At 35.3% G+C, this 57,671-nt stretch carries 51 protein-coding genes (2 of these 51 cut by a window edge); 34 read left to right on the top strand and 17 right to left on the bottom strand.

Going from position 1 to position 57,671, the window contains the following annotated elements; all coding sequences use genetic code 11:
* The 3 genes in view from QZ136_RS01685 to QZ136_RS01695 are tightly spaced (at most 58 nt apart) and all read right to left on the bottom strand, a layout consistent with a single transcriptional unit that may run on beyond the window.
* Nucleotides 1–1,072: the 5' portion of a bifunctional UDP-3-O-[3-hydroxymyristoyl] N-acetylglucosamine deacetylase/3-hydroxyacyl-ACP dehydratase gene (locus QZ136_RS01685; RefSeq protein ID WP_291399626.1), read on the bottom strand. Its footprint begins 341 nt before the window's first position; the window shows 1,072 of its 1,413 coding nt (coding positions 1–1,072); its start codon is at nucleotides 1,070–1,072; the stop codon falls past the left edge of the window.
* A 28-nt stretch (nucleotides 1,073–1,100) separates the two neighbouring features.
* Complete coding sequence (gene lpxD / locus QZ136_RS01690) at nucleotides 1,101–2,138, bottom strand: UDP-3-O-(3-hydroxymyristoyl)glucosamine N-acyltransferase (protein WP_291399628.1); 1,038 nt, start codon at nucleotides 2,136–2,138, stop codon at nucleotides 1,101–1,103.
* Nucleotides 2,139–2,196: 58 nt separating this feature from the next.
* Nucleotides 2,197–3,432, bottom strand: coding sequence for an HD domain-containing protein (locus QZ136_RS01695; protein ID WP_291399630.1), 1,236 nt, complete (start codon nucleotides 3,430–3,432; stop codon nucleotides 2,197–2,199).
* A gap of 94 nt (nucleotides 3,433–3,526) precedes the next feature.
* On the opposite strand from QZ136_RS01695, the gene QZ136_RS01700 reads away from it, so the two are divergent.
* The 4 genes from QZ136_RS01700 to QZ136_RS01715 all read left to right on the top strand — a co-directional run bounded on the left by QZ136_RS01700 (nucleotide 3,527) and on the right by QZ136_RS01715 (nucleotide 7,480).
* On the top strand, nucleotides 3,527–5,080 hold the full coding sequence (locus tag QZ136_RS01700) for a bifunctional response regulator/alkaline phosphatase family protein (protein WP_291399631.1): 1,554 nt from the start codon (nucleotides 3,527–3,529) through the stop codon (nucleotides 5,078–5,080).
* Between the two features lie 21 nt (nucleotides 5,081–5,101).
* Entirely contained in the window at nucleotides 5,102–5,527 is a 426-nt protein-coding gene (gene tsaE, locus QZ136_RS01705; protein ID WP_291399633.1) for a tRNA (adenosine(37)-N6)-threonylcarbamoyltransferase complex ATPase subunit type 1 TsaE, read from the top strand.
* Nucleotides 5,528–5,591: 64 nt separating this feature from the next.
* Complete coding sequence (locus tag QZ136_RS01710; protein WP_291399635.1) at nucleotides 5,592–6,803, top strand: alanine dehydrogenase; 1,212 nt, start codon at nucleotides 5,592–5,594, stop codon at nucleotides 6,801–6,803.
* Nucleotides 6,804–6,895: 92 nt separating this feature from the next.
* Nucleotides 6,896–7,480: a M15 family metallopeptidase gene (locus QZ136_RS01715; protein ID WP_291399637.1), complete on the top strand. Its 585-nt coding sequence runs from the start codon at nucleotides 6,896–6,898 to the stop codon at nucleotides 7,478–7,480.
* A 4-nt stretch (nucleotides 7,481–7,484) separates the two neighbouring features.
* On the opposite strand, the gene QZ136_RS01720 is transcribed toward QZ136_RS01715, so the two are convergent.
* The 4 genes from QZ136_RS01720 to QZ136_RS01735 all read right to left on the bottom strand — a co-directional run bounded on the left by QZ136_RS01720 (nucleotide 7,485) and on the right by QZ136_RS01735 (nucleotide 10,892).
* A complete protein-coding gene (locus QZ136_RS01720) occupies nucleotides 7,485–8,507 on the bottom strand; it encodes an aminotransferase class I/II-fold pyridoxal phosphate-dependent enzyme (protein WP_291399639.1) in 1,023 nt (340 codons plus the stop codon).
* 14 nt (nucleotides 8,508–8,521) lie between these two features.
* Nucleotides 8,522–9,058 (bottom strand): histidine phosphatase family protein, encoded by a 537-nt coding sequence (locus QZ136_RS01725; protein WP_291399641.1) that lies wholly within the window; start codon nucleotides 9,056–9,058, stop codon nucleotides 8,522–8,524.
* A 112-nt stretch (nucleotides 9,059–9,170) separates the two neighbouring features.
* The gene (locus QZ136_RS01730) at nucleotides 9,171–9,572 is read right to left on the bottom strand and encodes a hypothetical protein (RefSeq protein WP_291399643.1); all 402 of its coding nucleotides are present in this window, start codon (nucleotides 9,570–9,572) and stop codon (nucleotides 9,171–9,173) included.
* A gap of 3 nt (nucleotides 9,573–9,575) precedes the next feature.
* Complete coding sequence (locus QZ136_RS01735; protein ID WP_291399645.1) at nucleotides 9,576–10,892, bottom strand: D-alanyl-D-alanine carboxypeptidase; 1,317 nt, start codon at nucleotides 10,890–10,892, stop codon at nucleotides 9,576–9,578.
* 268 nt (nucleotides 10,893–11,160) lie between these two features.
* Between QZ136_RS01735 and QZ136_RS01740 the strand changes: the two genes are divergently transcribed.
* From QZ136_RS01740 to QZ136_RS01785, 10 genes are all read left to right on the top strand, one after another.
* A complete protein-coding gene (locus tag QZ136_RS01740; RefSeq protein ID WP_291399647.1) occupies nucleotides 11,161–13,671 on the top strand; it encodes a zinc-dependent metalloprotease in 2,511 nt (836 codons plus the stop codon).
* 121 nt (nucleotides 13,672–13,792) lie between these two features.
* The gene (locus QZ136_RS01745; protein ID WP_291399649.1) at nucleotides 13,793–14,653 is read left to right on the top strand and encodes a phosphodiester glycosidase family protein; all 861 of its coding nucleotides are present in this window, start codon (nucleotides 13,793–13,795) and stop codon (nucleotides 14,651–14,653) included.
* Nucleotides 14,654–14,745: 92 nt separating this feature from the next.
* Complete coding sequence (locus tag QZ136_RS01750) at nucleotides 14,746–18,063, top strand: DUF4175 family protein (protein ID WP_291399651.1); 3,318 nt, start codon at nucleotides 14,746–14,748, stop codon at nucleotides 18,061–18,063.
* A complete protein-coding gene (locus tag QZ136_RS01755; protein WP_291399653.1) occupies nucleotides 18,060–18,491 on the top strand; it encodes an ATP-binding protein in 432 nt (143 codons plus the stop codon). The genes QZ136_RS01750 and QZ136_RS01755 overlap by 4 nt, the downstream gene beginning before the upstream one ends.
* On the top strand, nucleotides 18,491–18,922 hold the full coding sequence (gene ybeY, locus QZ136_RS01760) for an rRNA maturation RNase YbeY (protein WP_291399655.1): 432 nt from the start codon (nucleotides 18,491–18,493) through the stop codon (nucleotides 18,920–18,922). Before QZ136_RS01755 ends, ybeY begins: the two co-directional genes overlap by 1 nt.
* Nucleotides 18,923–19,059: 137 nt before the next feature.
* On the top strand, nucleotides 19,060–19,716 hold the full coding sequence (locus QZ136_RS01765) for an NAD-dependent epimerase/dehydratase family protein (protein WP_291399657.1): 657 nt from the start codon (nucleotides 19,060–19,062) through the stop codon (nucleotides 19,714–19,716).
* Nucleotides 19,713–21,566: an ABC-F family ATP-binding cassette domain-containing protein gene (locus QZ136_RS01770; RefSeq protein WP_291399659.1), complete on the top strand. Its 1,854-nt coding sequence runs from the start codon at nucleotides 19,713–19,715 to the stop codon at nucleotides 21,564–21,566. The genes QZ136_RS01765 and QZ136_RS01770 overlap by 4 nt, the downstream gene beginning before the upstream one ends.
* A 4-nt stretch (nucleotides 21,567–21,570) precedes the next feature.
* Complete coding sequence (locus QZ136_RS01775) at nucleotides 21,571–21,831, top strand: hypothetical protein (protein ID WP_291399660.1); 261 nt, start codon at nucleotides 21,571–21,573, stop codon at nucleotides 21,829–21,831.
* Nucleotides 21,832–21,929: 98 nt separating this feature from the next.
* Entirely contained in the window at nucleotides 21,930–23,792 is a 1,863-nt protein-coding gene (gene mnmG, locus QZ136_RS01780; protein ID WP_291399663.1) for a tRNA uridine-5-carboxymethylaminomethyl(34) synthesis enzyme MnmG, read from the top strand.
* A gap of 168 nt (nucleotides 23,793–23,960) precedes the next feature.
* The gene (locus QZ136_RS01785) at nucleotides 23,961–25,559 is read left to right on the top strand and encodes an Ig-like domain-containing domain (RefSeq protein ID WP_291399665.1); all 1,599 of its coding nucleotides are present in this window, start codon (nucleotides 23,961–23,963) and stop codon (nucleotides 25,557–25,559) included.
* Here the strand turns inward: QZ136_RS01785 and QZ136_RS01790 are convergent.
* Both QZ136_RS01790 and nadB read right to left on the bottom strand, forming a co-directional pair.
* The gene (locus tag QZ136_RS01790) at nucleotides 25,540–26,061 is read right to left on the bottom strand and encodes a gamma carbonic anhydrase family protein (RefSeq protein ID WP_291399667.1); all 522 of its coding nucleotides are present in this window, start codon (nucleotides 26,059–26,061) and stop codon (nucleotides 25,540–25,542) included. The two genes, QZ136_RS01785 and QZ136_RS01790, sit on opposite strands and share 20 nt — an antisense overlap.
* A 9-nt stretch (nucleotides 26,062–26,070) precedes the next feature.
* Entirely contained in the window at nucleotides 26,071–27,660 is a 1,590-nt protein-coding gene (nadB, locus tag QZ136_RS01795; RefSeq protein ID WP_291399669.1) for an L-aspartate oxidase, read from the bottom strand.
* A 407-nt stretch (nucleotides 27,661–28,067) separates the two neighbouring features.
* Here nadB and nadA point away from each other — a divergent pair, with 407 nt between their 5' ends.
* From nadA to QZ136_RS01830, 7 genes are all read left to right on the top strand, one after another.
* Nucleotides 28,068–29,060: a quinolinate synthase NadA gene (gene nadA, locus QZ136_RS01800; protein WP_291399671.1), complete on the top strand. Its 993-nt coding sequence runs from the start codon at nucleotides 28,068–28,070 to the stop codon at nucleotides 29,058–29,060.
* 3 nt (nucleotides 29,061–29,063) lie between these two features.
* Nucleotides 29,064–30,299 (top strand): dicarboxylate/amino acid:cation symporter, encoded by a 1,236-nt coding sequence (locus QZ136_RS01805; RefSeq protein WP_291399673.1) that lies wholly within the window; start codon nucleotides 29,064–29,066, stop codon nucleotides 30,297–30,299.
* Between the two features lie 6 nt (nucleotides 30,300–30,305).
* Entirely contained in the window at nucleotides 30,306–31,025 is a 720-nt protein-coding gene (locus QZ136_RS01810) for a L,D-transpeptidase family protein (RefSeq protein ID WP_291399675.1), read from the top strand.
* A 54-nt stretch (nucleotides 31,026–31,079) separates the two neighbouring features.
* The gene (gene thiL, locus QZ136_RS01815; protein WP_291399677.1) at nucleotides 31,080–32,129 is read left to right on the top strand and encodes a thiamine-phosphate kinase; all 1,050 of its coding nucleotides are present in this window, start codon (nucleotides 31,080–31,082) and stop codon (nucleotides 32,127–32,129) included.
* Nucleotides 32,130–32,186: 57 nt separating this feature from the next.
* Complete coding sequence (locus tag QZ136_RS01820; RefSeq protein WP_291399680.1) at nucleotides 32,187–33,644, top strand: alpha-L-fucosidase; 1,458 nt, start codon at nucleotides 32,187–32,189, stop codon at nucleotides 33,642–33,644.
* Between the two features lie 571 nt (nucleotides 33,645–34,215).
* On the top strand, nucleotides 34,216–34,497 hold the full coding sequence (locus tag QZ136_RS01825) for a type II toxin-antitoxin system RelE/ParE family toxin (RefSeq protein ID WP_291399682.1): 282 nt from the start codon (nucleotides 34,216–34,218) through the stop codon (nucleotides 34,495–34,497).
* A 9-nt stretch (nucleotides 34,498–34,506) separates the two neighbouring features.
* Nucleotides 34,507–34,806, top strand: a complete 300-nt coding sequence (locus QZ136_RS01830) for a HigA family addiction module antitoxin (RefSeq protein WP_291399687.1) — start codon at nucleotides 34,507–34,509, stop codon at nucleotides 34,804–34,806.
* Nucleotides 34,807–35,265: 459 nt separating this feature from the next.
* Here the strand turns inward: QZ136_RS01830 and rmuC are convergent, their stop codons facing one another.
* Nucleotides 35,266–36,582: a DNA recombination protein RmuC gene (gene rmuC / locus QZ136_RS01835; RefSeq protein ID WP_291399691.1), complete on the bottom strand. Its 1,317-nt coding sequence runs from the start codon at nucleotides 36,580–36,582 to the stop codon at nucleotides 35,266–35,268.
* A 393-nt stretch (nucleotides 36,583–36,975) separates the two neighbouring features.
* Between rmuC and QZ136_RS01840 the strand changes: the two genes are divergently transcribed.
* Nucleotides 36,976–37,665 carry a zinc metallopeptidase gene (locus QZ136_RS01840; RefSeq protein ID WP_291399693.1) on the top strand — a complete coding sequence of 230 codons (690 nt, stop codon included), beginning with the start codon at nucleotides 36,976–36,978 and terminating at the stop codon, nucleotides 37,663–37,665.
* A gap of 67 nt (nucleotides 37,666–37,732) precedes the next feature.
* On the opposite strand, the gene apaG is transcribed toward QZ136_RS01840, so the two are convergent.
* On the bottom strand, nucleotides 37,733–38,119 hold the full coding sequence (gene apaG / locus QZ136_RS01845) for a Co2+/Mg2+ efflux protein ApaG (protein ID WP_291399766.1): 387 nt from the start codon (nucleotides 38,117–38,119) through the stop codon (nucleotides 37,733–37,735).
* Between the two features lie 26 nt (nucleotides 38,120–38,145).
* The gene (dusB, locus tag QZ136_RS01850; protein ID WP_291399695.1) at nucleotides 38,146–39,138 is read right to left on the bottom strand and encodes a tRNA dihydrouridine synthase DusB; all 993 of its coding nucleotides are present in this window, start codon (nucleotides 39,136–39,138) and stop codon (nucleotides 38,146–38,148) included.
* A 77-nt stretch (nucleotides 39,139–39,215) separates the two neighbouring features.
* Between dusB and QZ136_RS01855 the strand changes: the two genes are divergently transcribed.
* The 4 genes from QZ136_RS01855 to QZ136_RS01870 are packed head-to-tail and all read left to right on the top strand — an operon-like array spanning nucleotide 39,216 to nucleotide 42,249.
* A complete protein-coding gene (locus QZ136_RS01855) occupies nucleotides 39,216–40,157 on the top strand; it encodes a CPBP family intramembrane glutamic endopeptidase (RefSeq protein WP_291399697.1) in 942 nt (313 codons plus the stop codon).
* Nucleotides 40,138–40,341, top strand: a complete 204-nt coding sequence (locus tag QZ136_RS01860) for a DUF2007 domain-containing protein (RefSeq protein ID WP_291399699.1) — start codon at nucleotides 40,138–40,140, stop codon at nucleotides 40,339–40,341. Before QZ136_RS01855 ends, QZ136_RS01860 begins: the two co-directional genes overlap by 20 nt.
* The gene (locus tag QZ136_RS01865) at nucleotides 40,342–41,145 is read left to right on the top strand and encodes a phosphatidate cytidylyltransferase (RefSeq protein ID WP_291399701.1); all 804 of its coding nucleotides are present in this window, start codon (nucleotides 40,342–40,344) and stop codon (nucleotides 41,143–41,145) included.
* 48 nt (nucleotides 41,146–41,193) lie between these two features.
* Entirely contained in the window at nucleotides 41,194–42,249 is a 1,056-nt protein-coding gene (locus QZ136_RS01870) for an energy transducer TonB (protein ID WP_291399703.1), read from the top strand.
* Here QZ136_RS01870 and mfd read toward each other — a convergent pair.
* Nucleotides 42,246–45,602, bottom strand: coding sequence for a transcription-repair coupling factor (gene mfd / locus QZ136_RS01875; protein WP_291399705.1), 3,357 nt, complete (start codon nucleotides 45,600–45,602; stop codon nucleotides 42,246–42,248). The genes QZ136_RS01870 and mfd overlap by 4 nt on opposite strands.
* Nucleotides 45,603–45,658: 56 nt before the next feature.
* Here mfd and QZ136_RS01880 point away from each other — a divergent pair, with 56 nt between their 5' ends.
* The 4 genes from QZ136_RS01880 to QZ136_RS01895 all read left to right on the top strand — a co-directional run bounded on the left by QZ136_RS01880 (nucleotide 45,659) and on the right by QZ136_RS01895 (nucleotide 49,348).
* Nucleotides 45,659–45,940 carry a DUF2905 domain-containing protein gene (locus QZ136_RS01880; protein ID WP_291399707.1) on the top strand — a complete coding sequence of 94 codons (282 nt, stop codon included), beginning with the start codon at nucleotides 45,659–45,661 and terminating at the stop codon, nucleotides 45,938–45,940.
* Between the two features lie 13 nt (nucleotides 45,941–45,953).
* On the top strand, nucleotides 45,954–47,051 hold the full coding sequence (locus tag QZ136_RS01885; protein WP_291399709.1) for a Nif3-like dinuclear metal center hexameric protein: 1,098 nt from the start codon (nucleotides 45,954–45,956) through the stop codon (nucleotides 47,049–47,051).
* Nucleotides 47,051–47,797, top strand: coding sequence for a C4-type zinc ribbon domain-containing protein (locus QZ136_RS01890; RefSeq protein WP_291399711.1), 747 nt, complete (start codon nucleotides 47,051–47,053; stop codon nucleotides 47,795–47,797). Before QZ136_RS01885 ends, QZ136_RS01890 begins: the two co-directional genes overlap by 1 nt.
* A gap of 72 nt (nucleotides 47,798–47,869) precedes the next feature.
* Complete coding sequence (locus QZ136_RS01895; RefSeq protein WP_291399713.1) at nucleotides 47,870–49,348, top strand: tetratricopeptide repeat protein; 1,479 nt, start codon at nucleotides 47,870–47,872, stop codon at nucleotides 49,346–49,348.
* Here QZ136_RS01895 and QZ136_RS01900 read toward each other — a convergent pair.
* On the bottom strand, nucleotides 49,345–50,421 hold the full coding sequence (locus QZ136_RS01900) for a ketoacyl-ACP synthase III (protein ID WP_291399715.1): 1,077 nt from the start codon (nucleotides 50,419–50,421) through the stop codon (nucleotides 49,345–49,347). The genes QZ136_RS01895 and QZ136_RS01900 overlap by 4 nt on opposite strands.
* 555 nt (nucleotides 50,422–50,976) lie before the next feature.
* On the opposite strand from QZ136_RS01900, the gene QZ136_RS01905 reads away from it, so the two are divergent.
* Complete coding sequence (locus QZ136_RS01905) at nucleotides 50,977–51,312, top strand: hypothetical protein (protein WP_291399717.1); 336 nt, start codon at nucleotides 50,977–50,979, stop codon at nucleotides 51,310–51,312.
* A 75-nt stretch (nucleotides 51,313–51,387) separates the two neighbouring features.
* Here the strand turns inward: QZ136_RS01905 and QZ136_RS01910 are convergent, their stop codons facing one another.
* From QZ136_RS01910 to rsfS, 3 genes are all read right to left on the bottom strand, one after another.
* Entirely contained in the window at nucleotides 51,388–52,023 is a 636-nt protein-coding gene (locus tag QZ136_RS01910) for an LUD domain-containing protein (protein WP_291399719.1), read from the bottom strand.
* 69 nt (nucleotides 52,024–52,092) lie between these two features.
* Nucleotides 52,093–54,189: an ATP-dependent zinc metalloprotease FtsH gene (gene ftsH / locus QZ136_RS01915; protein WP_291399721.1), complete on the bottom strand. Its 2,097-nt coding sequence runs from the start codon at nucleotides 54,187–54,189 to the stop codon at nucleotides 52,093–52,095.
* 50 nt (nucleotides 54,190–54,239) lie between these two features.
* On the bottom strand, nucleotides 54,240–54,614 hold the full coding sequence (gene rsfS / locus QZ136_RS01920) for a ribosome silencing factor (RefSeq protein ID WP_291399724.1): 375 nt from the start codon (nucleotides 54,612–54,614) through the stop codon (nucleotides 54,240–54,242).
* Between the two features lie 42 nt (nucleotides 54,615–54,656).
* Here rsfS and QZ136_RS01925 point away from each other — a divergent pair, with 42 nt between their 5' ends.
* The 3 genes in view from QZ136_RS01925 to pfkA are tightly spaced (at most 3 nt apart) and all read left to right on the top strand, a layout consistent with a single transcriptional unit that may run on beyond the window.
* On the top strand, nucleotides 54,657–55,427 hold the full coding sequence (locus QZ136_RS01925; RefSeq protein ID WP_291399726.1) for a biotin--[acetyl-CoA-carboxylase] ligase: 771 nt from the start codon (nucleotides 54,657–54,659) through the stop codon (nucleotides 55,425–55,427).
* Between the two features lie 3 nt (nucleotides 55,428–55,430).
* Nucleotides 55,431–57,461, top strand: coding sequence for a thioredoxin family protein (locus QZ136_RS01930; RefSeq protein WP_291399728.1), 2,031 nt, complete (start codon nucleotides 55,431–55,433; stop codon nucleotides 57,459–57,461).
* 1 nt (nucleotide 57,462) lies between these two features.
* On the top strand, nucleotides 57,463–57,671 hold the 5' end (the start) of the coding sequence (gene pfkA / locus QZ136_RS01935) for a 6-phosphofructokinase (RefSeq protein WP_291399730.1). Its footprint extends 775 nt past the window's final position; 209 of the gene's 984 nt are visible here — the first part of the coding sequence; it begins with the start codon at nucleotides 57,463–57,465; its stop codon lies off the right edge, out of view.

Raw genomic sequence — 57,671 nt, forward strand, 5'->3', positions numbered from 1 at the left:
TGACATTTTTGACCCCAACAACATGCGATTTTGAAAGTTCAAGGATTTTATCAATGAACAAAAATGGTTGTCTGTGAGGCAAAATATTCATGATCTGAACTACATCATATAGAGGTGTAGCGTTTGGATCATAAACCTGAATGTTTTTTTTGGATTTTTCTTTCTTAATCTGCGCCTTAATTTTCTTTGCAAAGGCTACATTGGCGGCATGACCTGGTCTGGCAGCCATAATATGACCCTTCAAAGGCACACCCACAAGGGCTAAATCGCCAATCATATCAAGCAGCTTATGACGGGCTGGCTCATTTTGATGACGAAGTTCAATATTATTTAATATTCCTTCTCTAGCAACATCAATATCATCGCGGTTAAATAGTTTAGCCAGATTCTTCAACTCATCTTTACTAACCTGTTTATCAACAACTACTATCGCATTGTTTAAGTCACCACCCTTAATCAAATCATGCTTTAATAACATCTCCAATTCATGAAGAAAACAAAAGGTACGGCATGAAGCAATTTCCTTTTTAAATTCTGAAAGTGTGGTTATAGCAGCATGCTGACTTCCCAAAACTGGCGAATTATAGTCGATCATGCAGGTAAATCGATAATCATCCAAAGGCATTGCTACCATCTCAACCTTACGATCAGGCTCAGAATAGTGTATATTGGAAGGGATACTATAGTATTCACGATATGCTTCCTGATCCACAAATCCAGCTGTTTCAAGAGCTTCAACAAACATAATTGAACTACCATCCATGATTGGGATTTCTGGTCCGTCAAGCTCAATCATTATATTATCTACTTCTGTACCTACTAGACTAGCCAATACATGCTCCACTGTATGAACACTTGCACCGTTTTGAGTGATTGTTGTTCCTCTTGAAGTGTCTGTAACATTATCTACATCCGCATCAACAATGGGTGAACCGGGAAGATCGATACGCTTAAATTTATATCCATGATTCTCTGGAGCTGGTTTAAAGGTCATCGTAGCCGATTTTCCGGTATGTAAACCAACGCCATTTACAGATATTTCAGATTTAATTGTTCTTTGTTTTACATTCATAGTATTGATTTGTTCAGGTTGAAACTGATCATAACAAACGATTTTTTATAATGTTTTCGAGTTCTTCGATTCTTTTTTCCAAATCAGGTAATCGTCTGGTTACCACTTGTACTTTTAAAGATTCACGCAAAGGGCTCAAAGGAAAACCATTCCAACTTTGATTTTCTTCCTTTATGGTATTGTTCACCGCCGATTTTGCACCAATATTACTACCATTAGCTATACTAATATGGCCCACAATTCCAACCTGCCCACCAATAATACAGTTTTCCCCAATCTTTGTACTACCGGATATTCCTGTTTGTGCAGCAATTACGGTATTTGCTCCAATTTCAACATTATGAGCAATTTGTATTAAGTTATCTAGTTTAACACCTTTTCGGATAATTGTAGATCCCATTGTAGCTCTATCAATGGTAGTATTTGATCCAATTTCAACATTGTCTTCAATTACAACATTTCCAATTTGGCTTACTTTTTTGTAAGCACCCTCTGGTCCTTTTACAAAGCCGAATCCATCGCCACCAATAATGGCACCAGAATGAATAATGACATTATCGCCAATAGTGCAATTAAAATATACCTTCACTCCGGCATATAGGGTAACATTTTTACCTATTACTACATTATCTGCTAAATAGGTACTCGGATAGATTTTACTTCCATCACCAATGGTAACATTAGGACCGATATAGGCTAAAGCTCCAACAAAAACATCCTTGCCAATCTTTGCAGTTGGATGAATGAAACTCGGAGTCTCAATACCACTTTTCTTTGATTTTATTAGCTCATCATACTTTTCTAAAAGCACCGAAAATGCACTGTAGGCATTATTAACCTTAATTAAGGTAGCTTTTATGGGCTGAGTAGGTGAAAAATCATTATTTACAATAATCACAGAAGCACCCGAAGTGTAAACATACTGTTCATATTTTGAGTTTGCTAAGAAGGATAAAGAACCTTCACCCGCCTCTTCAATCTTTGAAAGTTGATTCACTGTCACCTCAGGATTCCCTTCTACGGTTCCCTCAAGTAATATTCCAATCTGATGTGCAGTTAATCGCATGCTGCAAATTTATGTGTTATTAGTTAACGAACAAATTTTGAGTTTAATTGCTTGTCTATTATTTGACATTTTTCAACTCCTTTACATAACATAGTATGTATTTTTGAACTGTTTTGGCCAAAGCCTCTAAGTTCGAATAATCTGAAGCACCGGCTATATCTTGAATAGAACCATCTTTCATCAATATTTTAACACTTCCATCTCCCACACTATATGCCTTGTTTTTTATGGTATCAGTAAATACGAAATATGAGGTATCATCGTCAGAAATTTCATACTCATCAGTTACTTTGTCGGCCAAATTATTAATTCTCTCAATCGATGGAGGCTCATTACTTATCTCAACCTGATATAAATTTCTATCAATTAGGTGCGTACAAAGCGTTGATAGAATTAGATCTTCATCATTTACCCAAACCTTAATTGAGGTAAATATGTCATTATCGTCAAGTTTTGTAAAGCGCTCAATGTTTAGGGGATTATTTTTAAAATCCTCCATGCTAATCGAATTCTTCAAGAAATATGAAAAACAAGGACTTGCAAAAAGGTTTCTGCCCTCATGGCTTAACTCTTTTGCTCTTTCCAGTATTTTAACAAGCATTTGCTCAGCAGCAATAACCGTTTTATGCAAATAAACTTGCCAGTACATTAAGCGGCGAGCAATTAAGAATTTCTCAATCGAGTAAATACCTTTTTCTTCTACAACTAACTGATCATCAACTACATCAAGCATTTTAATAATTCGGTCGAAGCTTATTACTCCTTCTGATACTCCCGTGAAAAAACTATCCCTGTTTAAATAATCCATTCGATCAAGGTCTAATTGACCCGAAACCAATTGGTATAAAAACTTTTTATGATAGCGATTATTGAAAATTTCAAGTGCTAATCCCAGCTTTCCATCAAACTCGTGGTTTAAATTATCCATCAATAAGGTGGAAATATGTTCGTGTGAAACGCCATCTACAATGGTATGTTCCAAGGCATGTGAAAATGGTCCGTGACCTATATCATGAAGTAAAATGGCAATAGTTACTGCTTGTTCTTCTTCAAAAGATATAGCTTGCCCCTTACTTTTTATAGTCTCTAAGGCAAGTCCCATTAAATGCATTGCACCCAATGCATGATGAAAACGTGTGTGAAGTGCCCCAGGATAAACTAAATGGGTCATTCCCAGCTGTTTTATATAACGAAGTCGCTGAAAATATGGATGCTGAATGAGGTCAAACACCAATTCAGATGGAATGGTGATAAAACCGTAAACAGGGTCGTTTATAATTTTTTTCTTATTCAAGTTTCAAACCTTATTTACAAAAATTGTTATTTTTAATGACAATTGAACGTTAAATTAATCTCAATGGTCTAATATTTGCTAATTTTACTGTGAAATGCAGGAAACAACAATATTATGGGCCGACGATGAGATCGACCTTTTAAAACCACATATACTATTTCTGAACGAAAAGGGTTACAAAATAAAGACTGTAACTAATGGAAATGATGCGCTCGACTGTTTCAAAAAGGAGAATTTTGATTTAGTTTTTTTAGATGAGAATATGCCGGGCTTAACCGGACTTGAAACTCTAGCCAAAATAAAAACAATAGATCCAGATATTCCAATTGTGCTCATCACAAAAAATGAAGAGGAATATATGATGGAGGATGCCATCGGATTTAAAATTGATGATTACCTAATTAAACCGGTTAATCCCAAGCAAATTCTTCTGACTATAAAAAAGCTAATTGATAATAAGCGCCTAGTGAGTGAAAAAACATCCATGGCTTATCGTCAAGATTTTAGAACATTGGGAATGACCATTAATGAAAATCTTAATTTTTCGGAATGGATAGATTTTTACAAAAAATTGGTTTACTGGGAATTATCTCTAGAAAAATTAGAAGACGAAGGAATGCACGAAATATTAACCGTGCAAAAATCAGAGGCTAATGTTCAATTTTCGAAGTTTATTGAAAAAAACTATTTAAAGTGGATGAAGGATCCTTCATCTGGCCCCATTACCTCCAACCAATTATTTACCAAAAAGGTTTTTCCGGCCATGGAGCCAAAAAAACCAACATTTTTCATTTTAATTGATAATTTAAGATACGATCAATGGAAAATGATTAATTCCATTTTGGTAGATTATTATCGTGTGGAAGAGGAAGATACCTATTACAGTATTTTACCAACTGCCACTCAATATGCTAGAAACGCCATTTTTTCTGGATTAACACCCTTAGAAATGGAACGCCGCTTTCCAGAAATGTGGCAAAATGATGAAGACGAGGGTGGAAAAAACCTATTTGAAGAAAAGTTTCTTGCCGATCAAATTCAAAGGGTAATGCGCAAAGACTGTAAGTATTCTTATAATAAGATTTTAACCTTTGAACAGGGTAAAAGCATTAGTGAAAACATCAACAATCTAATGGCAAATGATCTTAATGTGATCGTTTACAATTTTGTGGATATGTTATCTCATGCACGTACAGATATGGCGATGATTAGGGAGTTAGCCAATGATGAAGCAGCATATCGCTCATTAACGCTCTCTTGGTTTGAGCATTCACCACTTCTCGAACTATTAAAAAAACTATCTCAAAAAAACATAAAACTTATCATCACTACCGACCATGGTACCATTCGGGTTAAACATCCAAGTAAAGTGGTTGGAGATAGAAATACCAATTCAAATTTGCGTTATAAACAGGGTAAAAATCTGAGTTATAATCCGAAAGAGGTTTTCCATATTAAAAACCCACATGAGGCGATGCTTCCCAAATTGCACATGAGCTCAAGCTTTATTTTTGCAAAAGAAGATGGCTATTTTGTTTATCCGAACAATTACAATCATTTTGTAAATTACTTTAATGAGACTTTCCAGCATGGTGGCATCTCGATGGAGGAGATGATTGTTCCTTTTGTAACTTATAGTCCTAAATAATTCTTCCTGTATTTTTGAGCTATGGAAATTCTAGTTGAAAACGAAAATAAACTTAAGGATGCGGCAGAGTCGCTACTCAAATTCGCTGAAAATGAAAAAATATTCTTGTTTCAAGGGGAAATGGGTGCCGGAAAAACAACATTGATTAAATCTTTATGCTTACAATTGGGAATGCTTGAAAACGTAAGCAGTCCAACCTACTCACTAGTTAATGAATATGTTTTCCACGAGGGGAGAATTTTTCATTTCGACTTCTTTCGTATTAAAAATGAATCAGAAGCTTTTGATCTCGGATTTGAAGAATACCTTACATCGGGCGATTATTGTTTTATTGAATGGCCGGAAATGATTCCCAATTTATGGCCAGATAGCTTTTTAGAAATAAAAATAATTGAAACCGAAAGTGGAATTCGAAAAATATTTGCTCAAAAATATTCAGAATCTTGATTTTGAACCTAGGCGAATTTTCAAAAAATTCGTATCTTCCTAAACCTTATTAAAAAACAGAACAATGAGTGAATTGTCAGACATTGCAAGACAAGCTATGATGCGTCCGCAAGAGGCGATGTTGGAAGTGAAAAACAAAAAAAACAGCCTCCATATTGGTATTCCAAAGGAAACATCATTTCAAGAAAATAGAATTGCACTTACTCCATTGTCTGTAGGGTTGCTGGTTCAAAATGGACATGAAGTTGTGATTGAATCGGGTGCTGGTTTAGCGGCAAATTTTCCTGATAATCACTTTAGCGAACAAGGCGCGAAAATTACCTACGATAAAAAAGAGGTGTTTAAATCTGACATCATCATTAAAATAGCTCCTCCAACTGATGACGAGATTGCTATGATGAAAATGGGTCAGGTCTTGTTCTCAGCCATTCAAATGTCGACCACCAAGGTGGATTATCTGCAGTCATTAATGAAGAAAAATATTACGGCTCTATCATTTGAATACCTCAGAGATGAGGGCAATGTATTAAGCGTAGTAAGAGCAATGAGCGAAATTGTTGGGGCAACTTCCGTATTAATTGCTGCCGAATACCTAAGCAATGTTTTTGAAGGGAAGGGCCTAATGTTGGGTGGCATCACGGGTGTTCCTCCAACAGAAATAGTTGTTTTAGGTGCTGGCACAGTTGGCGAATATGCCACAAGAACAGCACTTGCACTAGGTGCCGAAGTAAAAGTTTTTGATAGTTCTCTTTATAAGCTACGTAGATTACAAAACAATATTGGCAGCCGCGTTTTTACTTCAGTTATTCAGCCTGCCGTTCTTGAAAAAGCGCTTTGGTGCGGTGATGTAGCCATCGGTGCAATTCGTGCAGAGCATGGTAGAAGCCCTTGTATCGTGTCAGAAGAAACGGTAAGTAAAATGAAACCCAACTCGGTAATTATTGATGTTAGCATCGATCAGGGTGGATGTTTTGAAACCTCCAGAATCACCAATCATAAAGTTCCAACATTTAGGAAACATGATGTAATTCACTATTGTGTTCCCAATATTGCTTCGCGCGTTTCAAGAACAGCTAGTTACGCCTTAACTAATATTTTTACACCCATCATTCTTGATATTGGTGAAATGGGAGGCATGATGAATCTGATTTGGGATAGACCCGGAATCAGAAATGCCATTTATCTTTATCAAGGAAAATTAACGAATAAAGATCTTTCCGAACGTTTTAATATTCCCATGAAAGACCTTGATCTTTTAATTGTATCTCAAAGATAATGCGCAAGTTCATTTTATTTTCCCTTCTAATTTTAACAATTGGAGCGAGAGCACAACAAAATAAAGCGTCCCAGCTGCTAATTATAAATGATATGCATGCATATCAATCATCAGTAAAATCTGATAAAAACAAAGAGCTTGTAGAAATAAAGAAATGGATACCCAATATCAAATTGGATATCCGCTATGCTACAAAAAACAATTTCGCAAAAATTGCGGTTTATAAACAAGCTAAGGCATTTGCGCGACTTCCAGTAGTTGAAGCGCTTAGAAATGTGCAAAATGAGCTAAATAAATCGGGAATTGGCTTAAAAATATTCGATGGGTACCGCCCATATAGTGTAACCGTTAAGTTTTATGAACTAGCAAGCGATAAAAGTTTTGTTGCCAACCCCAAAGATGGTTCAAGACATAACCGAGGTTGTGCCATTGATCTCACTTTAATAAATTTAAAAACAGGAAAAGAGCTTGAAATGCCTACTCCTTATGATAGCTTCGCCCCAGAAGCTGCTGCAAACTTTGACAAACTATCTGAACAGGTATTAAAAAACAGAGCATTGCTCATAAACACCATGGAAAAAAATGGATTTAAGGTTTTAAACAATGAATGGTGGCATTTTGATTTTAATGGTTGGAAAAATTTCGAACTAATGGATATTCCTTTTGAGGATCTCTAAATAATTAAGATACTCTTCCATTTAGCTCATTAACCAAATTGACTAATGTTTCAATTTCTTCTTTTTTATGAGCGCTATTTAGCACTATTCTATTGAGCTTTTTTCCCTGAGGGTCTGGATAAGGAAAAGAAGAGAATTTAATCCCCCTATTTAATAAACCTTCAGCCAATGCCTCATCATTTATAAGAATAACAGGGAAATCTTTAATAAAAAATAAGCCCTTTTCAGAATGTAGTAATTCTATAAAATAATTGATGTTTGTTCTTAGCTTACTAAGTTCTTGGTGATGGTTTTCTTCTGAATGAACAAATGCATAAAGAATTCCTGGTGAGGGTGGCGAGCTTCCAGCATAAATTGCTGAGCCTCGAAGCGATTTAATGATAGACGAATTAGCAAGAATTAAACCCGCATCCAGTCCAAATGCCTTTGCCATCGAAGAGATAACTATCTTCTGAATATTGGGAAGATCCGGTATTTTAGAATAAGTGCCTTCACCCTGCTCACCAATTATCCCAAGTGCGTGTGAATCGTCGACTAAAATCACAACTGAACAAGATTCTTCAATTCGCGAAATCCATGAAAAATCGTAAATTTGCGGTTCTAGGTTATTTAAAGCGTTAGTTATGATTAGTGTGGGACTTTTCGACTGGTTTATCTTTTTGACGGTTTGTTCTACCCAATCAGCATAATTTATCTTAGGAATTGAAGGAATTCCAATATGTAAAGCCGGATGTGAGTCGGGTGCATAAATAAATTGGTGACTAGCATAGTAATGTTGGATCACCAATTGAGCAGCTAAATATCCACTTGAAACAATTATAGAATCGTCTGATAAAAACCTTTTGGCAGCCACCGCCTCTGCTTTAGAAAATATATCAAGGGTGATGTTATTATTCCGCGAAGCTCCATGGTTTATACCATAAATCTCCATACCCTTAAAAACCAGTTTTCTGAAACTTTCATTAAATGGCATCCCAAGGTAAGCGGTACCACCAAAAAACAAATCAATCTGATTAGCAGGAGCCATTTTTATTTGCCTCCTTATTTAATTTGTGAACTACGATGAGGTGATCCATATTGCTTGGTTCTCAATGCAACCTTTGCCATATGGTCAATTTTTACTTCGAAGAAAAAATCATAATCGTCATCCGTTAAAGCGGCTAAAGGACGAGTAGCACCAAATGATTCAATAAGTTCAAGCACCGTATTTGAATGGCCTATGATCAAAACCTTTTTGTTTTTATACTTTGTTTTTACAAGTTCAGATATGGCCTTATAATTATGAGCATCATACTCTATAATACTAAGTCCATTGCGTTCTGCAACAGCAGCACCTGTTTGCTTAGTACGTTTAAATTTTGATGAAAATACAGCATCAATTTGTTGATTCTTTAATTTTTCATTTAAATCTTTAGCCCTTTCTCTACCCATATCATTTAATTCGGGATCTTGGTTTTTAGGGTCACTTATATCCTTCTCGGCATGTCTCACAATGTAAATAGTTGTGGTACTTGGTAGCGCATTACTACAAGCATAACTTATAATTGTAAGGATTAAAATAAGAATGGTCTTTTTCATTTTGTACTAAAATAAATGAGCTATACTCAATACTGTGGCAAGCCCAGAATCAAATATAGCTCAATGGTTTAAATAGACCAATTATCTAAACTATTTAAAATCCATATAATTTTTAAAGTTGTATGGTATCGGGACCAGAAATTTTATTGATATGACAAGCGCATAAACCTCCGCTTAATACAAAATCTGCTTGTATTTTAACATTTGTTTTCGAATTGGTAGCTGTAACCTGCACATTATCTCCTTTCTCTGAGAGTTTTGTTTTATCAGAATCGCTGGCTACTATATAAAGACCCTGGTTAGCCATATCATTTAAAGGGGTCATTGTTTCGCCTGTTCGCTTATTTATAACGGTAAAATCTTTTACTATTTGCGGATTACCATTAGCATCAACAAACCTAAGACTTACAGTACGAAATTCTTTTGTGCACACAATATCTTCACACTCAACAGAGTCTGAACAAGAAAGCATTAAGAAGCCTAGAACCAAAAACAAACCGATGGTTTTTTTCATTTTTTAATAATTTTGATTGATTGTATTAATTATTTTTTCCATTTCTGCTCTAATAACGGCTGTCGGCTCAGTAAAATTGTTATTCATAAACGAAAAAATATATTTTTTTCCTTTGCGACTAATAAGGTAACCACTCTGGTTATGGTTATTTGACAGACTTCCTGTTTTGGCAAAAACATAAGGCTTATCCGATTTATAGATATTTTTAAGGGTACCCGTTTTGCCACCTTGGGGCAATAAATCAAATAATCTTTCTTCATCCGAAACCTCATCATATATCTTTTCACAAAGCTTAACCATTGTGCGTGGGGTAAAGAGATTTTGACGAGACAGTCCAGATCCATCTACCCAAAGTGCTTTATCTGGCAAATCTGAAAGATAGTTTTTTGTAACATGGTCTATAACAAGAGATGTATTCATTTCCATCCCCTTTGTAGCTGCAATGTTTAACAAAATATGTTCGGCAATAAAATTATCACTAGGCAAAAGCATCGCACGGAAAAGAGTATCTGATGGTACACTATACCATGTTTTAGCATCCAATGGTTTTTTTTGTGAAGTGATTCCCGAAAAATTAGGAAAGCTTTGTTTCAATAATTCACTCACCACTTGGTCCGATACTTTAAATGGTACAGTTTGATTAAAATTAGATGGAATAGCGGAATTGGGTATATGAAACTCGTTGTTGAATAAATTACGACGAATTCTGAAACGAGTAGAGGAACTTGTCTTTTCTGTTTGAAGAGTAATTTGTCCGCCATTAACAATCTCCGGATAAGTACTTAATGCATTATTCTTTTTACTGAAGAAGACAACGTTTCCATAAATAGGAAGTTCAGATATTTCGGGCTGATAATAATCGTTATAATCATCATAAGACCAACCCATTCCATAAAAATCACCATTATATAAACCATTTGACCAATAAAGTTTTTTCTTTGAAGAACTTAGGTTTTTCAAAACCCTTTGCTCCCTTAGTTCCCTGTTTAGAAAAGAAGGATCTGCTGTACCCCAAAAAATTAATGAGTCGCCACGTTCTACATAATGCAATCCCGCTATAGAATCTTTAAGAAGTTTTAATCCAGCATAAAATGTAAAAAGTTTAGTGTTTGATGCTGGAGTAAAATATTTATCACTGTTAAGTTCAACTAGCATCTTACGCTTTTCTAGATCATAAAGGGCAAAGCCAGTAAACTGTTGCTTAAGCACTTCTGAATTCTTAAACATTTTAAGAATTTTACGTGGGGGAATGTTTTTAGCGGCTAAATACTCAATACTTAAAAGAGTAATTAGCGCCCAGATTAACATTTTAATTTTCATTAGCTTATTTTTAAATATTTAACAATGAATGTTCACTTTTATAAAAATAGTAAAGAATTATAAGCTTATGAGCGAAATTCTTATAAATCACAGAATTACCAATTACGATGCTTATTGGTCTAATAACAAAGTTTTTCTACTTAATTAGCAAAACAAAAGCTTCATATATTGTAATTTTATTATGATAGATAAATAAAAAATGCTCAAAAGTCAGTTCTAATTTTAAATTTGTAGAATACTAAAACCTAAACCATTATATAAATTAACTATGACAAAAAACTACCGCAACCTACGAGTTGCTGCAGTAGCAGCGCTGGTAATTGCAATTGGCTTAAATGATGCAAACGGCCAAGATCGCAGAAATGGTGGAGCTCCGGCTCAGGACCCCGCCAAAACAACTACTCCGGCGCCTCCGGCAAAACCGAGTACGAGTGGTATAAAACCATACAAAGAGGTAATAACCGACAAGGCTAAGACCGACAATGGACTATTTAAAGTTCACCGCTTGGATGGAAAATATTTCTATGAAATACCTGATTCATTGTTTAACCGTGAAATGTTGGTGGTTACTCGCTATGCAAAAACCCCAACCGTAGATGGAACTTATGGTGGTGAGGAATTAAATGAGCAGATTTGGAAATGGCAAAAACGTGATAAACAAGTTTTTATCAGAATCCCATCTTACAGAAACATTGCTGATGAAAAATCAGATATGTTTGAATCGGTAAAAAACTCTAATCTTGAAGCAGTTTTATCAGCATTTGATATCAAGGCAATCAATAAAGATTCGAGTTCAGTTGTAATCGATGTTACAGAACTTTTCTCAAAAGATGTACAGTCATTAGGTCTTCCTCAAGGTGTTCGTACTCAGTACAAAATCAGCACAATGGATGAGGCACGTAGCTATATTGACACCATCAAATCTTTCCCAATTAATATCGAAGTACGTTCTTTAAAAACTTATCGTGCTTCTGATGCTCCTGGTGATAAATCAATTGGTTCTATGACGGTTGAGATTCATAATTCTATGCTTCTTTTACCTAAAGTGCCATATAAAGCTCGTTTCTCGGATGATAGAGTTGGATTCTTTGGTCAAAGTCAGACCGATTACGGACTTGATGCTCAAAAAGCACAGGTTACTAGATATGTACACCGTTGGAGATTAGAGCCAAAAGATCCTGAAGCATACAAGCGCGGCGAATTGGTTGAGCCTAAAAAACAAATCGTTTACTATATCGATCCAGCAACTCCAGTAAAATGGAGACCATACCTAATTGCCGGAGTAAAAGATTGGAATGCAGCATTTGAAGCGGCTGGTTTCAAAAATGCAATTACAGCTCTTGAACCACCAACAGACGATCCTGATTGGTCGCCTGAAGATGCTCGTTACTCGGTAATTCGTTATTTTGCATCTAATATTGCAAATGCTTATGGTCCACATATTTCTGATCCACGCTCTGGCGAAATTATGGAATCAGACATTGGTTGGTACCACAACGTAATGAACCTTGTTCGTAATTGGTTCTTTGTTCAAACTGCAGCTATCAACCCTGATGCTCGTACTCCTAAGTTTAAGGATGAAGTAATGGGTCAATTAATCCGTTTCGTTTCTTCTCATGAGGTTGGACATACATTGGGTTTACCTCACAATTTCGGTTCAAGTGTTGCTTACCCTGTTGATTCTTTACGTTCTGCAGCATTCACTAAGAGAATGGGCGGTACTGCACCATCAATCATGGATTATGCTCGTTTTAACTATATCGCTCAACCGGGTGATGAGGGTGTTGTTCTATATCCTGGAGTGGGTGAGTACGATAAATGGGCTATCAAATGGGGATATACTTGGTTTGATAATCAAACTCCAGAAGAGGAAGCTAAAACACTAAATAAGTGGACTATCGAAAGAGCTGGAAATCCTAATTATTTCTACGGTCAACAAACTGGAAATCCTATTGATCCACGTTCTCAATCGGAAGATCTTGGAGATGATGCCGTAAAAGCTTCTCAATATGGTATTGCTAATTTAAAGCGTATCCTGCCTAATATTGAAAAGTGGACTTATGAAGAGGGCAAACCATATGATAACCTTAGAGAGCTTTATGGTGAAGTTTTAGGTCAGTGGAACCGCTATATGGGACATGTACGCTCTAATATTGGTGGTATCTATGAGAATGATAAAACTTATGAGCAAAAAGGGCCTGTGTACACGCACGTTGAAAAATTGAAGCAAAAAACCGCTGTTAAGTTTATTAATGATCAAGCCTTCGCAACACCTAATTGGATGCTTGACCAGAATGTTTTAAATAAATTTGATAATGCTGGGATAGTTGATCGTTTAAGAAGAACTCAAGTTGGTGTTCTTAACGGAATACTTGATTTTTCTCGCCTTAGCAGAGTTATAGATAACTCTGTGAAAAATGGTACCAATGCTTATTCAATGCCAGAATTGTTCTCTGATCTTAGAAACGGTATCTGGACTGAGCTAAATACGGGTGCAAATGTGGATACTTATCGTCGTAATTTACAAAGAGCGTACATTGAAAGAATGTCTTATCTCTTAAATGAAAACGAGGCTCAAATACCAGCACAATTTGCCGCTATGGCTGGTCCACAAATTGATGTTTCTCAATCAGATATTCGCCCAATGGCACGTCAAGAATTGAAAACTTTGGCAGCTCAAGTTAGATCTTCTCTAGCTAAATATTCTAACCCAGTAATTAAATCACACTTAGATGATGTGCTTGTTCGTATCGACGAAGCATTGAATCCAAAGAAATAATTAAAATCAATTTTAAAAGCCCCGTTTCTGAAAAGATTCGGGGCTTTTTTGTTTTTACTGTTTTAAAAAAGCTAGAATAAATCCCGTTCATTATCAATATATTAGTATCATATTTTAATCTATGAAAGCATTTTTCTTAAGCTCAGTGTTTTCGATTTTTATTTCAATTAGTTTATTTGCGCAAAGTGATTCGCTTGCTGTTATAAATGCTCAATGGACTAAAGAAAAAATCACTAAGGGCATTATATTAAAAACCTTCTGGTTTCAAAACACCTTATTCAATTCCAATCAAAACGTAAGTGTTTTGGAAGTAAACAGAAAGGGGAAATATGTGTTTGACCTTGGTTTTGATGCTAAAAAGCTAATTACAACAGGGGATTTTGGAAAACAAGCAAATGCTATAGCTGCCCTAAATGGTACTTTTTTTGATATTGCCAATGGGGGTTCGGTTGATTATATTAAATCAAATGGTGAGATAATTAACGAAAACCGACTTTCAAAAAATGGGAAAAGAGCCAATCACCAAAAATCAGCTCTATTGTTTCAAGAAGGTAAATTAAGTATAGCAAAGTGGGACGGGAAAGCTGATTGGGAAAAAACACTCGTGGCTGATGATATCATGGTTAGCGGACCCCTATTAATTTTGAACCAAAGCGAAGAAAAATTAGACACCGCAAATGTCTTCAACAAAACCAGACATCCAAGAACCGCTGTAGCCATCACAAAAAACAATAAAGTTTTATTAATTACAGTGGATGGACGCAATGCCAATTCGGGTGGTATGAGTTTATTTGAATTAAGTAAGTTGATGCGCTGGCTTCATGCCGATGATGCTATAAACCTTGATGGTGGTGGTTCTACCGCTCTTTGGATAAATAATTGGGGTGAAAATGGGATCGTAAACTATCCCACAGACAATAGAAAATGGGATCATGAGGGACAAAGAAAAGTCGCAAATGTGCTCCTCCTAAAGAAAAAATGAGTCTAAATTTGTAAGAAAACTTAAATAAGCCATTCTTATATTTAAGGATTGTAGAAAAATAAACCTCTAATTCTTTTAAGACTAGATTATCAATGAATGCTTCCGAAGAAAATTATATCTATCTATTAGCTAAAATTGATGGTTTTATTCGGAAATATTACCTCAATAAGATCTTAAAAGGACTTTTATTTCTTTTTGCTTCGGCTTTAATCGCTTTTATCTTTATAATAACCGCAGAGCATTTCGCACGCTTTGACTCAATTATAAGAGCTTTTTTATACTACTCATTTATTCTAATCAATCTTTGGGTATTGGCAGGATATATTTTGATCCCAATATTGTCTTATTTCAGACTGGGTAATACTATATCGCATGAACAAGCATCAAACATTATCGGACAACATTTTGCACCCATAAAAGATAAGCTTCTCAATACCCTCCAACTAAAAAAACTTTACGATTCAAACCCCGAGCAGCGCCAATTAATTGATGCCAGCGTTAATCAAAAAATTGCAGAACTAAAGCCAATTCCCTTCACATCTGCAATTACCTTAAATGATAATATCAAATACTTTAAGTTTGTGCTCGGCCCTTTAGCTGTTCTGATATTCCTGTTTTTTGCAGCACCAAGCATTTTAAGCGATAGCACCACCCGTTTAATCAACTATGACCAGCAATTTATTGAAAAGGCGCCCTTTGAATTTAAAATTTTAAACGAAAGCCTTTCCGCAGAACAAGGAAGTGATTTTACTGTGCTAGTTAAAATGGTGGGCAATCAAATACCAGCCGAATTATACCTTGAAAGCGGCCAGAATAGCTTTAAGCTAAAGCGAGAAAACACTATTCGTTTCAATTATACCTTTAAGAATGTTCAAAAAAACCAAAAATTCAGACTAAGTGCAGGTAATTTTAAATCGGATGAGTATTCTCTTGAAGTAAAAACGAAACCAAGTATTTTAAACTTTGACGTTTTTATCGAATACCCTAAGTACCTCCAAAAGAAAAGTGAGAATTTAAAAAACTCAGGCGATTTATTGGTTCCTGAGGGTTCAAAAATAAATTGGAAGTTTAATGCTGAAAATAGTGATCTAATTGATATTCAAATAAATACAAAAAAATATCGGATTAGCCAGACTAATTCTAATCTATTTAAATTCAGTTACCAAGCATTAAAGAGCTCTACTTATCGTGTAAGTCCAGGCAAAAGCGGAATTAATTCAAGCCAATCGGTAAACTATCAAATTCAAGTAATTCCGGATCTTTTACCTCAAATTGAGCTTAGTGAAAGTCAAGATTCTATCAATAAACAGGTTTTATACTTTACCGGCCAGATTAGCGATGATCACGGTATTTCGAAGCTTACATTCAATTACCGAGTTCTAGATCCAAATAAAAAAGCTAAAGAGATCACAAAAACTATCGAATTTGATAAGAACTCCAATCAGAGCAGTTTTATCCATGCATGGGATATATCAGCAATTTTAGGTGATGAAATTGAATATTATTTCGAAGTGTTTGATAATGATGGGGTTAATGGACCTAAATCAAGTAAAACTATTAGTAAAAAATTAAAAGTTCCTTCTCAAAAAGACATCGATCGGATTCTTGAAGCAAAATCAGAAAAAATCAAAGACAAAATGGAGGAGGCCATTAAAAAGGCTAAAGAACTCGAAAAAGAAAGCAAAAAGCTAAACCAAGAACTTCTCAACAAAAGCAAGCTGGGCTATGAAGAGAAAAAACAATTTGAAAAGCTGTTGGAAAAGCAAAATGACTTAGAAAATCTGGTAAAAGAAATACAAAACGAAAACAAAGAGAATAGTTTAAGCCAAAAATCAATAGAAAATGAAGAAATTCTTGAGAAAAAAAGGCAAATAGAAGAATTGTTCAATAATGTACTAGACGAGAAGACAAAAGAAATTTTAAAAAACATCGAAAAACTGCTTCAAAAAAACATGAAGGAGCAAAGTCGTGAGGATTTATCCAAAATTCAAATGGATAATAAATCGCTACAAAAAGAGCTTGATAGAATTTTAGAACTATACAAGCAGCTTGAATTTGATCAATTACTAAGTGGAGCCATTGAAAAACTAGGTCTATTGGCGCAGGAACAAGATAAACTAGCCGAAAAGAGCACACAAAAAAATGCCGACCTCAATAATCTCAAAAATGAGCAAAATGACTTAAATGAAAAATTCAATGAATTAAAAAAAGATTTTAATGAATTAAGTCAGAAAAATGAAGATTTAGAAGAAAAAAACAATTTCGATGAGCCACAAAAAGATTTAGATCAAATAAATCAAGAGCTTAAAGAAAGTCTGGATAAACTAAACAAAAAAGAGCAAAAAGCTGCAGCAGAAGAGCAGAAACAAGCGGGAGCTAAAATGCAAGAGCTTTCCAATAAGCTTAAAAAAATGCAAGAAGAGGAAGAGGAACAGGAGGATAAGATAAACAGCAGTGAGTTAAGGCAATTATTAGAAAACTTATTAAGCGTCTCTTTTGAACAAGAAAAAATAATGAAAGAGTTGCGTGGTATAAGCACTATTAACCCAGATTATGTATTAAAAATCCAAAAACAAAAAAACATACAAGTCAATTTTAAACTAATTGAAGACAGCCTTTATTCTCTTAGTAAGCGAGTTCCTCAAATTCAATCAACAGCCAATAAAGAGGTCCAAATAATAAATCTAAACGTAAAAAATGCACTTGAAAACCTAGCTGATCGTAAAACAGCCGAAGCAAATCGCGACCAGCAATATGCCATGACCTCCATTAATAATTTAGCCTTAATGCTTACTGAAGTATTAGATCAATTAGAAAAAGCTCAACAAAATGGGAAATCGGGAGGAAAGGGTAAAAAGAAACAAAGTTTGTCGCAACTCAGCAAAATGCAGGAGCAATTAAATAAAAACATGCAAAAGGCTCGTGATGAAATGCAAAAGCAAGGTCAGCAAAAACAAGGCAATCAGAAAGGAAATATGAGTGAAAATTTTGCTAAAATGGCCCGAGAACAGCAAATGATTAGGCAATCTATGCAAGAAATAAACAGATTAGAAAATAAAGATGGACAGGGCGGTCTCGGGAATTTGGAAAAAATAATAAAAGAGATGGAACAAACTGAGACGGATCTCGTAAACAAGAGAATTAAAGAGGAAACACTAGAAAGACAAAAAGAAATTCTGAGCAAACTATTGGATGCCGAAAAAGCTGAAAATGAACGCGATGAAGAAGAAAAAAGAGAAAGTACTGAGGGAAAAAATCAGGCACCTATAAATTCGAAATTGATGCTTGATTACCTTAAAAACAAAGAAAAAGAGACTGATTTACTTAAAACAATCTCACCATCATTTAATTCATTTTATAAAATAAAGGTGTTAGATTATTTTAAATTTTTAAATTCGGGCAATAAATGATCAACCAAAAAGAATATTCTGATAATACTTCATTGTACACACTGCAATTGGCTTCAAAGATTGACAGTATTACGCTATTGGAAAATTTTATCGATGAGCTGAATGTAAAATATAATTTCAGCGATGAAGTGTATGCCAATGTTCTTACTTGCTTAAGTGAAGCGCTTATCAATGCTATTTTACACGGAAACGCCCAAAACCCAGAAAAAAAGGTTTACATAAACCTTGAGGTAATAGAAAATAAACGCTTGGTTTTCACCGTTACCGATGAGGGAAACGGCTTTGACTTTAACAATATACCAGATCCTACAGCTCCAGAAAACCTTGAAAATCTCAGTGGAAGAGGTATTTTCATCATAAAAAAACTGGCTGATCAATGCATTTTTAATTCCAAAGGAAACGAACTGGAACTTCATTTTAAAATTTAATGTCTAACCTAGCTATTCGCTTTTTTACTGAAGATATTTCGTTTTCCCTTAAAAATAAAGCTCTTGTCAGAAAGTGGATTAAGCAAACAATTATCGATGAATCTCATAAATTACGTGAGCTAAACTTTATCTTTTGCAGTGATCAATACCTGCTTTCCATCAATCAGCAATTCCTAAATCACGATACCTATACCGACATCATAACTTTTGATAATAGCGATAAAGAGGGACTCATTATAGGTGATATTTTCATTAGTGTAGATCGCGTTCAAGAGAATGCTGCAAGCTTTAAAACAAAGCTGGAAGATGAACTACAGCGCGTTATGATTCATGGAACCTTACACCTGCTTGGATACCCAGATAAAGGGAAAGAAGCAAAAGCAATCATGACCCAAAAAGAAGATTTTTACCTTTCAAAAAGAGGCTTTTAGTCCGCCAAAATCACTCATCACTCCACTCACCCTACACCCTCCTATTTTCATTAAATTGTTATTTATTTAGATGTTTAAACATGTAATATTAATTCCAATGCTAATATGCGTACCTTTGCAGCTTAATTATTCATTGAATGGCGTATAAAGTAATAATTGTTGGGGCGAGCGGACTTATAGGCAGCAGTTTATTGTCGGCTTTAATTCGCTCAGAACAGATTGCAGAAATTACATTATTGCTGCGAAATTCGCTTTCTATTTCAAACTCTAAAGTCAAAGAAATAGTAATTAATTTCGATGAGTTAGATAATTACGCATCAAAAATTAATGGAGATATAATTTATTGCTGCCTTGGAACGACCAAAAGTAAGTCTCCAGACCCTAATAATTACAGAAAAGTTGATTTAGAGTATCCATTAAATCTAGCCAAAATTGGGCTTCAAAATGGAATGAGCCAATTTCATGTGGTTAGCTCGCTTGGTGCAAGTTCCCAATCTAAAAATGCCTATCTAAAACTCAAAGGAGAATTAGAAAATGAATTAAAAAAACTAAATATTCCATCATTGCATATCTATCAACCATCATTTTTAGAGGGTAAACGACAAGAAAATCGTCCCTTAGAAAAGATAATGATGCCTGTCATGAAATTATTAAACCCGATCCTTTTAGGTTCACTTGAAAATTACAGAAGCATTAAGGCGTCTGATGTGGCAAAAGCAATGATGAATCAGTCTATAAAAGAACTAACCGGGACTTTTACTTATCCTTCTAAACAAATAAAAGAATTAGCGTGAGCATACTATCAACAGAGCAATTAGGACATTCATTTAATGATAACTGGTTATTTAAAGACCTTTATTTTGGTCTCAATAAAGGCGACCGGGTAGCATTGGTAGGAATAAATGGTACAGGTAAATCAACTTTGCTGAGAATTTTATCAGGTTTGCTTGCTCCTAGTTTAGGGAAAGTAGTAACAGAACGTGATCTCAGAATTGGTTATTTAGAGCAAGATCCACAATTTCAAAATCAGGAAACCATCAGCGACTTTATTTACTCCATTGGTAATGAAAAACAACAATTAATCAGACAATACGAGGAGGCCGTAGGTAAAGAGATTCAAGACGAAAAGCTCCTCAATAAACTAATGGATGAATTAAGCAATGCTAATGCTTGGGAGTATGAATATGAAATAAAAACCATTTTGGGAAGAATGGGCATTCAGAATCTTGAACAAAAGATTGTGACATTATCTGGGGGACAAAGAAAACGTTTGGCTCTTGCAAAACTACTTATTGACGATCCAGACGTATATATTTTAGATGAGCCTACCAACCACTTAGATATTGAAACTATTGAATGGTTGGAAAGTTATATGACTAGCGGACAAAAAACAATATTATTGGTTACGCATGATCGCTATTTCCTAGACAATGTATCTTCTCGAATTATCGAACTTGATCGCGGAAAACTTCAATCATTCAATGGCAATTACAGCTATTACTTAGAGAAAAAGGCAGAACAAAACGCTGCGGAAGATGCCTCATTTAGCAAAAACTCCAACCTCCTTAAGAAAGAATTGGAATGGATGCGCAGACAACCTAAGGCTCGTACTACCAAATCGAAATCAAGAATTGATTCTTTTTATGAATTAGAAGAAAAAACAAAAGGTCGCCAGATTAAATCTTCTCTAGAATTAAGTGTAAACGTAGCGCGCCAAGGGAATAAAATATTGGAACTTGACAATATTGAAAAGGCTTTTAATGGAAAAGCGGTTATAAATAACTTCAGCTATGTCTTTAAAAAAGGCGACAGGATTGGTGTTGCGGGCAAAAACGGTACAGGAAAATCTACCCTACTCAATATAGTAACGGGCGCCATTCAGCCTGACAAAGGCAGCGTACAGGTGGGTGAAACTACAGTGTTTGGTTATTACCGTCAAGGTGGACTAGAGTTTAAAGAAGACGAGCGTGTAATTGATGTAGTCAAAAATATTGCCGAATACATTACTATGGCTGATGGAAAAACCCTAACAGCAAGTCAGGTACTTACCCATTTCCTCTTCCCGCCTGCCAAACAATATGGCATGGTGAATAAGCTAAGCGGTGGCGAGAAAAAGCGACTACAGTTGATGCGTGTACTCATGAAAAACCCCAATTATCTGATATTGGATGAGCCCACAAACGATCTAGATATTGATACCTTAAATGTTTTGGAAGATTTTTTACTGAACTTCCCTGGTATATTAATGCTTGTTTCTCACGATAGATATTTGATTGATCGTTTAACAGATCAGTTATTTATTTTTGAAGGTGATGGAAATGTTCGTATTTATTCTGGAAATTATACCGACTATCGTTTAGAACAAGATGAGCCAAAAGCAGCCGTAAAAGCTAAACCAATAATTGAAAAGTCTGAGCCAGAAACACCAAAAAGAAAGCTTAGTTTTAAAGAACAAAAGGAATTAGATGATCTGGAGTCTGAAACAAAGGTGCTTGAAAAAAACATTGAAACCTTAACGACGGAATTAAATTCAGGTATTACGGATCACACAAAGCTTTCAGAAATTGCATTAGAAATCCAGTCTTTAAAAGACGAGATAGATATTAAAACCTTGAGATGGCTTGAACTCTCAGAAATAAAATAAGTATATGAGTCAGTCGGATATAATCGCATCAGCAGGTGTTACACTCCTACTCATTGCCTTTTTCTTAAACCTGAAAAAGATAATGAGTACAGATAATAAATGGTATAGCGGACTCAATATTGTTGGGGCTGGACTTTGTGGCTATTCGTCCTACCTGATATCATTTTACCCTTTTGTAATATTGGAGGGTGTTTGGGTATTAGCTGCATTAAGCTCTTTTATTAAACATGTTCCACGTGAAACAATTGTAAAAAAAGGAGATTAAAACAATAAAAAAATAAATTGTTCCACGTGGAACATTAAAGAAAAACAGAAACGTTTAACGATTAAATTTAAATTGTTCCACGTGGAACATCAAAGATTATGTTTAAAAAATATGATGTAATTGTGGTAGGTGCCGGACATGCCGGATGCGAGGCAGCGGCGGCAGCGGCTAACCTTGGTTCTAGTGTTTTGCTCATTACCATGAATATGGAAACCATCGCACAAATGAGTTGTAACCCGGCAATGGGTGGTGTAGCGAAAGGACAAATTGTGCGTGAGATTGACGCCATGGGTGGATACTCTGGAATAATCACAGACAAAACAACACTACAGTTTCGAATGCTAAATAGTTCTAAAGGACCAGCGATGTGGAGCCCAAGAGCACAAAGCGATAGAAAAAGATTTGCTGAAGAATGGAGATTGGCATTAGAACAAACACCCAATGTCGACTTCTGGCAAGATACTGCTACCTCTCTAATTATCGAGGATAATAAGGTTTGTGGAGTAAGAACATCTTTGGGAATCAAGATCGAATCAAAGGCAGTTGTTTTAACCAATGGGACATTCTTAAACGGAATAATACATGTGGGAGAAAAAAAATTTGGTGGTGGTAGAACTGGAGAAAAATCTGCAACTGGTATAACAGAACAATTAGTCGAGTTAGGCTTCGAAGCAGGAAGAATGAAAACAGGAACTCCCCCACGTGTTGATGGTCGTTCATTGGATTATTCCAAAATGGAAGAACAATGGGGAGATGAAAAACGTGGAAGATTTTCATACACAGATGTGGAACTTCCTACCGAACAAAGATGCTGCTGGATAACCTATACGAATGCTGAAGTACATGAAACATTGAAGGAAGGATTCGAAAAATCTCCAATGTTTACAGGAAGAATAAAAGGTTTAGGTCCGAGATACTGTCCATCAATTGAAGATAAAATAAACAGATTCGCTGAGCGCGATAGACACCAAATATTTGTAGAACCAGAAGGTTGGAATACAGTAGAAATTTATGTGAACGGTTTCTCAACTTCTTTACCTGAAGATGTACAATATAGAGCACTCACAAAAATACCTGGCTTTGAAAATGCAAAAATGTTCAGACCTGGATATGCTATTGAATACGACTTCTTCCCACCTACTCAATTGAACTTAACATTAGAGACTAAAAAAATTGAGCACCTATATTTCGCGGGACAAATAAATGGTACAACGGGATATGAAGAAGCGGCATGTCAAGGATTTATGGCGGGCATTAACGCTCATCAAAAAATCAATCAAAAAGAAGAGTTAATCTTAAAAAGAGCAGAGTCTTATATAGGAGTATTAATTGACGACCTTGTTACCAAAGGAACAGAAGAACCATATAGAATGTTTACCTCAAGAGCAGAACATCGTCTGTTACTGAGACAAGATAATGCAGACATCAGACTTAGCGGAATTGGACATGAATTGGGATTGATTAGTGATGAACGTTTAGAAAAGGTAAATCAAAAAATCGCAAATGCTGATAAGATTGTAAGCTATTTAAAAAACACATCAATCGGACCGATAGCGGTAAATCATATATTGGAAAGTCAAGGTACACCCGGCATCTCACAAAATATGAAAATGTTCCAATTAATTACACGACCACAAATAGGTTTTGAAGATTTAAGAAAAGCAGATCTGATATTCGATGGACTCTTAAAGAATTACGATCTTGAAACTGTTGAACAAGCTGAAATAAAAGTAAAGTACGAAAGCTACTTTGAAAAGGAATTAGAGATCGTAGATAAAATGAAAAGAATGGAAGATCAAATAATAAATCCAGAATTCAATTATCGGGAACTCGTATCTTTATCAAAAGAGGCAAGAGAAAAGTTGATGAAAATAAAACCAAGAACTTTAGGTCAAGCTTCAAGAATTTCTGGAGTTTCACCATCAGATATTTCAGTTTTAATGGTACATATGAGTCGTTAATACATAAATTACTGATTTACAACAACTTAAGTAATTTTTATTGGGCTTTAAATAAGCCGCTCTAAGACACTTTCTTGAAGCGGATATAGTGATTAGTCCAAAAATGAATAAAATTTAATACGGGGCTTAAAAATGGTCAATTTTAAAAGAACACTAAGTTTAACCATTGTGATATTAGGAATAATATCAAATTTCTTAATTTCATCCTGTGCAAGTGTGCAAGCACCTACTGGCGGACCTAAAGACACGATCCAGCCGGTAATCATTAAAGAGCTTCCAAAAAATTTGACAAAAAATTTTAATGTCAAAAAAATAGAAATTGAATTCGATGAGTTTATAAAATTGAGTAATGAGTTTACGGAAATTAGTATATCGCCAAGTATGGATATCCCACCAACATACAAGGCAAAAAAAGAAAAACTTGAAATAAATTTTGAAGAAGCACTAATACCAAATACAACTTATACCATAAATTTTGGAAAAGCAATTTTAGATGTGAACGAAGGAAACATTCTGAAAAACTATACCTACGTATTTTCAACAGGAAATGAAATCGACTCACTTTCAATATCCGGTAAAGTAATTAACTCATTAACAAAACAAAAAGTAAAAGAGGTCACCGTATTTATTTTACCAATAAGTCAGGATTCTTTATTTGGTAAAAAAAGGCCAAACTTTTTTGCAACAACTGATACAGCGGGAAATTTTAAACTATCGAACCTAAGAGAGGATACTTATCGAATTTATGCATTAAACGAACAAGGCGGAGGAGATCGGATTTACAATGGGAGATCAGAAGAAATAGCTTTTCTAAAAAATCCAATTAAACTAAATAAAGACACAACAGATATTTTATTAAGCCTTTTTAAAGAGGTACCAAAACAGTTTTCAATCCTAGATAGAAAAATAGAAGCAGATGGAAAAATTTTACTCACCTTCAATAAAGCAATAAAAGATCCATCTGTTGAAATAATAGAACCACTAAATCTAAATAATCTAAAAACAGTAGAATTTTCAAATACACGTGATTCAGTAAGAATCTGGCTACCAGAATTAACATTTGATTCAATAAAAGTGGCAGTCAATTCATCCAACATAGCATTAGATACAGTCAATTTAAGAAGAAACAAGAAGGATAACTACACAGAAACAATAGGTATTACCGATAATACAAGTAATGGAAAATTAAGACCTGGATCAGAATTAAAGATTAAGTTCTCGGCACCAATAAAATCAGTAAATGAAAAACTAATTAGCATAATGGAAGATTCAATTCCCTTAAAAAATTATACATTATTGGAAGATATAAATCTACAAAGAGGCTATACGATAAAATATCCATGGCGACTTAATAGACAATACCAACTAAAAATAGACAATAATGCAATAGAAGATATAAGAGGAAATAAATCAAAAGTTTATAACAGAAAATTTGAATTAGATGTTGAAGACAATTATGGAAGCATATCTATAAATATAACAGTTCCAGATACAAGTAAAAATTACATAATACAATGGTTATCAGAAGATTATAAGGTACTAAAAGAAGATAATATAAGTAAAAATCAAGTATTAAATTATACACGATATCCTACAGGAAAATATAAAATAAGAGTAATATACGACTACAATAAAAATAAGGAATGGGATACGGGTAATGTCATATTAGGAATACAACCAGAAAACACTTGGAATTTTGAAAAAACAATTACCCTTCGACCAAATTGGGATTTAGAAGAAAAAATTACTATTCCGAATCCGGAATAAACCAATTAGAATACATTTTATAGTTTTCGGGAAGCTTTTTCAACAAAGCAATTTGCTCATCAGTTAATGATTTAATTTTACGAGCTGGAATACCAGCGTATAAAAAACCAGACTCGCAGCGCATATTTTCTAGAACTATAGCACCTGCAGCAATAATACAAAACTCTTCAACTACTGCAGCATCCATTACAATAGCTCCCATACCAATAAGTACATGGTCTTGAAGTACACAGCCATGCACTAAAGCATTATGACCAATAGAAACGTTATTGCCAATAATGGTTGGGGCTTTTAAATAGGTACAATGTATAACCGCCCCATCCTGAATATTAGTATTATCACCAATAGTAATAAAATTTACATCTCCCCTAATAACCGCACTAAACCATACAGAACAATGTTTTCCTATAGTTACATCACCTACAATAGTAGAGTTTTCGGCCAAAAAACAATCCTTTCCGATAGTAGGATAAACTCCTTTAACTGGTAATATTAGTGGCATAATTTAAATTTAAAATACAGTATCATGTGGTTTTTGGGCATGAGATTTATAGTCGGTATTAAAATGTAAACCACGACTCTCTTTACGCAATTTAGCTGATTTAACTACGATATAGGCATTCTGAATCACATTTCTTAATTCACATAACTTAACAGAAAGTGTAGTCTTTTTATAAAAGGATTCAGTTTCTTCAAATAATAAACCTAAACGACGCATGGCACGATCTAATCTAAAATCGGAGCGAACTATCCCCACATAATCACTCATAACCTTTTGAGTCTCACGTAAATTATGAGTAACCAAAATATCCTCATTAGATAATTTAGTATCAGTTTCATCCCATTCAGGAATATGTTCAGGAATTGTATAACTATTAAAAACCTTTATTGCATCTTCAAAAATACGATGTGCAAAAACAGGAGCTTCTAATAAAGAGTTAGAAGCCAAACGATTAGCTCCATGTAAACCAGTACTAGCACATTCCCCACAAGCATAAAGTCGATGAATAGATGATTTACCATCTTTATCTACCATAATACCACCACACATATAATGCGCTGCAGGAGTAACTGGAATTAAATCATGAGTCATATCAATTCCAATACTTAAACATTTGGCATAAATATTTGGAAAATGCGATAAAATATCAGCTTTAGAGCGATGACGGATATCCAAATACACAAAATCATCTCCAGATTTTTTCATTTCAGCATCAATAGCACGAGCTACAATATCACGTGGAGCTAAAGAACCACGCTCATCATACAAATGCATAAATTCTTGCTCATTCCTTGTTTTAAGAACACCACCAAAGCCACGAACAGCTTCAGAAATTAAAAAAGAAGGATATTCACCAGGATTATAAAGTGCAGTAGGATGAAATTGAATAAACTCCATATTACGAACTTTTGCTTTAGCGCGATAGGCCATAGCAATACCATCACCCGTAGCAATAACTGGATTGGTAGTATTCGAATAAATATGTCCAGCACCTCCCGATGCCATTAAAGTTACTTTAGATAAAAATTTCTCAACTTTATTCGTCGCAGTATTCAAGGCATAAATACCATAGCATTCAATATCTTCAGAATTTTTATCAACAAAAACACCAATATGATGCTGTGTTATTAATTCAACAGCAAAGTAATGTGTAAGAATTTCAATATTAGGATTATTGTGAATTTGTTGCAATAAAGAACGTTCAATCTCTAAACCAGTAATATCCTTATAATGTAGAACCCTACTTTCAGAGTGACCACCTTCTTTAGCTAAATCAAAAACACCTTTTTTAGTCTTATCGAAAGATGTACCATATTTAATAATTTCATCAATTCGTTCTGGACCTTCTTTAACTACTAATTCAACAATAGCTTGATCACATAAACCATCACCAGCAATTAGAGTATCTTCAATATGTTTATCAAAAGAATCTTCTTCCTTATCCACAACAACTGCTACACCACCTTGGGCATATTTAGTATTAGATTCATCTTCACTTGCCTTTGTAACTATCAGAACCTTACCATATTGCGCAGCTTTTAAAGCAAAACTTAAACCAGCAATACCAGAACCAACAACTAGAAAATCGACATTTCTCATAAGAAAATATAATAGAATAGAGCCATTAACAAAGATGTTAATAAGCTATTCAAAGATGTTAATTTAGTAGCAAAACACGTTGAATAAAAAACAAAGAAGAGTAAAAATAGTTCGAGTAAGGTTAAATTAACTTATTTTTGAATAAGTTTTAATCAATTATGACAAAGTAATCCACTTTTTAACGATTGAAAAAAATCCACATATAAATAAATGAAAAAAAATTAGGTAAAATAAAATACCTGATAATCAAATACATAGTATCAAGAGTCTGTGTAGAAGTTGTTGATAAATAATTAAAAACAAGAAAAAGGATAAAAAAATATCCAATTTTTAAACATTACCAACACACTAATAAACAATAAGATTCTTATTTAAATAATAAATAGTATTTATTGAATAGTTGATAAATGAATACCTTCGAAGAATTAAATAGCAAAGGTTTTATAGATGAATTGATTGATCCATCACTTGATTTATTTGCCGAAATTAAACGATTAAAAAAAGAGAAAAATGCAGTTATATTGGCGCACTTTTATCAGGAACCAGATATCCAAGACATCGCAGATTATATTGGCGATAGTTTGGGATTATCTCAGGAAGCCGCTAAAACAGATGCAGATATAATTGTTTTTGCTGGAGTTCATTTTATGGCTGAAACGGCTAAAATTTTATCTCCAAATAAAAAAGTTTTATTACCAGATTTAAAAGCAGGATGTTCATTATCAGATAGTTGTCCGCCACGATTATTTGCAAAATTTAAAGAAAAATATCCTGATCACATGGTAATAACTTATGTGAATTGCACGGCAGAATTAAAAGCAATGAGTGATATTGTTTGTACTTCATCAAATGCAGTTCAAATAGTGGAAAGCTTACCAAAAGATCAAAAAATTATATTCGGTCCAGATAGAAATCTTGGGGCCTATGTGGCAAAGAAAACAGGCCGAGATTTGGTCCTTTGGAATGGTGCATGTATGGTGCATGAGATATTTTCGCAACAAAGAATTGTGAAATTAAAAAGCAGACATCCAGAAGCCAAATTTATAGCGCATCCAGAATGTGAAGATGTGATTTTACAAATGGCGGATTATATTGGTTCAACAACAGGTTTATTGAAATATACGATCAATAATCCCGCAAATGAATTTATTGTAGCAACAGAAAGTGGAATTATCCACCAAATGGAAAAGGCGAGTCCGAATAAAACCTTTATACCTGCTCCACCGAATAATTCTTGTGCTTGCAATGATTGTCCGCATATGAAAAGAAATACTTTAGAAAAGTTATATTTATGCATGAAAAATGAACTCCCAGAGGTTAATGTTCCTATGGATATTATTTTACAAGCGCAAAAACCCATTGAAAAAATGCTGGAGATTTCCGCAAAACTTGGTTTATAATTTATGACTGAACAATCAGCTGGATTTTTAAAGAATTATGGCAGTATTATCAAATTACTGATCGGAATTAGTATTGGAACCCTATTAGGTTTAATATTGGGTAAAAAAGTAGAGGTACTTAAACCTCTTGGTGATATCTTTTTGAACCTTCTTTTTACCGCTGTAATTCCCCTCATTTTTTTCGCAATTTCTTCATCTGTTGCCAATATTGACAGAAGTAAAAAAATGGGTAAACTGATGATTATTACCCTTTTCGTTTTTATTGGAACAGTTTTAATATCAGCTGCTTTAACTGTTTTAGCTGTTTGGTTATTTCCATTGCCTCAAACCCTTGAATCTAGTGCTCCAATTGTTGAGGAGATTAAAAGTCAAAATTGGGGACAACAAGCAACGAGTTTACTAACTGTAAATGAATTTTACGAATTACTCTCTCGCAAAAGCATGTTGGCTTTTATTATTTTTTCTTTGCTTGTGGGATTTGCTACTTCTCGTGCGGGTGAGTCTGGTGAAGCTTTCAAAAAATTTCTCCTTGCCGGAGATGAGGTAATGAAGCAATTATTGATTTTAATCATGAAAATTGCTCCAATTGGTCTCGGAGCCTATTTTGCCTATCAAATAGGTGTTTTCGGTCCACAGCTTTTCGGTACTTACGGTCATTCAATGGCTATTTACTACGGATTAAGTCTATTTTATTTTGCTGTTTTTTATTCTCTATTTGCATATATCGCTGGGGGTATTCCGGCTATAAAAATCTATTGGAAGAACAATATAATCCCATCTTTTACATCTTTGAGCACCTGCAGCAGTATTGCTACTATTCCCTCAAATTTGACCGCTGCGCGGGCTATGAAAATCCCGGATCATATTGCCAATTTAGCTATTCCTTTGGGTGCTCCGCTTCATAAAGATGGATCCAGCATCTCGGCAATTATTAAAATTGCGGCCGTTTTTGCCATTATGGGTAAAGATTTTATGAATCCTGAAACTATTTTGATAGCATTGGGTTTAACTATTATTCTAAGTGTGGTTGAAGGCGGAATTCCCAATGGCGGATACATTGCAGAAATCATGATCATGACCGTTTATGGTTTCCCGGTAGAGATGCTTCCCGTGGTGATGATTATCGGAACTTTAGTTGATCCCATGGCTACCCTTTTAAACGCGACCGGTGATACCGTTTCGGCTATGCTAATTACCAGATTTTCGGAAGGTAAAAATTGGTTAAAAAACGCATTTTAATAAAATATGAATCCATTTTCTTTCATTTCTGTATTACTAGCCCTGTTTTTATTTAATCAGCCGGAAGATTTAAATCTAAAATTTGAAACTTCCCAACTTATTGTTGTAACAAGTGATAGCTGGAATAAAATTGAAGGTAAAATGGCTGTTTATGAATATGAAAATGGGCGGTGGAATTTAGTGATGAACGATATTCCAATTGTTACCGGAAGAACAGGAATGGCCTGGGCAAATGGTTTACACAAGGATGAGTTAAATTCCGGAATATTGAAGAAAGAAGGTGATGGTAAATCGCCGGCTGGAATTTTTCGGCTTAGTGGACTATTCGGATATCAAGACATTAAATCGAAGATGAATTCTTTGAAAATTAATGAGCGGACTTTCTGTGTAGATGATTCAAAATCGGTTTATTACAATCAAATAGTAAGTACTGATACTTTAAAAAAAGATTGGGATTCGGCAGAAACCATGCTCATGAAAAGTGATGCCTATAAATTCGGAATATTTGTGGATTATAATGTGAATCCTGCAAAGGCACAGGCAGGATCCTGCATTTTTATGCACATTTGGAGCGGAAGCAATAGTCCCACAGCCGGTTGCACCGCTATGAAAGAGGGTGATATTTTAAAATTGATAAATTTCCTTGATAAGAATAAAAATCCAATTTTAGTTCAAGCGCCACTTGCCGAATATGAAAAAATGAAGCGTTTTTATAAATTACCATAATTCCTTCATCGGTCTTGCCTTAAAAATTAGCACCTTTGTAACTAAATAATTAGCATGTTTGAAAATAAGGGACGTACGGAAATTGAACAATTAGGCGAATTTGGCTTAATTGATCATCTTACAAAAAATTTCGCCATCAGTAATAAAAGCACCATCAAGGGAATTGGTGACGATGCTGCAGTTTTAAATTTTGAGGACAAAAAAACTTTAATTTCAACCGATCTTTTATTGGAAGGCATTCATTTCGACTTAGCCTATACCCCTTTAAAACATTTAGGCTACAAGGCCGTACAAGTCAATCTAAGCGATATTTATGCCATGAATGGTATGGCACACCAAATCACTGTTTCTATTGGCTTATCGAGCAAATTTCCGCTAGAGGCTATTGAAGAATTATATCAGGGAATTAGTATTGCTTGTGAAAAATATGGTATTGATTTGGTGGGTGGCGATACCAGCTCTTCAAAACAGGGTTTAGTTATTAGTGTAACGAGTATCGGTACAGCAGATGAAAAAGATATTTGCTATAGAAATACTGCTAATGAAGGAGATTTAATTTGTGTTTCTGGCGATTTGGGTGGTGCTTATATCGGCTTACAATTGCTGGAAAGAGAAAAAAATATCTTTTTAGAAAACCCAAATATTCAACCAGATTTAGAGGGTAAAGATTATATCGTTGAACGTCAGTTAAAGCCGGAAGCGAGGAAAGATATCATTGAATCCTTAAAATTGATGAAAATCAAGCCTAGCTCCATGATTGATGTTTCGGATGGTTTAGCTTCCGAAATTCTGCATATCTGCAAGCAATCAAATAAGGGATGTAATTTATACGAAGAAAAAATTCCCATCGACCCAATGACTTATGATACCGCACGTGATTTTGGTATCGATCCAACGGTTTGTGCCTTAAATGGTGGTGAGGATTATGAATTGCTCTTCACTATCAAACAGTCTGATTTTGAAAAAATTAAAAACAATCCCGACATTTCTATTATTGGGCATGTTACAGAAGCTTCTGCGGGATGTAATTTAATTTCAAAATCGCAAAAAGTACATCCAATTCAAGCACAGGGCTGGAACTCTTTAAAAGGAAATCAAGAATAGAATATTTTTTCTTTTGGGCTATAAAAAACTATATTTATTTTAAATATGTTTTATCCCATGAATAAAAAATCACTCTTTTTAATTTTAGCCTTATTTGCAACATCAATAAGTGCGAATTCTCAAACAAACAATAGCAAGGCACCGGCGCCAGTCTACCCCATTCCAGATAAAATGCAAATGGAATGGCATGAAATGGAAACCAATGCTTTTGTACACTTCACTACCAATACTTTTACTGGTTTGGAATGGGGCTTTGGCGATGAAAAATTAAGCACCTTTAATCCCACAGCTCTTGATACCGAACAATGGGCAAAAACATTAAAAGAAACTGGTTTTAAAACACTGATTTTAACCACTAAACATCACGATGGCTTTTGTTTATGGCCAAGTAAATACACCGAACATTCCGTAAAAAATAGTCCTTACAAGGATGGAAAGGGCGATGTAGTTAAAGAAACAGCTGATGCTGTAAAAAAATACGGTTTAAAATTTGGCGTTTATCTTTCTCCATGGGATAGAAACCATGCCGAATATGGCAAACCTGCTTATATAGAGTATTATAGAAATCAAATAAAGGAGCTTTTCACTAATTACGGACCGATTTTCGAATTATGGTTTGATGGTGCAAATGGCGGTGATGGGTACTATGGTGGATTTCGCGAAACGCGAAAAATCGATTCAAAAAGCTATTATAACTGGCCTAAGACCCTCGAAATCGTTAATTCTATCCAAAAAGACGTTCTAGTGTTTAGCGACTCTGGTCCCGGAGTAAGATGGGTTGGAAATGAGCGCGGAATTGCGGGCTTAACCAATTGGAATACCATTTCTACTGATACTTTATACGCTGGAAAAGCAGGAATTACCGATTTGTTAAATACAGGATCTATTGACGGAAAAAGATGGATCCCTGCCGAGGTAGATGTGTCAATCAGACCGGGATGGTTTTACCATGCCAATGAAGATGCTAAAGTAAAAACCGCAGAACAGCTTTTTGATATTTACCTGACTTCGGTAGGAAGAGGATCGACTTTATTATTGAATATTCCACCAGATCAACGCGGACTTTTCCATGAGAAGGATGTAGAATCTTTGCGTGGATATAAAAAACTATTAGATACCGAATTTTCTAAAAATATAGCGCTTAAAGCAAAAGTTAAAGCCGATTCATTTAGAGGAAATTCAGCTCAATTTGCAGCTAAAAACCTTACCGATGGCAATAAGGAAACTTATTGGGCAACAAACGACGGACAGTTAACAGGAAGTTTTGAGGTGGACCTAGGAAAAGTTTCAACAGTTAAATATGTAACACTTCAAGAATACATTAAACTGGGACAACGTGTAAAAAAGTTCTCTGTTGAGGTGTGGAAAGATGGAAAATGGACAAATGTAGCTAATGGAACCACTATAGGTTATAAGCGTATTTTTAAAATTGATCCAGTTCAAACCTCAAAAATTAGAGTAAGTATTGAAGATTCAAAAGCATCTCCAGTAATTTCAAATTTGGAGGTTTATTAATTTTTAAAAAATTGAATTTAATCCCCGCTTCAAAAGAGTGGGGATTTTTTAGTACCTGTCATTGCGCGCTCAGCAAAGCAATCTCATTTTCCCTGCCTGTCCTCTGCCGGACCATAGAGTTTCTATTGATTACAAAAATTGGTTTTCTGTCACAACAGAAAGGCTGTTGTATAGTTTCCTTAATAAACCTTAATTCCTTAATGTTTATAATTTATACACGTAGGGACAGGTCGCGACCTGTCCTTTTCAAATTCAATGAAACCATTAAGAAATTAAGAAAAATTATTTTTCAAGCTTCCTCTGGTCGGTGTTGTCCGTACCAGCCCCACACAGTCCGTACTTTTCCATCGATTATCAAAATTGATTTTCTATTTAACAGAAAGGCTGTTGTACAGTTTAAGCCCCAGCGTCTCTAAGGATTAAGAAATAGTTAGGTTCTCCAGACTCTTCTATAAAACATACCTCATTATACATCAACCATCCGATATCCTTTAATAATCTATCCCCAAAAAGATTTGTTCAATATAAAACATATACTTACTTTTAACGTTAGTAACGCAATACGGTATTAATGATAAAAACTTTTGGCGATAAGGAAAGTGAAAAAATTTGGACTGGAATTCGTTCTAAAAAATTGCCATATGAGATACAAGATATTGCACGGAGAAAATTAAGAATGCTTAATAATGCTCAGGATGTCAATGATTTAATAATTCCACCAGCAAATAGATTGGAAAAATTAAAAGCAAAGCTTCAAGAATATTATAGTATTAGAATTAATAATCAATGGAGAATTATTTTTCGTTGGCTTAATAATGATTCTTACGATGTTGAGATTGTTGACTACCATTAATAAAAAGATATGACTACCATTAAAAACATCCACCCTGGTGAAATTCTATTGGAAGAATTTCTAATCCCAATGGAAATTTCTGCTTATCGTTTAGCGAAGGAAACATTTATCCCACAAACACGAATTTCGGAAATTGTAAAAGGTAAAAGAAGAATTACTGCTGATACTGCATTACGTTTTTCCAAATACTTTGGAACTAGCGCAAAATTTTGGTTGGGACTTCAGGATGATTATGATCTTGAGGAAGAAAAAATTCAAAAAGCGAATGAGTTAGAAGAGATTAAACCCATAGAGGGAAAAGCGTTATGATTTTTCCCTCAGCAGGTGAGGGACCTTAGTAGTTCTTAGAAAAATTCTGATTTTATTTACTTAGTTCCCTCACTTCGTTTGGGATGACACGTGCAGCTGTTAAACTGTCATCCCGTAACCTGCCCTTGAGCAGGTGAGGGACATTCGTAGTTTTTTTATAGCATGTTTGCGGTAAGATTACGTTTCCGCTCATAGCCGCGGGGGCCTATTTCTTTTCCTGTAGCTGAAAAGAAACAAAAAGCCACCGCTGCGTCTGATGCTATGAAAGGCAGTGCTTGGGCAGGGTAAATCATTGCCGCACCAGCCAAGGCGGAAGAAAGGTGGTGCAAGGACAGTGCAAGCTAATCCTGCTAAATGATTTAATATAGCTTTTATAGTGTCGATTTTAAGACCTAAGTAAAATGAACTAGGATTTTAGGCGTTATGCTTTTTCCCTCAGCTTGATTAGTATTAAGCCATCTATTCTTCATCTTCTCCAATAAACTTCTGATCCAGTTGTTTCCCAGTTTTAGCTCCCAGTTTCTTAATTTTTTCGGCGGTTATGCTAAGATTACCTCTACCGCTGGATAATTTGTTCAAAGCTTTTTCATAAGCATCCTGACTTAGTCGGATGTTTTTACCGATACCCTCCATATCGGTCATAAAGCCAATAAATTTATCATACATTTCGCCACTTAGACGCGCAATTTCCATCACATTCCGGTTTTGGCGTTCCTGCTTCCACATACTGGCAATGGTACGTAGTGTGGCTAAAAGTGTAGATGGACTCACAATAACTACGCGTTTATCCCAAGCAAAATTGAATAGGTCCGCATCTTTTTGCACCGCAATACCAAAAGAGGATTCGATGGGAATAAATAGCATAACAAAGTCGGGTGAGTTTATTTTATAGAGCTCACTATAATTCTTAGAAGATAATCCTTGAATATGCCCTCTGATTGATGCAATATGTTGTTTGGTATATATTTCACGTTCCTCTTCGCTCTCACAATTTACCAATCGCTCATAGGCAATTAATGATACTTTTGCATCGATGATGAGATGCTTCTCGTCGGGAAGGTCAATAATGACATCTGGCTGAAAGTTTTGTCCCTCGGAAGATTGATGTGTAGCCTGTGTCCTATATTCGCGGTCCTTCACCAAGCCCGATCTTTCCAAAACCCTTTCTAAAATCATCTCACCCCAATTCCCTTGTTTCTTATTATCGCCTTTTAGGGCATTGGTGAGGTTTTTAGTCTCCAAGTTCATAAGATTCGATTGCTCAATCAATTGATTGATATGGCCTTTTAACACATTTCTTTCATCCGATTCTGCCTTGTAAACCTTCTCCACTTTTTCTTCAAAAGCTTTAATATTCTCCTTGAAAGGGTTCAAAATGATATCTAGATTTTGGCGATTTTCTTCGGTGAACTTTTTCGTTTTTTCATCCAAAATTCGGTTAGCAATTAACTCAAAATCTTTATTGAATTTCTCTTGATTATTTCTAATCTCCTCCTTCTGTTCATCAATTTTCTCTTGTTGCGCTTTTAAGTAAGAGCGTGAACTTTCTAAATCCTTAACCGTTTCATTAAGTCGCTCACGTGTGATATCTAATTCATTTTTAAGCGATGATAACTCTATTTTGAGGTTTTCGGCACGTTCTTCTGCTTTAGCTTTATTGATTTTTAACTCATCTAATACGTCCTGACTAATACCGCCCGAGTTCGATTTAGTTCTGAAATATAAAAAGAGTAAAATGGCAATAAAAAAGCCAGATAAGATTATGTAGAGTTCCATTTTGATGAATTTTATCAAAAATAGATATTTTTTGATCTGTGCTTTTAATAATTATCAAATCATTTTAAATGAGTTTTTTTAATAGAAAATGCTTGCTGAATGGAGTATTTACACAAGAAAGATTGTTGATAGCATGTAAATTATTTCAAAATCGTAAATCTGTAATTTTAACATTTCAACCTGCATAAATGTCAGTTTGGTTAATTAAAACCCATAAAAAATGCCTTTTTAAGGCAATTAGCTTATAAATTGTATTTTGCTTTTTTCCTGTTATGGTGGTTATTGCCTTCCAAAACTCATAAAACATCTTAAAAATCTTCTTGAAGCTTAATTTTTTGTGATTATTTTTATTCGGAATAATTTTTGACAGATATTTATTAAAAAACAAAAACGATGGGAATAATTTTAATGATAGTCATTGCTGTGGTAAGTTTTGCAGTTCAATGGCGTTTCAAAAGTAAATTTAAGCAATACACCGAAATGCCTTTATTATCGGGTATGAGTGGTAAAGATATCGCAGATAAAATGTTAAAGGATAATGGCGTATTTGATGTGCAGATTATTTCCGTGGAAGGTCAATTAACCGATCACTATAACCCTGCAGATCGCACAGTAAATTTGAGTCCGGAGGTTTACCATGGCAGAAGCGTTGCTGCAGCAGCTGTTGCCGCTCACGAATGTGGACATGCGGTTCAGCATGCGAAGGCTTATAGCTGGTTAAAGTTTAGATCTGCTGTTGTGCCTGCAGTAAATGTGGCTTCAAAAATTACGCAGTGGGCATTAATGATTGGCGTGATGCTTTTAATGTTCTCAGGTAATATTACCGTCCTTGCCATTGGTGTTGTGGCTTTAGCAGTAGTTACCCTGTTTGCTTTTATCACATTGCCGGTGGAGTTTGATGCAAGTAATCGCGCATTAGCTTGGCTGCAAACTAATCGCGGAATTATGCAAACTGAGATGGAAAATGATCAAGCTAAAGATGCATTATGGTGGGCAGCAATGACCTATGTAGTTGCGGCTTTAAGTTCATTAGCTACTTTAGTTTATTATGCGAGCATGTTAATGGGAAGAAGAGAGGAGTAATTTGCTCTAAAATAAAAAGCCTCGAATGGATAAAAATCTGTTCGGGGCTTTTTTTATGGGGAAAATTCTAATTCAGTTTATAAAGTGCTATTAATTGAAATTCGGGGATTTTAACTTGAAATTTTTGTCCGTCAACCACTCTAATCATTTCATAAGAACCCTTCATGGTTCCAATGTCAGTTTTTAAATTACATCCTGAAACATATTCGTGGTTTTCTCCAGGTTCGATAATGGGCTGTTGTCCAACAACACCCTCTCCTTCTACTTGGCGTTTTGTACCATTAGAATCAAAAATGCTCCATTTACGACTCATTAATTGCACCGTGTAGTCGCCCATGTTTTCAATTTTCACACGATAGGCAAACATGAAATGTTCATTCACCGGATTTGAATATTCCGGCTGGTAAATAGTTTCTACCGATACTTTAACACCTTCAGTAATCTTGGTTACCATCATCTTATTTTTTATAAACGATAAAATTAAACCGCCTCTGTCTGAAAACGCTCATTAATCTCTTCCAGAACAGAATAAATATCATTAATATTCTCGAGAGAAACCAATTTCATTCGATATTCTTTAAAATCAGGAATTCCCTTAAAATAATTAGCATAATGCCTTCTCATCTCAAAAATACCGGTTTTATTACCCTTCCAGGCAATTGATTTCTCTAGGTGCGTTTTGCAAACATCTACCCTTTCGGCAATGGTTGGTTCCGCTAAATATTCGCCTGTTTTAAAAAAGTGCTTTATTTCTCTAAAAATCCATGGATAACCAATGGCTGCTCTGCCAATCATGATGCCATCAATTTCATATTCCATGCGCCAATCGGCAGCTTTTTGAATTGAATTTACATCACCATTGCCAAAAATTGGAATTTTTATTCTTGGGTTTCTTTTAATTTCACGTATTAATGTCCAGTCGGCCTCTCCTTTATACATCTGAGCGCGTGTACGACCATGTATTGTTAGTGCCTGAATACCAACATCTTGCAATCGTTCAGCAACTTCACGAATATTTTTGGTATTGTCGTCCCAACCGAGTCTTGTTTTAACTGTAACCGGTAGATGTGTTGCATCCACAACAGCTTTGGTCATTAAAACCATTCGGTCGATATCTTGGAGTAAGCTTGCTCCAGCACCACGGCAGGCCACATTTTTCACGGGGCAGCCATAATTTATATCAATTAAATCGGGCTGGGCTAAGGTAGCAATACGTGTTGCTTCGCTCATGCTTTCAATTTCACTCCCAAAAATCTGTATTCCGATTGGGCGTTCATACTCGAAAATATCGAGTTTTGCGCGACTTTTTGCTGCATCGCGAATTAATCCCTCGGAAGAGATAAACTCGGTGTACATCATATCAGCACCATTTTGTTTACAAACAAAACGGAATGGGGGGTCGCTTACATCCTCCATCGGAGCGAGTAAAAGTGGGAATTCCCCTAAATCTATATTTCCTATCTTTACAGACATTAGCTATCTTTCAAACTTGTATTTTTACATGATTTTATTAGCTCATGTAAATGCAAAATTACAAATAAATTATTAGCATGTTTAAATCAGGGTCAGAAGAGCGTCATCCTTTAGGGTCATTGCTTATATTGTTTTTATTGTTTCTAGGCTGTGCAATTGTTTTTAGCATATTAGCCCTTGTTATTTCCATTGCAGTTTACGGAGTAGATTCTATTACTCAAGGATCTATTAATGGGGCCTTTTCGCTTGAAATCCTCAGAATTATTCAAATTTTCTCTTCTTTTGGGATGTTTGTGGTGGCTTCAATCATTTTTGCAAAGACTGAAAGTAATAATTGGCTTGGATTTTTGAGTTTTAAAAAGGTTAATCCCCTTTTGCTTGTTTTAACTATAGCAATTATGTTTAGTATGAGTCCCTTGATGGAATTCATCAACGAAACAAATAAAAACATGGTTTTACCGGAGGCGTTGAAGGAAATTGAGGCTTGGATGCGGCTGAAAGAGGCTGAAATGACTCAAATGACTAAACAATTTCTGGTGATGGACTCATTTAATCTTTTGCTTGTCAATATGTTAATGCTGGCTATTATTCCTGCCATAGGCGAAGAATTGATATTTAGAGCATGTTTGCAAAAGGTTTTGGGGCGCTGGACAGGTAATTATCATTTAGCAATTTGGTTAAGTGCAATAATATTTAGCAGCATTCATTTTCAATTTTATGGCTTCTTTCCACGCATGTTTTTAGGAGCTTTATTTGGCTATTTATTGGTTTGGAGTGGTAGTATTTGGCTTCCCATTTTGGCTCATTTTTTAAATAATGCAATGGCTACAGTGAGTGCTTATGTTTTACAGCTAGAAGGTAAATCAATTGATCAGGCATTTGAACCAGATCCGGTGAATGTGCCAGTTTTAATTGCAAGTACCGTGGCCTTTGTGGGCCTTATTTGGTATTTTCATAATTACACAGTTAAAATAAATGAAAATAAAATAGAATTATCGGATGGAAGCAGATTGGGTTAAGGTTTACACCTCAGCAGATTTTTTTAAATCAGAATTGGTTCGGCAGGTATTAATTGATCATGAAATTGATGCCATAATTATCAATAAACAAGGTTTTCCATATCGTATTGGCGAGGTGGAGGTTTATATTCATGAGAGCAATTTGGCAAATGCTAAGAGCATCATAAAAGAAAACGAATTGTAAATGAAAACAAGGGCAATTACGGGTTTTATTTTTGCGGCAGTGGTTTTAGGATTGGTTTTGGTGGATGCCAATACCTTTACGCTATTTTTTATTCTGATTTCAATTTTGTGTACACTTGAATTTTATAAACTGGTTAAAACGGAGGAGGTAAGGCCTAATTTAAGCACAGGATTATTGTTTTTACTCAGCATAATCATTCCCTTAATAGCACATTTTTTAGCTAATCAAGACTTTAAATATCTAGTTTTTTGTATCCCTTTTGGCATTTTACTGATTGTTTCAGAACTATATAAACATCATAAAAACCCGTTCCATAATATTGCTTACACGCTTTTCGGACTTGTTTATGCGGCCATTCCTTTCTGTTTTTTTTATGCCATGGCTTTTCGTGATGGACAGTATTCATTTCATTATCCATTGGCATTTTTATTGATGCTATGGTCAAGTGATACTGGAGCCTATATTTTTGGCGTTCAATTTGGGAAACATCGCCTTTTTGAAAGGCATTCGCCCAAAAAGAGTTGGGAGGGTTTTGTAGGTGGATTAATCTGTAGCGCATTAGCAGCTTATGTTTTGAGTCTTTATTTTACTGAGCTTTCGCTCGTTAATTGGTTAGTTATCGCCTCAATTATTGCTGTTACCGGTACCTTGGGCGATTTATCCGAATCTATGCTGAAGCGTAGTCTGTCAACTAAAGATTCTGGAACCTTTTTGCCGGGCCATGGAGGATTTTTAGACCGTTTTGACGGTTTATTGATTGCCGCCCCCTTGGTTTATTTTTATTTACAATTAATTAGTCTGTAAGATTTCAAAATTGGAACGGTTTTTAATCTAAAACCCCGAAATAAATTTATGGAGAACACACCACATTATTCTGGATCTGAAATAGAACCTAAACCAGATCGTTCATTATGGTACATGGCTATTGGTTTGGGACTCATCATTTTGATCATGGGCTACCTGACCTTTTATGTGGACGATGCATCGAGTATTTTTTCATCCAAAGAAGAGGCTCCAATAAGCAAAATTGAAGATAATTCGGATGTATTGATTGATAATTTGGCCATGAGTGATGAAGAGGTTAAAAGCTCACTCATCAAGTTTATTGAGGTTTTTTATAATGATCAGAAAAAGGGATATTTCGACCCTCCGAGTTATTTCCCGCCAATTACTCAAACCTATTATAATTTTCATAATCTCACCTATCAACGAATTAAGGAAATTCACTGGAAGCGCTTAGCCGATATGAAAGACCTTGATTTAAGCTGGGATGTTTCTTCGCTAGAATTTGAGCGTAATGGCAATGAAATAGTTGTAAATTATTTGACTCGCCTTAATTATTTCCAACCATCAAAAAACCAGGATGTAAGTGCAGATGTTCGTTATGAAATGATTATTAATGAGGAGGGTAAAATTAGCTCATTGAGGGAAACCGAAATATTGAATTTGGTGGAGTCGCCACGTTCTTATCAAGCTGATACAAGCTCTTTGGTGGATGGCAATAATATTTATGAGAACAAAACAAGTGCTAAGGATGTTCAATCTGGCACAGAATCACAAAAAGTAGAAGTTGTTGATGATGCTAAGCTTTACGATTCAGGAAATGTGGAGTCTGTTCCAGAGTATCGTGGCGGACCAAAAGCATTGGCCATGTTTATAGGTTCTAGGTTGAGGTACCCTGCAAAAGCAAGAGAAAACAGAATACAGGGCAAAGTTTATATTAGCTTTGTGATTGAAAAAAACGGCAGCCTAAGCGAATTTAAAGTTATTAAAGGAATTGGTTCTGGCTGCGATGAAGAGGCTATACGCGTATTGAAATTAAGCCCTAATTGGAAACCTGGAGCTGTCAAGGGGTCTCCTGTTAGAACCTCTTATATTTTGCCAGTAAGTTTCCAATTGGCTAATTAAACCTTTTCAGGAAGGATAGCTATTTCTTGAAGCATTTCAATGGCCACATCTAAGCTATCTACATGTTCAATTGCTAGACGTAGCGTGTTTTTTACCTCTTTCAAATTACAGATGCGTGGATGTGCTTGTAAGAAGGCTAAAACACGGCCAAATTGTTCAGTTTCGTAATACGCGGATTGCTTATTACTTATAAAATATCCCCTTAAAACACCTTTTTTCAAGGATATTTTCTCAAAACCAATCATTTTACCCAAATATTGGAGTCGCCAGGTATTAATTAATTCAATTACTTGATATGGCACTGGACCAAAGCGATCTGCCAATTTTTGTCGGAAGGCATCCAAAGCTAGTTCATCTTGAATGTTTGATAGCTCCGTGTACAGATTATAGCGTTCGGCAATATTAGTGACATACTCATCGGGAATCATCACTTCTAAATCGGTGTCTACATGGGTAAAGGAGATAAAAGGACGAGGTTTTTCATCACTAAATAGATTTTTAAACTCATCTTCTTTCAATTCCTGAATGGCTTCATCGAGGATCTTATGATACATTTCAAAGCCGATTTCGGCAATAAATCCACTTTGTTCGGCTCCAAGAAGGTTTCCACTTCCGCGGATGTCTAAATCGCGCATCGCAACATTAAATCCGCTACCCAAATCTGAAAACTCTTCAATGGCACTTAGCCTTTTGCGCGCTTCATTGGTTAGGGTAGAAAGTGGCGGACTCAATAAATAGCAGAAAGCTTTCTTGTTTGAACGACCTACACGACCGCGCATTTGATGCAAATCACTCAAGCCAAACATGTGTGCATGATTGATTAAAATGGTGTTCGCATTGGCGATGTCTAATCCCGCTTCAATAATTGTTGTAGCAACTAAAACATCGTATTCGCCAGCCACAAATTTGAGCATAACATCCTCCAAAGCATCACCTTCTAGTTGACCATGTGCAATTCCAATTCTGGCTTTTGGGACTAGGGTATTTATTAATCCGCCCAATTGCATTAAATCTTGTACCCGGTTATGAATGAAAAATATTTGTCCCCCACGTTCAATCTCAAACTCAACAGCTTCTTTTATCAGTTTCTCATTAAAAACATGAAGTTCGGTTACAACTGGCTGCCTATTGGGCGGTGGTGTACTGATAATACTTAAATCGCGTGCCCCCATCAGTGAAAAATGAAGGGTTCTTGGGATAGGTGTTGCAGTTAACGTTAAGGTATCTACATTGGCCCTAAATTGCTTTAATTTTTCTTTTACACCAACCCCAAACTTTTGTTCTTCATCGATAATGAGGAGACCCAAATCTTTAAACTTAACGTCCTTACTCACAATGCGGTGAGTACCAATGATAATATCAATTTTGCCCTCGGCAAGTTTCTCAAGTGTTTCCTTAATTTGCTTTGCCGATTTAAATCGGTTGATATAATCGATGTTACAAGGAAAATCTTTTAAGCGTGCACTGAAAGTTTTAAAGTGTTGTAAAGCTAAAATGGTAGTCGGGACAAGAATAGCCACCTGTTTACTATCGGTAACAGCTTTAAAGGCTGCACGAATTGCGATTTCTGTTTTTCCGAAGCCTACATCACCACATACCAATCTATCCATAGGATGCGGCGATTCCATATCTTTTTTTACATCAGCTGTTGCTTTTACCTGATCGGGAGTATCTTCATAAATAAAAGATGCCTCCAATTCTGTTTGTAGGTAAGTGTCTGGTAAAAAGGAGGTTCCGGTCTGAGATTTGCGCAAAGCATAAAGCTTGATTAAATCGCGAGCAATATCCTTAACTTTTTTTTTAGTGGTCTTTTTTAACTTCTCCCAGGTATCCGTTCCAAGTTTATTCATTTTTGGAACCGTTCCCTCTTTCCCCGAATATTTTGAAATTCGGTTGAGTGAGTTAATATTTACATAGAGGAGGTCATTGTCCGCATAAACCAAACGTATCATTTCCTGCGAGCGGCCATTCACATCTACCTTTTCCAAGCCTGCATATTTTCCAACCCCATGATCAATATGTGTGATAAAATCACCTGGTTTTAGGTCGCGAAGCTCTTTTAGGGTAATAGCCTGACTACGGATATAACCTTTTTTTAACTTGTATTTATAATAGCGATCAAAGATTTGATGATCGGTATAACAAGCCAGTTTTTGTCCGTGATCAATAAAGCCCTCCCTCAATGAAAGGTGGATAGGCTTAAATTGAATTCCAGCTTTTAGGTCTTCAAAAATGCTGTATAAACGTTCAATCTGCTTGGTAGAGTCCGTAAAGATTAGGTTTTCGGTGCCTATTTTTTCGTTTTCTTTGAAGTTGTGAATCAGCAGGTTAAAATCCTTATTGAAAGAAGGTTGAGGCTTGGTATCGAAAACAATTGTTTCGTCGGCACTATAAAAAAACTGCTTTCCAAACTCAATCACATCAAAATCATTGAGTTGATCGGCAAGCATTTTTTGATCGGTAAAATTGAATTTAGGATCAATCCATTGCGGATTTTGCTTTTTATCCTCTGCTGGCAATGCCTTCCAAAACTCTACCGCTTTTTTGAAGCCTGTTTTGATCACATCTAAGGTAAATTCTACATCCTTAAACCAGATCATGCTATCTTGATCGATATACTCTAGCAGCGAAATATTGTGGTCGGTTAAAAATTTGGATTGAACATTTGGGACAACGGTAATGCTTTTTACCTGCTCTACGGATAATTGATTTTCAATTTCGAAAGTTCTAATGCTTTCAATAAAATCGGCAAAAAATTCAATTCGATAAGGAAGATCATGCGAAAAGGAGAAAATATCTACAATGCCACCTCGTACAGAAAACTGACCAGGTTCATACACAAAATCAACGCGTTCAAAATCATATTCAATTAAAAACTCGTTGATAAATTCGATGCTCAGCTTATTTCCAACAGCTATTTCTAGCGTATTTTTTTCTAATGCTTGTCGGTCGATTACCTTTTCGGCCAAAGCCTCAGGATAGGTAACGATAATTTTTCCGTATTCGCTAGCGTGATTTAACTCGTTTAAAACCTCGGCGCGTTGCAGCACATTGCTGCTATCAACTTGAGTAAATTCGAAAGATTTTCTGAATGAGGAAGGAAAAAATAAGACTTCTTTTTCGAGCAGGTTTTCAAGGTCACTTAAAAAATAGGCAGCTTCTTCACGTTCTGGAAGAACAAAAACCATGTGCCTATGCAATAAAAAGTACGTAGCTATGGCAATGATCGAATCACTTGATCCGACTAAACCCTTTAAATGAACCCGTTTTTTCCTACCTTTATTAAGGGCTTCTGCCAGAATGGCAATACGAGGGTCCGATTTATACTGAATTAAAATATCCCGAATGTTCACGCCCTGATTTTCAAGACAAATATAGGAATAAGACGCGATATTTAAGGCTCGAACAAATGCTGATTTTTAGAGATAAAATCATTTTTAAACCAGCCAAAATGTTTAATATGATGAATAGTGGTACTGGAAAAATTTTAATAGTAATTGGCCTCCTAACTGTAATTTTAGGGCTATTGATTTATTTTTTTCATGATAAACTACATTGGATAGGGAATCTTCCCGGCGATCTCAGGATTGAAAAGCCAGGTTTTAGACTTTATATTCCATTCACAACCATGATTTTATTTAGTCTTTTGATTAGTTTGCTTTTACGAATTTGGAGCTGGTTAAACTTATAGATTATCTTTGACTATGAAATTAAGAGAAATATCCTCCTTTCTAGAAGAAATTGCACCCTTGGCTTATCAAGAAGATTATGATAATTCAGGTTTAATTGTTGGGCAAGCTGATATGGAAATATCGGGTGCCCTTATTTCTTTAGATTGTACAGAGGCTGTTGTAGATGAGGCCATTAATCTTGGATTTAACTTGATTATTTCCCATCACCCCATTGTTTTTAAGGGTTTGAAAAAATTTAATGGCAGTAGTTATGTGGAACGTGTGGTGATGAAAGCCATTAAGCATGATATTGCCATTTATGCTATCCATACCAATTTAGACCATGTGATGAATGGTGTAAACAAGAAAATTTGTGATAAATTAGGTATCCAGAAGCCTGTAATTTTAAGTCCCAAAGTTGGCGTATTAAAGCAATTAGTCACTTTTTGTCCCACAGAACATGCCGAGAATATTCGCAAAGCTTTGTTTGATGCGGGTGCAGGTTCCATAGGTAATTATTCGGAATGTAGTTTCAACTCGGAGGGCATGGGAACCTTTAAAGCAGGACCAGGTGCAAATCCATTTACTGGAGAAATAGGAAAGCAGCATCAGGAGTTTGAGGTGAGAATAGAGGTTATTTACCCAACTAATATTGAAGCGAAAATTATACGTTCTTTACATGAAGCACACCCCTATGAGGTGGTAGCATATTCCACTTATCCTTTAAGTAATGCTTATCAAGAGGTTGGTGCGGGTATGATTGGTGAATTGGATCGGGATTGGGATGAGCTTGAATTTTTAAAATTTGTAAAAGAAAAATTAGGTGCAAAGTTGATTCGTCACACCAATCTTAGATCAAAAAAAATCCGTAAAGTTGCCGTTTGTGGTGGTTCTGGAGGCTTTTTATTGAAGAATGCGATTAGAGCTGGTGCCGATATATTTATTACTGCAGATTATAAATATCATGAGTTTTTTGATGCGGATGAAAAACTAATTATTGCCGATGTGGGACATTTTGAAAGTGAGCAGTTTACGCAGGAATTATTGTTGGAATTAATTACAGAAAAATTTAGTAACTTTGCCCTCCGTTTAACGTTACAGAACACAAACCCCATAAATTATTTGATTTAATGGAACAATCAGTAGAAGATAAATTAAAAGCATTATTCGAACTTCAGACGCTTCACACGCAGATCGATAAGATCCGTCAGACTAGAGGTGAGCTTCCAATGGAAGTTTCAGACCTTGAAGATGAGGTTGCAGGTCTAGAAACCCGAATTCAGAAAATAAAGTCTGAGCTTGATGAGCTTGAAGATTCAATCGTAACCCGTAAGAACATGATTAAAGATGCTCTTGCTGCTACGAAGAAGTATGAAACTCAACTTGCCGATGTAAAAAACAACCGTGAATATGATGCAATTTCTAAGGAAATTGAAATTCAAGGTTTGGAGATCCAAGTTTCTGAGAAAAAAATTAAAGAGTTTTCTTTCGACATTCAGAACAAAACTGGAGTGTATGAAAAAGCATTAGAAGTTATTACAGAACGTAAAAAGGATCTTGAGCTTAAGAAAGCTGAGTTAGAAACTATTACTGCTGAAACTGAAAAGGAAGAAGCTAGTATTCTTGCTAAAGCCGAAGAAGCTGAAAAACATATTGAAGAGCGCCTATTAATTGCTTATCACCGTTTACGTAAAAATGCTAAAAACGGATTGGCAGTTGTAACCATCAAGCGTGATTCTTGTGCAGGATGTTTCAACCAAATTCCACCACAAAGACAATTAGATATCCGTCAACGTAAGCGTATTATTGTTTGCGAGCATTGCGGCAGAATTGTTGTTGATGAGGGTTTTGCTGGAGAAGAAGCAGGAACAATTTAAGGACTATAATCTTTGAAAGCGATCAGGTCTCCTGGTCGCTTTTTTTTTGCCTGTATAATTTAATCTCTCATCATGTTATTTAGAAGGCTTTTTCTCACATTCTTGCTTTTAGCTCTCCTTCCAAAGGCACATGCGAATTTTGATTTTAATGCTAATTGCATTAAAGCCTATCAAAATATCATGGCATTAAAGCTAAATACTGCTCGAACCCTCATTAGTGCAGAGAAAAAGAGGAATCCCAACAACTCAATCCCTTATTTACTAGATAATTACGTTGATTATTTTAATCTGATTACGAGTGAAAATCAATCCGACTACGCACGTTTTAAAGAAAGCAAAAACCTCCGCATCAGCCGAATTGAAAAGGACGATAAGAGCTCACCTTATTACTTGTACGCTCTAGCAGAAATTAATCTTCAGTTAGCTCTAAGTCGCAGTAAAGAGAAAGAATATTTTTTAGCTTCCATAGAATTCAATAAAGCATTTAGTCAATTAAAAGAAAACTCTAAAAAGTTCCCTAATTTTTTACCTAATCAAAAAAGTTTGGGCATGATTCAGGCTGTTTTTGGTTCCTTCCCCGAAGGATTATCAAAGGCTTTATCTGCATTCGGAATTCGTGGAGATACCCGTACAGGTGTAAAACTTTTAGAAAACCTAATTGAAAAATTACCTGAATCAAGTTATTCCCATTTCTATGATGAAACAGTGTTTTATTATGCTATAATTCAAACAGATATTATTTCTGAATCTACGAATTATGCTAAAATCATAAAAATTACAGAGCAAATAGACCGTGAAAGTCTGCTAAGGACCTATATCAGGGCCTATGCCGGCACTAAATTAGGCAACTCTAGAAATGCGCTGCTTGAATTAAGTAAAAGGCCTACAGAACCGTTTTATGTTAGCTATCCTTATCTTGATTATTTAACGGGACTTGCCAAATTGCAAAACCTAGATCAAAGCGCGGCTAGTAATTTTCAGGCTTATCTTAAGTTAAATCGCGGGACTAACCTAATCAAGGATACTTATTTACAATTGGCTTGGCTAGAGTTAATTAAGGGGAATGGTCAAGGCTATCAACAGTTTGTTTCACTAGTAAAAACGAAGGGTAATAATAGCCATAATCGTGATATTCAGGCATTGAAGGAAGTTAATTACGGTATTCCTGATGTAAATTTATTGAAAGCAAAGCTCTTATCTGATGGAGGTAATTATGACAAAGCACTTGCCCAATTATTGGGTAAAAGCACATCAGACTTTAAGGTTTTGATGCATCAAATTGAATTTAATTATCGAATGGGTAGAATTTACGATCTCAGTTCTAAATTTGACCAAGCATTGAAGTATTATCAAGCTGCTATTGATTTGGGTAAGAATCAGCCCTATTCATTTGCTGCTAATTCGGCATTGCGAAGTGGAATTATTTATGAAAAGAATAAAAATTTCGTTCGCGCAAAACAGTTTTACACTCTTTCCATAAGCATGAAAGATCATGACTATGAAAATAGCATTGAAAATCGTGCAAAAGAAGGATTAAAGCGTATAAACTAGAATTTATACACCATGGAATTGATGTTCATACCTGCTCCCACCGAAGTAAAGACAACAATATCACCTTTGTTAATTTGATGATCTCCCAGCTTGTTTTTTAATATTAAGTCAAGAAGAGTCGGAACGGTTGCTACTGAACTATTTCCTAAGCTTGCTATGGTCATTGGCATCACGTTTGTAGGCGCCTCTGTAATTCCATTAAGCTTGAATAATCGTTTTAAGATGGCTTCGTCCATTTTACCATTTGCCTGATGAACAAGCACTTTTTTTACATCGCGAACGTCTATTTTTGCTTTGTCTAGCGATTGCTGGATTACTAGTGGAACATTTTTTAGAGCATATTCATATATTTTCCTGCCATCCATTTTAATATATTGCTCTTCTGTGATAAAGTCAGGATTGCTTGATCCCCCAGAAAACAAATAATTAACCTCTGAGACCGTATGTGTTTGCGTTTTATGAGATATTATTCCCTCTGAATCAGTTATTTTAGCTTCTAAAATTGTTGCACCAGCACCATCTGAGAAGATCATGCTATCTCTATCATGTGGATCGGTTACCCTCGATAAGGTTTCTGTACCAATTACTAATATGCGTTTAGCATCACCAGAGCGGATGAAATAATCAGCTTGAATCATTCCCTGTAGCCAACCTGGGCATCCAAAAGGAAGGTCATATGCTACACAATCGGGGTTTTGTATACCCAATTTGTTTTTGATTCTTGATCCTAGCGTAGGTAAGACATCTACACGAGTACTTCCTGCGGTGATATCCCCAAAGTTATGTGCTACAATGATATAATCAAGACTTTCTGGGTCAATTCCAGAACTATTGATGGCATCTAGGGCCGCAAAATATCCTAAATCTGAGGCTTTATGCTCTGTATTGGCATAACGACGCTCTTCAATTTCGGTGATATCTTGAAATTTCTGAATTATTTCTGAATTATCCCTAACTATGGGTTCTCCATTTTTTTCGTAAAAACGATTTTCTAAAAAGTCGCTATTGGGAATAATATTTTCGGGGATAAAACTACCTGTAGCTATAATTACAGATTTGATACTAGTGCTCATCAAAAGAATTTATACTGAATACTATATTGGTTTATTGTATTAAAGATACGTAATCTTTTTAAAAAAGAGCGCTCCGATTTTGAAATTCATGAAATTTTCGTTATATTATATGGTACATGTATAAGCTTTCTTTATGCTTTTAGGTCCTTATTTTTTTGATTCATATTAAAATCCCACATAAAAAACCTTTAAAATCAGATCTAAGTGAAACTCACATAAACGCTTTGCTTTTAACCTTATTTTTTAAAAATCAACCTGTTTTTAGTGAATATTAAAGGTTTTAAAATAAAAAATGTGTTACTAATGCGTTACTGTAACCTAAATAACACGATTTAATTTACTCAAACGCCCGTTATGAGTTAAATTTGATAGACATCTATTTACCAGCATAATTTTTAAAACATTTTTAAAATTACTAATAAGGTTTATTTGGGCATTTTTCCACCAAAATGTAAGAAGACTTCTGTTTAAATAATTATTTATTTTTTCAATGGATAGACTATTTAGTTGCTTTAAAATTGTGAAAAATGTCAATATAATTTATCAAGATTTTAAATGCTCACTATAGAAGAAGAGTTGGGAAATTCAGGCACTATTATTGGAAATGATCATTCTTTGGATGTTCCAGAAAATCAAATAGTAAATAGTTTGAACTTAAGCGTAATTCATTCTGAAAATGAACGTCCTATTGGTAATGCGCTAATTAGTATTGAGTGCATTGGTAAAACAGCTGTTTGTAATACTGACGGAGAGCTGTGCTTGACTGATCTCAAGCCCGGAAAATACGATATTGATGTTATTTGTCCCGGTTTTATTGCCCAAAGAATTTCCATATTAATTCCTGTAGAAGAGCCCAATCCAATAAGGGTGAAAATGATTAGCAATAGCTAAATAATTGTTAGCTTTTCTATACACATTGTATCTAATCTAATTCAGTAGCAGGCATTTTAATTTATCATAAAATGCTTAATCTTCAAGAAGGAATACATAAAGTTCTTTAGGACCATGCGCTCCCAAAACCAGTGTTTTTTCGATATCTGCCGTGCGACTTGGTCCCGTGATATTTGAAACCATGCTCGGTATAGCCTCTGGGTATTTCTCTTTTAATTTCTTGAAACCATCTTTTAAGTCGAGAACTAATTGAGAAGTATAGGCTACAACTATGTGAATATGAGGATAAATGCTCAACCTTCTACCAGCTTCAGACCCATTAGAAATTAAAACACTTCCATTTCTGGCAATTAAAGATTCACATAATGTAATTCCTACATCTGCATTTAAAAAGTCAGTATCTGTACTATAACTTGGAAACTCGTATTTATTAAGAAGCGTTTGAAGTTTAGGTTCCCAAGCATAAATTTTACGCCAGCTCTTTTTTTCAGCAAGTTCTAGTAGGTTTTCTATCAATTGGATTTCATCTTCACAAAAAACAAAAGCTCCAGACACAGCACTAAGTTGTTCAGCAAATAGAACGTCTAAATGGTCTGTATAATCTTGGTATAGCGGAGTTTCTTCTAAATTGGGATAGGGGTTGTCGTGTTTTTCAAGAAGAGCTTTTCTGATCTTCTTCAACATCTTTTCTTTAGAAGTTGTTTCTTTCATGAACAATGATATTTAATAAAGAAACCTAATTCTTAATTGAATTAGGCTTCTTGATTTTAATGCTTGATATTAATCTTGTGTTGATCTGTTTTCTGGAAGATCAATATTATGATCTACCATACCTTCATGTTCAATGGGTTCTTTCGGCTGAGTTTTTTCAGCTTCTGGTTCAGTGCCATTAACAAACTCATCATAAGTTGTGCGATTATCAAATGGACGCTTACCCAAAATTTCCTCCAAATCGGATTGGAAAAGAATTTCTTTTTCAAGAAGCTTTTCTGCTAATTTTTCTAAGCCATCGCGTTTGTCGGTTAGTAATTGTTTTGTACGTTGGTAAGCCTTGTCGATTTGGCTACGAACCTCAATATCAATCATTTCTGAAGTTTTTTCAGAGTATGGCTTATTGAACTGGTATTCACCTTGCGTATCGTTGAAGGATACATTACCTACCTTATCATTCATACCGTAAATGGTTACCATGGCATAAGATAGTTTAGTAATTCTCTCCAAATCGTTTTGTGCACCAGTTGATATTTTGTTAAACACAATATCCTCAGCTACACGACCACCAAGCGTCATACACATACCATCAATTAACTGCTCTGTGGTATATAAAAACTGCTCTTTAGGAAGATATTGAGCATAACCCAATGCTGCTACCCCTCTAGGCACGATAGAAACTTTTACCAAAGGATCGGCGTGTTCAAGAAACCATCCTGCAATTGCGTGACCAGCTTCATGATAGGCTACAATTCTCTTCTCTTCAGGTGAAATAATCTTGTTTTTCTTTTCTAAGCCTCCAATAACACGATCTACAGCATCTTGGAAATCTTGCATATCAACAGCCTCTTTATTTCGGCGTGCTGCAATTAAAGCTGCTTCATTACATACATTGGCAATTTCGGCACCCGCAAAACCAGGGGTTTGTGCAGATAATTTCTTAGCATCAACACCTTCGGCAAGTTTTAATGGACCCAAATGCACTTTGAATATTTGCTCACGTCCCACTAAGTCTGGCTTGTCTATAGAAATCTGACGGTCAAATCGTCCTGGACGAAGCAATGCTGCATCTAAAACATCTGGTCTGTTGGTTGCCGCTAAAATGATAATTCCAGAGTCTGTACCAAATCCATCCATTTCAACCAATAATTGGTTTAATGTATTTTCTCTTTCATCATTTCCGCCAACAATATTATTTTTTCCGCGGGCACGACCAATGGCATCAATCTCATCAATAAAGATAATACAAGGTGCTTTTTCTTTGGCTTGTTTAAACAAATCACGTACACGTGAAGCACCCACCCCAACAAACATTTCGACAAAATCGGAGCCAGATAGCGAGAAGAAAGGTACTTGAGCTTCACCAGCAACGGCTTTAGCCATCAAAGTTTTACCCGTACCTGGAGCACCGATAAGAAGCGCACCTTTCGGGATTTTACCTCCCAGATTAGTATACTTTTTAGGATTTTTTAGGAAATCTACAATCTCCATCACCTCTTGCTTCGCCTCTTCAAGACCTGCAACATCATTAAATGTAATTGAAACCTGCGATTCTTTATCAAAAAGAGTAGCCTTCGACTTACCGATATTGAATATCTGTCCGCCGCCGCCACCACCAGCGCCACCACCCATACGCTTCATGATAAATACCCAGAAACCAATTAAAAGGAGAACTGGTAAAATGAATGACATAAACCAACCTGCCCAAGGACTTTCTCTAGTCTCGGCAACAATTGGTGTACGTTGATTAGCGGGAAGATCTTTTTCAGCCTCTTTAATTTTTTCTTCGAAGCTTTCAAAAGTTGCCGCAGTAAAGGTGTATTGAGGTCCCGTAGGTGAAGCGTTAAAACTACTCTTAGGTTTTACATCTTCATATTTTTTTTGATCTAGGCGATCCTTTTTAATGTAAACATCGATACTATATAGATCACCATTTTTATAAGTAACCAACTTTTCTACATCACCTGTTTTTAACATTTCTGTCTCAAAATTTTGGTAGCTAACAGTCTTTGCATTATTCGAACTAAACAAATACTGAACAACAAATAAGCCCAAAATAATGACTGCATAAAGCCACATAATATTGAATTTGGGCGGTTTTGGTACAATCTTTTTTCCCGGAACTTTTTTAATCGGTTTTTTGCTATCTGAATTATTTTCCTTCATTTTCTTTCAATAAGTATTTTTATAATAACGAACATAAAGCCTAAAAATGTTTATGCGCTTTTGTATGATTGCATTTCTGCATCTCCCCAAAGATCTTCAATTCCGTAATATTCGCGTTTATCAGTTTTGAAAATATGAACAACTACATCCACATAATCAATGATAATCCAATCGGATTGTTGATATCCTTCTTTCCTATAAGGCTCAAGCTTTAGGGCTTTAAAAACCTCATCTTCAACACTTTGTGCAATTGCTTTTAGTTGGGTGGATGATTCTGCATGACATACCACAAAATAATCGGCAACCGAGCTATGAATATTTCTTAAGTCGAGACGTACAACTTCATTCCCCTTTTTTTCTTGTATGCCATGAACAACAATTTCAGAGATTGAAGTTGATTCTTTAGCATTTTTATTTTTTACCATTAAAAAATTTTAGTTTTGGTTTTTATATAAAGCAAATATTCATTGCAAAATAATACTTTTTCAGGACTATTTGTTGGTCACAATCTAATTACCTTAAAAGAGGTTGACTCAACAAATACCTTTCTTAAGGATGCTGTGTCAAAATCTGCGCCATTAATGGAAGGCACTGTTATTATGGCAGATAGGCAATTTGCTGGTAGAGGACAAGCGGCCAATTCTTGGCAAAGTGAAGCGGGTAAAAACTTAACCTTTAGCATTCTTTTAAATCCCGTTTTTCTTAAGATAGAGCAGCAGTTTGAACTAAACAAAGCCATTAGTATTGCTTTAAACGATGTTTTAACTAAATATCTTGGTGATTGTGTTTATATAAAATGGCCCAACGATATCTATGTTAACAATAAAAAAATCGGGGGTATTTTAATAGAAAATATAATTCAGGGGAAAAAATTTAAACATGCCATAATAGGAATAGGCTTGAATGTGAATCAGGTAAATTTTGCAGATAATCTTAAAAATATAAGCTCTTTAAAACAAGAATTACATCAGGATTACCACTTAATGGGATTATTAGGCGAAATTTGTAGTGCTATTGAGGCTAAATATCTTCAACTAAAGGCCGGCTTATTTAAAAAAATCAATGAAGACTATTTAAATCGTATATATCTAATAGGAGAGATAGCTTCATTTAAATTTGATGGAAGTATCCAAAATGGGAAAATCATTGGAATTACCGAAACAGGTCAGCTTATTTTGGAAATTAACGAAGAAATCAAGTATTTTAACAACAAAGAAATAGAATTTATAAATCAATAACACATGAAGAGACTTTTGGTATTAGCGTTAGCACTGTTTTTCTTTAACGCACAGGCACAGTTTTCAGATCCACAAGCTAAGATTTACGATCCTGTAAAATGGAGCTATTCGTCTGAAAAAATAAATGATAAAGAATTTAATCTAATCATTACAGCAAAAATTGAAAAGGGTTGGCATTTATATTCACAATTTATAGAGGAGGGTGGACCCGTTCCTACCTCATTTAAATTTAAACAATCTGCTGATTTTAAGCTAATTGGTAAGGTTTCTGAAAGTCCGAAAGCTGTTACCGCCTTCGATAACAATTTCGATATGGAAATTGCTTGGCATAAAGACCAAGTAGTTTTTAAACAAGGCATTAGCTTGAAAAACCCTTTAGAATCAATTTCTGGAGTGCTTGAATTTATGGTTTGTAATGATGAGCGATGCTTGCCACCAACAGAAATTGAATTTCAAATTCCACTAGGTACAACATCGGCTTCTACAACTATAACTGAATCACAAACACAGGATAGTGTAAGCTCTGCTCCTATTGTAGATTCTGTAGAGGCGGCTATTAGTCTGATTCCTAGTTCATCTAACAACAGTTCTAAATCAGAAGGTTCGCTTTGGGCAATTTTTCTGGCTGGATTTATTGGCGGACTTGCGGCATTTTTTATGCCTTGTATCTATCCGATGATACCAATGACGGTTTCTTTTTTTACAAAGCAATCTGGTTCAAGAGCTAAAGGAATTAGAAGTGCTATTATTTATGGTATCTCTATCATTATTATTTATGTGGCTTTGGGTTTATTAATTACCCTGATTTTTGGAGCATCTGCCCTTAATGAAGCAGCAAGTAGCGCTACATTTAATCTCCTATTTTTTGTCGCATTAATCATTTTTGGGATATCTTTTCTTGGAGCATTTGAGATTACTTTACCATCATCATTGGTAAATAAAATGGATGAAAAGTCGAATCAAAGTGGCTTTATGGGCTTGTTTTTCATGGCTTTCACCTTGGCATTAGTTTCATTTTCTTGTACTGGCCCAATTATTGGAACACTGTTGGTGGATGCGGTATCTAAAGGTTCTTACCTCGGTCCGGCAATAGGAATGTTAGGTTTTTCATCGGCATTGGCCATCCCTTTTACCCTATTTGCTATTTTCCCATCTTGGTTAAAAGAGATGCCGAAGTCTGGCGGTTGGTTAAATACAGTGAAGGTTTCTTTAGGCTTTTTAGAAATTGCGCTTGCCTTTAAGTTTTTATCAAATGTAGATTTGGCTTACCATTGGGGGATATTTAATAGGGATATTTTCTTAATTATTTGGATTGTGGTTTTTGGCATGTGGGCACTTTATTTATTGGGGAAACTTCGTTTATCGCATGATGCTGAAATCAATTTCCTATCGCTACCTAGATTGTTTTTTGCCATGTTTATTTTAGGATTTACAATTTATATGATACCAGGTTTATGGGGAGCACCACTCAAAGGAATTAGTGCATGGCTACCACCGCAAACCACTCAGGATTTTGATTTGTACTCGAATGCAACATCACCCGCTGCTAAAACCGAAACCCAAGAGAAAAAATATGCAGGTTTATTTCATGCTCCACATGGTTTAGATGCATTTTATGATTATGAAGAAGGTCTTGCCTATGCTAAAACGGTAAATAAGCCTGTTTTAATAGATTTTACTGGTTGGAGTTGCACAAATTGTCGTAAAATGGAAGCTAGTGTTTGGCCTGATAAAGAGGTTTTACGCCGTCTTCAAGAAGATTATGTTTTGATATCTTTGTATGTTGATGATAAAACGGAACTTAGTGAAAATGAGAAATACCAATCTGCATTTAGCGGTAAAAAGGTAAATTCAATAGGACAAAAATGGAGTGATTTTCAAGCTTCTAAATTTGGGACTAACTCTCAGCCTTATTATGTGATAGCTGACCATGAGGGAAATACATTGATTGCCCCTCAGGCTTTTAATCTAGATATTAATAATTATAGGAAATTTTTAGAAAGCGGCAAGATTGCTTTCGATAAAAAGAAATAAGATGACTAAAGTAAATATTAAAAATATTGGAGTTTTTACCTCCGGGGGTGATTCTCCGGGTATGAACGCCGCGATACGTGCGGTTGTTAGAACTGGATTATTCCATGATATCAAGGTAACCGGTATTTTGAGGGGTTATGATGGAATGATTAGTGGTGAGTTTCTACCTATGGAAAGGAAATCGGTTGCAAATATCATCCAACGCGGGGG

Source organism: Daejeonella sp. (genome assembly GCF_017495225.1).
In the GTDB taxonomy this organism is placed as follows: domain Bacteria; phylum Bacteroidota; class Bacteroidia; order Sphingobacteriales; family Sphingobacteriaceae; genus Daejeonella.

What these genes read in the sequence shown, in the direction of transcription:
- lpxD (WP_291399628.1), bottom strand. Translation starts at nt 2,138, where the DNA reads ATGCGATTAACTGCACATCAGATTGGAATATTACTTGAGGGAACCGTA.
- QZ136_RS01700 (WP_291399631.1), top strand. Translation starts at nt 3,527, where the DNA reads ATGCAGGAAACAACAATATTATGGGCCGACGATGAGATCGACCTTTTA.
- tsaE (WP_291399633.1), top strand. Translation starts at nt 5,102, where the DNA reads ATGGAAATTCTAGTTGAAAACGAAAATAAACTTAAGGATGCGGCAGAG.
- QZ136_RS01710 (WP_291399635.1), top strand. Translation starts at nt 5,592, where the DNA reads ATGAGTGAATTGTCAGACATTGCAAGACAAGCTATGATGCGTCCGCAA.
- QZ136_RS01715 (WP_291399637.1), top strand. Translation starts at nt 6,896, where the DNA reads ATGCATGCATATCAATCATCAGTAAAATCTGATAAAAACAAAGAGCTT.
- QZ136_RS01720 (WP_291399639.1), bottom strand. Translation starts at nt 8,507, where the DNA reads ATGGCTCCTGCTAATCAGATTGATTTGTTTTTTGGTGGTACCGCTTAC.
- QZ136_RS01725 (WP_291399641.1), bottom strand. Translation starts at nt 9,058, where the DNA reads ATGAAAAAGACCATTCTTATTTTAATCCTTACAATTATAAGTTATGCT.
- QZ136_RS01730 (WP_291399643.1), bottom strand. Translation starts at nt 9,572, where the DNA reads ATGAAAAAAACCATCGGTTTGTTTTTGGTTCTAGGCTTCTTAATGCTT.
- QZ136_RS01735 (WP_291399645.1), bottom strand. Translation starts at nt 10,892, where the DNA reads ATGAAAATTAAAATGTTAATCTGGGCGCTAATTACTCTTTTAAGTATT.
- QZ136_RS01740 (WP_291399647.1), top strand. Translation starts at nt 11,161, where the DNA reads ATGACAAAAAACTACCGCAACCTACGAGTTGCTGCAGTAGCAGCGCTG.
- QZ136_RS01745 (WP_291399649.1), top strand. Translation starts at nt 13,793, where the DNA reads ATGAAAGCATTTTTCTTAAGCTCAGTGTTTTCGATTTTTATTTCAATT.
- QZ136_RS01750 (WP_291399651.1), top strand. Translation starts at nt 14,746, where the DNA reads ATGAATGCTTCCGAAGAAAATTATATCTATCTATTAGCTAAAATTGAT.
- QZ136_RS01755 (WP_291399653.1), top strand. Translation starts at nt 18,060, where the DNA reads ATGATCAACCAAAAAGAATATTCTGATAATACTTCATTGTACACACTG.
- ybeY (WP_291399655.1), top strand. Translation starts at nt 18,491, where the DNA reads ATGTCTAACCTAGCTATTCGCTTTTTTACTGAAGATATTTCGTTTTCC.
- QZ136_RS01765 (WP_291399657.1), top strand. Translation starts at nt 19,060, where the DNA reads ATGGCGTATAAAGTAATAATTGTTGGGGCGAGCGGACTTATAGGCAGC.
- QZ136_RS01775 (WP_291399660.1), top strand. Translation starts at nt 21,571, where the DNA reads ATGAGTCAGTCGGATATAATCGCATCAGCAGGTGTTACACTCCTACTC.
- mnmG (WP_291399663.1), top strand. Translation starts at nt 21,930, where the DNA reads ATGTTTAAAAAATATGATGTAATTGTGGTAGGTGCCGGACATGCCGGA.
- QZ136_RS01790 (WP_291399667.1), bottom strand. Translation starts at nt 26,061, where the DNA reads ATGCCACTAATATTACCAGTTAAAGGAGTTTATCCTACTATCGGAAAG.
- nadB (WP_291399669.1), bottom strand. Translation starts at nt 27,660, where the DNA reads ATGAGAAATGTCGATTTTCTAGTTGTTGGTTCTGGTATTGCTGGTTTA.
- nadA (WP_291399671.1), top strand. Translation starts at nt 28,068, where the DNA reads ATGAATACCTTCGAAGAATTAAATAGCAAAGGTTTTATAGATGAATTG.
- QZ136_RS01805 (WP_291399673.1), top strand. Translation starts at nt 29,064, where the DNA reads ATGACTGAACAATCAGCTGGATTTTTAAAGAATTATGGCAGTATTATC.
- QZ136_RS01810 (WP_291399675.1), top strand. Translation starts at nt 30,306, where the DNA reads ATGAATCCATTTTCTTTCATTTCTGTATTACTAGCCCTGTTTTTATTT.
- thiL (WP_291399677.1), top strand. Translation starts at nt 31,080, where the DNA reads ATGTTTGAAAATAAGGGACGTACGGAAATTGAACAATTAGGCGAATTT.
- QZ136_RS01820 (WP_291399680.1), top strand. Translation starts at nt 32,187, where the DNA reads ATGAATAAAAAATCACTCTTTTTAATTTTAGCCTTATTTGCAACATCA.
- QZ136_RS01825 (WP_291399682.1), top strand. Translation starts at nt 34,216, where the DNA reads ATGATAAAAACTTTTGGCGATAAGGAAAGTGAAAAAATTTGGACTGGA.
- QZ136_RS01830 (WP_291399687.1), top strand. Translation starts at nt 34,507, where the DNA reads ATGACTACCATTAAAAACATCCACCCTGGTGAAATTCTATTGGAAGAA.
- rmuC (WP_291399691.1), bottom strand. Translation starts at nt 36,582, where the DNA reads ATGGAACTCTACATAATCTTATCTGGCTTTTTTATTGCCATTTTACTC.
- QZ136_RS01840 (WP_291399693.1), top strand. Translation starts at nt 36,976, where the DNA reads ATGGGAATAATTTTAATGATAGTCATTGCTGTGGTAAGTTTTGCAGTT.
- apaG (WP_291399766.1), bottom strand. Translation starts at nt 38,119, where the DNA reads ATGGTAACCAAGATTACTGAAGGTGTTAAAGTATCGGTAGAAACTATT.
- dusB (WP_291399695.1), bottom strand. Translation starts at nt 39,138, where the DNA reads ATGTCTGTAAAGATAGGAAATATAGATTTAGGGGAATTCCCACTTTTA.
- QZ136_RS01855 (WP_291399697.1), top strand. Translation starts at nt 39,216, where the DNA reads ATGTTTAAATCAGGGTCAGAAGAGCGTCATCCTTTAGGGTCATTGCTT.
- QZ136_RS01860 (WP_291399699.1), top strand. Translation starts at nt 40,138, where the DNA reads ATGGAAGCAGATTGGGTTAAGGTTTACACCTCAGCAGATTTTTTTAAA.
- QZ136_RS01865 (WP_291399701.1), top strand. Translation starts at nt 40,342, where the DNA reads ATGAAAACAAGGGCAATTACGGGTTTTATTTTTGCGGCAGTGGTTTTA.
- QZ136_RS01870 (WP_291399703.1), top strand. Translation starts at nt 41,194, where the DNA reads ATGGAGAACACACCACATTATTCTGGATCTGAAATAGAACCTAAACCA.
- QZ136_RS01880 (WP_291399707.1), top strand. Translation starts at nt 45,659, where the DNA reads ATGCTGATTTTTAGAGATAAAATCATTTTTAAACCAGCCAAAATGTTT.
- QZ136_RS01885 (WP_291399709.1), top strand. Translation starts at nt 45,954, where the DNA reads ATGAAATTAAGAGAAATATCCTCCTTTCTAGAAGAAATTGCACCCTTG.
- QZ136_RS01890 (WP_291399711.1), top strand. Translation starts at nt 47,051, where the DNA reads ATGGAACAATCAGTAGAAGATAAATTAAAAGCATTATTCGAACTTCAG.
- QZ136_RS01895 (WP_291399713.1), top strand. Translation starts at nt 47,870, where the DNA reads ATGTTATTTAGAAGGCTTTTTCTCACATTCTTGCTTTTAGCTCTCCTT.
- QZ136_RS01900 (WP_291399715.1), bottom strand. Translation starts at nt 50,421, where the DNA reads ATGAGCACTAGTATCAAATCTGTAATTATAGCTACAGGTAGTTTTATC.
- QZ136_RS01905 (WP_291399717.1), top strand. Translation starts at nt 50,977, where the DNA reads ATGCTCACTATAGAAGAAGAGTTGGGAAATTCAGGCACTATTATTGGA.
- QZ136_RS01910 (WP_291399719.1), bottom strand. Translation starts at nt 52,023, where the DNA reads ATGAAAGAAACAACTTCTAAAGAAAAGATGTTGAAGAAGATCAGAAAA.
- ftsH (WP_291399721.1), bottom strand. Translation starts at nt 54,189, where the DNA reads ATGAAGGAAAATAATTCAGATAGCAAAAAACCGATTAAAAAAGTTCCG.
- rsfS (WP_291399724.1), bottom strand. Translation starts at nt 54,614, where the DNA reads ATGGTAAAAAATAAAAATGCTAAAGAATCAACTTCAATCTCTGAAATT.
- QZ136_RS01930 (WP_291399728.1), top strand. Translation starts at nt 55,431, where the DNA reads ATGAAGAGACTTTTGGTATTAGCGTTAGCACTGTTTTTCTTTAACGCA.